Raw genomic sequence first — 57375 nt, 5'->3', positions numbered from 1 at the left:
CTTTCGTCTGCAAAATTACCGGCTGCGATCCCGTTTCGGCTAACAATCAAGCAGCGGCTCCGTTTACATTCCGGCTGCCTGATGGTCGCGTCGTGCAGCAAACCAGCTTATCGGAGCATGCTTCCGTAGAAGTTTTTGCGCCTGATATTCAAATCACCGCCATTCCGGCACATTATGTTGTAGAGCCTGGGGAAACGCTGTCCTTTCACATTACCGTAACGAATCAAGGCTCTTGGGCGGCTGAGGTGAAAATGCTGGGCTGGATACAGAATAAACCGGTCTTCAACCAAGGAACCGTCACCATGAACGAACATCCCGTTACATTCAATCATGGCTTTGAGCTTGGGAGCTTAAGCCCTTCACAAAGCATCGTCATTGTTTACACGACTAGGGTCGGTACCGATCTGCATCATAACACTGAGGAGGTTACAGGCAGCTTTCTGTTTGCATTTCACTCGGTGATGGATGACTGCACATATGACGGCGAAGCCGATTCCGCCAACCTAACCATCTTCGTCGATGCCGGAGAGGAATAAACCAACAAAAAAACAGTGGCTGTGCTGCGGAAGCTCTCCGCATACAGCCACTGTTTTATGTTTGATTTATGTTTACTATGCTCTATATTGCTTCAGAAACTGCACCGCTTTTGAAATATCCGCCTCCGGGTCTTCCCCGACCTCACGTTCGATCGTCAAATACCCTGTGTAGCCGATGTCCTTCAGCGCATTCAAGTAAGCTGTCCAGTTCACGCTGCCCTCGCCAAGAGGTACCTCGGCAAAATATTGCCCTTCTCCCGGAACAAACGTATTGTTCTCGTTAGCCGGTGCCTCGTAACCAAGGGACTCATAGATATAATGAGCCGGTACTTCGCGCAGACGGACTCCATCCTTCGCATGCGTGTGAACGATATAATCTTTCAGGTTACACACGCCCTGAGCGGGATCATCACCGGTGACCATGACCATATTGGCCGGGTCAAAGTTGACCGACACGCCTTTGGAGCCGAGTCCATCCAGGAACTCCTTCAAACGCGCCGACGGCTCAGGACCGGTCTCGATCGCGAAGAAAGCATTCATGCTCGTCGCATACGAAGCCAACTCCTCGCAGGCATCATGCATCGTTTGATAGATTTCGCTATTTGTATCTTCCGGAACGATTCCGATATGCGTTGTGACAACCGGCGTGCCGAGTTCGACGGCCAGATCCAGGATACGCTTGGATTTCTCGATCTTTTCGGCATTGACGCTCTTGTCTTGAAATCCGTATCCGCCAAGATCGCCGACGAGAGCCGAAATTTCCAGGCCCAGTGAAGCGATATATTCCTTCAGCTCTTTCCGCTGCGCCGCAGACAGGTTTGCCGGGTCCATTTCGCCGCTTACCGCGTAAATCTGTACGCCGTCCGCCCCTACCTTCTTCGCGCGCTGCAACCCTTCTCTGACGCCTACACGAAAGCTGTCTACAATGACACCGATTTTATTGTTCATGATCGCTGCTCCTCTCATTCCTTTTTAAACTTCGTCCCAAATGCGTTTTACATTTTCCATTCCGATCCGTGTTCCCTGGTAAGCATCTTCCATGCCTTCGAATTCGATCGATAAATACCCGTCAAAGCCGGATGCCTTAACCGCACGGATCGATTCGCGGAGATTAATGTCGCCGTGACCTGCGATCGCGCCTCTCAAATAGTTGCCGCTCGCGGTTTTGAACCAGCCTTCTCCGGGATTTTGCGAAGCATGGCGAAGATAGAAATCTTTAATGTGCACGATGGATGCAAACGGAAGGTTTTTCTGGACGGCCACGACCGGATCTTCATCGACACACATGAAGTTGCCTACATCCAGCGTCGTTTTGAAATTCGGGCGATCTACCGCCTGCACCAGCGTTTGAACGCGGTCGCTTGCCTGAATGTAATATCCATGGTTCTCCACGCTGGTCGTAATGCCGTATTGGGCTGCATAATCGGCAACCTGACGGCAGGCATCGGCCAGACGTTCCACCTCGCTATTGAACTGCTTGATGGATGTATCCTTACGTCCGGCCACATCATGGCGCATGAGCTTCACGCCAAGGCGTGCGGCAATATCCACTTCTTTTTTGACGCGTTCGATTTCTCGGGCTACTTCTTCTTCGCTGTCCACGCCGAAATTGGCGTAGATGGCATAATTGGAAATGTCGATGCCCACTTCTTTCGCTTTAGCCACGATTTGATCCACCAGCTCCGGGTTGTCCGTGAGGGTATAGCCGATAGGTACGATTTCCACATGCTCCCCGCCCATTTCGGCGATTTTGTCAATGGCGTCCAGCACCGTGATTTCTCCGGAATGAATCGGACGGTATAGGCTGTATGTGCTTACTCCGACTTTCATAGCTGAATCTCCACTCCTTTTTCTGCGGATTCGTAAATGGCCGTCAGCATCTTCATCAGCTCCAGACCATCTTCGACAGGGCTGATCGGCTCTCTGTTATGTTGAACGTTAAGGATGAACTGATCGATTTCATTTTGGAAGGCCGCCGCGAAATTGAAGCCTTTGTTGTCGATTTGCGGCTCAATGTTGATCATGACGTCATTCTTTTCGGTGACGATGAGCAGCGCCGGATCGATCTCGAAACCGCCTTTGGTGCCGAAAATTTTGACGGCTGTCTCGTCCTTTTTCGCATGCAGCGAGAAGCTGACGTCGACCATAAGCGATGCGCCGTTTTCGAAACGGATCAACGCGTTGGCGAGGTCTTCGACCGTGTTTTTACTGGCATCGTAATCAGCCGCTTTATAGAAGGACAGATGCTTGACGTTCGAACGGTTGCCGAGCTTGTGGTACACGTTGCCGGAAACCGATTTGACTTTCGGTCTGCCGAGCATGTACCAGCAAAGGTCGATGACGTGAACGCCGATATCGATCAGCGGTCCGCCGCCGGAGCGTTCTTTATCCGCAAACCAGCCGCCGGGATTGCCTAAACGGCGAAGGATCGAAGCTTTGGCGTAGTACAGCTCGCCGAACTCATCCTTTTCAATAAAGCTTTGCAAAAGGTCGATATTAGGGTCATAGCGACGCACAAAACCAACCTGCAGCAGCTTGTCGCTGTTACGAACGGTTTGCTGAATATGTAAGGCTTCCTCCACGCTGCGGCACAGCGGTTTTTCGACCAGCACGTGTTTGCCGGCTTTGATCGCTGCGATACTGATCTCGGCATGCGTGTTATTCCAGGTACAGATGCTGACGGCATCGATGTCCGGGTTCGCAAGCAGTTCATTGTAATCGGTATATGTTTGCTGAGCGCCGTATTTCTGGGCAGCAGCCTTGGCTCTCTCTTCCTTCAAGTCGCAAATCGCCACGATCTCTGCGTTCGGGTTGTTCTGATACGAATTCATATGGGATTCTGAAATGGAACCTGCGCCGATCACGCCTACTCTGATTTTGCTCATTCGTATTCAACTCTCCTTTTGAGTCATCCTTTTGTGTTTCTTCATCTTGAATTATAATATGTATACGAAAGTCTGCCATGAAGAGCCTTGCTCATTATTTATACAATTGTGCGATTTAGAGGTGACAGTTATGGAAAGACCCCTTTCCCTCCAGGAACCAATGGATATGCCGAACCGATTCTTTCCGATCAAGGTCCATTACTGCACGTCGGATGAATACGGTAAGACGTTATTTAACCACCATTGGCATAACCACATTGAATTTTTATATTTCACGAAAGGCTCCGCCATGATCGAGCTGAACTCCGTGCCCTACGAAGTATCCGAGGGCGATCTGGTCGTGGTCAACAGCAATGATCTGCACTATGGAGTCAGCCTGTGCGACGATTTGGTGTATTATGCGATGATTGTCGACATCAAGCTCCTGCATAGCCACTCCGTCGATGCCATCGAAACCAAATTCATTACCCCGATCACGCAAAACCGGATCTTGTTTGCCAGCAAAATTTCGGGCGATACAGACATCGTCAGCTGCATTTCTTCGCTCATCCATGAGCTGAGCCAGCGCGAGCTCGGTTACGAGCTGTCGATCAAATCGTATTTGTACCGCATTATCACGATATTGCTGCGCAACTATGGAACGAACAAGATGTCTACCGAGGATGACCAGCTGCGCCTCAAAAATCTGGAGCGGTTCACGCCTGTTTTTCAGCATATCGAGGATCATTACCATGAGGATCTGACCGTCGATCAGTTGTCCGGCCTGGCCGGATTAAGCCGGTTTCATTTCAGCCGATTGTTCAAGGAGCTCACCGGACGGACCGTCATGGATTATATCAATACGCTCCGCATCAACAAATCGGAGTATTTGCTGCGCAACTCGAGGATGAATATCTCGGAAATCGCTTTATCTACCGGATTCAGAGATATCTATTATTTCAGCCGCTCCTTTAAGAAGTATAAGCATATATCTCCGTCGGAATTGCGTAAAAGCTTTAATGCATAGCTGAGATTGGCCCCTTTTGTCGACCAGAAAAAAAGATTGTCGAGTTGAAATTGGTATTTTTCATAGTCAATCTCCTTTTTTCTGGGTATAATAATTCTGGTTGTTAGATATCTTTTATACATAAAGTATGTAATTTGAGGAGGAACAGACCTTTGGATCCATATTCATCGGGACAACATTTTAACCAGCATCAGCAAATGCCGCCTATGCAGCCGCCAAAGACAAACGGCAAAGCCGTCGGAGCGCTCGTTCTCGGCATTCTTAGCCTCATTATTCCTTATGTGGGCTTCATTCTCGGCATCATCGCGATTATCCTTGCCAGCCTTGCCTTTAAGGAAATCAAGAGAAGAAACGAAGGCGGACGCGGACTGGCCATTGGCGGTTTGGTATGCGGCATCTGCGGAACGGCATTATACGGCATCATCATCTTCATTGTCGTGATCGCCCTGATCTTTTACGGTGCTGCCGTAAGCGATACCTCATATGGTTTCCTTTCCTTGATTTCGGATTGGAAAACCGCTTAATGACTCTCAGCATTCCCCAACCATAGTTAAAAGGATTGAAGCCTTCCGCTTCAATCCTTTTTCTTTGCCCGGTAAAAATGAAAAAACCGGCGCCGCCTCTTCCGAGGCTGCTGCCGGCATTTCATCAATCCAATGTATGTGAGGGTTATTCCGTAATGATGCCGTGTACAAGTACAGGTGCTTCGGCATGATCGGCGATGCGGATGTTCTCATAGATTTTATTCATGACATCATCCACATTTTCGCGGTTCGCATGAATTGTCACAAGCGATTCGCCTTTTTTCACGGAATCACCGATTTTTTTGTTGAGCATAAGGCCTACGGCCAAATCGATTTCCGATTCTTTGGTTGCGCGTCCGGCACCCAGCCACATGGCAGCCGTACCGATTTCGTCCGCCACGATTTCAGCAACGACGCCGTCTTCCTTCGCAGGAACCTCAATCAGGTACTTCGCTTGAGGCAATTTCTCCGGATGATCCACCACGTCAGGATCTCCGCCCTGATTTTGGATGAATTCCTTGAATTTCTCGAGCGCCTTGCCATTGCGGATGACTTCTTTCAGCATGTCCTCCGCTTCTTCAAGCGAGCTTGCCTTGTTCGCCAGGAATACCATTTGGCGTCCGAGCGCGAAGCACAGCTCTTCCAGATCTTTGGGTCCCTCGCCTTTCAGCGTGTCGATCGCTTCTTTGACTTCCAGGGAGTTGCCGATCGCAAGACCCAGAGGCTGGCTCATATCGGAAATAACGGCCATCGTTTTACGGCCAACGTTGTTGCCGATGCTCACCATGGCATGCGCCAATTCTTTGGCATCGTCTACGGTTTTCATGAATGCGCCTGCGCCTGTTTTCACGTCGAGTACGATCGCGTCGGAACCCGCAGCGATTTTCTTACTCATGATGGAGCTGGCAATCAGGGAGATCGAATCGACCGTGCCCGTCACGTCGCGGAGTGCGTAGAGCTTCTTATCCGCAGGGGTCAGGTTGCCGGTTTGTCCGATAACCGCGATTTTATGTTTGTTCACCAGGTTCACGAACTCTTCGCGTTCGATTTCGACGTGGAAACCATCGATGGATTCCAGCTTGTCGATCGTACCGCCGGTGTGTCCGAGGCCGCGTCCCGACATTTTCGCTACCGGAATGTCGAGCGCCGCCACCAGTGGTGCAAGCACCAAGGTCGTCGTATCGCCTACGCCGCCCGTGGAGTGCTTATCGACCTTCACGCCTTCGATTTCGGACAAATCAATGGTATCGCCAGAGTTCACGATCGCCATCGTCAAGTCCGCGCGCTCACGCTGCGTCATGTCTTTGAAGAAAATTGCCATAGCCAAGGCACTGACCTGGTAATCCGGAATATCTCCCTTTGTATAGCCTTCTATGATGAAATTGATTTCTTCTGTTGTCAATTCTCCGCCGTCACGTTTCTTTTCAATCAAGTCGACCATTCTCATGGATGCAATGCCTCACTTTCAATAGTTAAGGATATGAATAATTACAATGCGATCGCGGTTTCCAGAGCCACTTCCATCATCTCATTGAACGTGGTTTGACGTTCTTCCGCGCTTGTCTCTTCCCCTGTCAGCAGGTGGTCGCTCACCGTCAGCAGCGTCAGCGCGTTTACGCCGAATTTCGCCGCCAAGGTGTACAGTGCCGTTGTTTCCATTTCGATGCCCAAAATGCCGTGCTGCATCAATTTCTCAACGACCGATTTGTCGTCGCGATAGAAAATGTCGGAGCTGAACACGTTGCCGACATGCAGCTTGAGGCCTTTTTCCACGCCTTTCTCATAAGCGGTCTTCAAGAGCTGGAAGCTGGCGATCGGCGAGAAGTCGTAGCCGCCGAAATAATGGCGGTTTGCGCCGGAATCCGTGCAGGATGCCTGGGCCAGAATCACGTCGCGCACATGCACGTCCTGCTGCATGCCGCCGCATGTGCCGACGCGCATCAGGTTCTTCACGCCGTATTGGCTGATCAGTTCATTCACGTAAATGCTGATCGACGGAATGCCCATCCCGGTACCCTGAACGGAAATGCGTTTGCCTTTGTAGGTACCCGTGAATCCGAGCATGCCTCTGACTTCGTTATAGCAGGTAACGTCCTGCAAATAAGTTTCTGCAATGTACTTCGCCCGCAGCGGATCCCCTGGTAATAAAATCGTTTCCGCGATATCTCCGGCTTTAGCTCCAATATGAGTGCTCATTGAATGTCCTCCTGACAGGTATTGGGATGAATAGTATTCTTTATTTCAAGTCTTTAAGGAAGCTTGTGCCGTATTCCGGCATTTTCACGCCGAAGTTCTCAGCCACCGTTGCGCCGAGGTCGGCGAATGTTTTGCGCAGCGCAAGCTCGCTGCCGCCGTTTTTGAACCGCGGTGAATACACGAGCAGCGGCACATATTCGCGAGTGTGATCGGTTCCGCGGTAAGTCGGATCATTGCCGTGGTCGGCTGTAATGATCAGAAGATCTTCATCCGTCATTTTACCCAATAATTCAGGCAGGCGCGCATCATAGTCTTCCAATGCCTGCGCATATCCTTGCGGATCGCGGCGATGGCCGTACAGGGCATCAAAATCAACCAGATTCAGGAAGCTGAGACCTGTGAAATCCTCATCCATGGTGGCAATGATCTTGTCCATTCCATCCATATTGGACGTGGTACGGATCGCCTTCGTGACGCCTTCTCCGTCATAAATATCGGAAATCTTGCCGATGGCGATCACATCGAAGTTAGCATCCTTCAGCTCACTCATAACCGTGCGGTTAAAAGGCTTAAGCGCATAGTCATGACGGTTCGGCGTGCGTTTGAAAGCTCCTGGCTCGCCTACATATGGACGGGCAATAATACGTCCCAGCATGTACGGATCCTCCAGGGTGATTTCGCGGCAGAATTCGCAAATTTCATACAGCTCTTTCAGTGGAATAATATCTTCATGAGCTGCGATCTGCAGTACGGAATCTGCGGATGTATAAACGATCAGAGCGCCTGTCTTCATTTGCTCTTCGCCCAGTTCATCAAGAATTTCCGTTCCGCTCGCCGGCTTGTTGCCGATAACCTTCCGGCCGGTTTTTTCCTCGATGCGCTGAATGAGCTCATCCGGGAATCCATCCGGAAACACCCGGAACGGTGTATCGATGTACAGGCCCATAATTTCCCAGTGGCCAGTCATCGTATCCTTGCCTGCGGATTTCTCCTGCATTTTGGTATAGTAGGCAAGCGGCTTGTCCGCCTTTTCAATGCCTTGGATTTCACGGATGTTGGAAAGCCCGAGCTTGCCCATGTTCGGCATGTTCAGACCGCCGCGTTCTCTGGCGATATGTCCGAATGTATCCACATCAAAATCATCGAACTGGGCAGCGTCCGGCGCTTCGCCGATGCCAACCGAGTCCATTACTATCAAGTGTACACGTTTAAATTCTGCCATGTTTAATCACTCCTCCGTTTTAGAGTATAACTCATGCAAAGCGATTATAAAAACACACCGGCAATCGTAGCGGACAGCACGCTGACCAGCGTCGCGCCGTAGAGCAATTTAAGACCGAAGCGAGCGACGACATTGCCCTGCTTCTCATGCAAGCCCTTCACAGCACCGGCGATAATGCCGATGGAAGAGAAGTTCGCGAACGACACGAGGAAGATCGAGACGATTCCCGTTGCGCGAGGAGACAACGCATGTTTACCCAAATCCAGCATGGCGACGAACTCGTTGGATACCATTTTCGTTGCCATAATGCTGCCCGCGTTCACGGCTTCCTTCCAAGGCACGCCCATAACGAACGCAAACGGCGCAAAGACGTAACCGAGCAATTGCTGGAACGAGATACCGAAAATCCCGCTGAAAATTCCGTTGATCATGGCGATCAGAGCGACGAAACCGATCAGCATCGCTGCGACCGTAATCGCTACTTTGAAACCGTCCATGATGTACTCGCCGAGCATTTCGAAGAACGACTGCTTCTCCTGTTCCTCCTGCACCTCGAGCTTATCTTCTTCCGGGGTGACTTTGTACGGGTTCAGGATCGAAGCAATGATGAAACCGCCGAACAAGTTCAGTACCAGCGCGGTCACAACGTATTTTGGATCAATCATGGTCATGTATGCGCCAACGATGGACATCGATACGGTGGACATCGCCGATGCGCAAAGCGTATAGAGACGGTGCTTCGGCAGCAGGCCGATTTGTTTTTTAATGGAAATGAACACTTCGGATTGGCCCAAGATGGCAGAAGCGACGGCGTTGTAAGATTCAAGCTTGCCCATGCCGTTAATCTTGCTGAGTACCAGGCCGATAAACCGAATGATCAACGGGAGTACCTTGATGTACTGCAGAATCCCGATCAAGGCCGAAATGAAAATGATCGGCAGGAGCACGTTCAGGAAGAACGGAGCCTGTCCCTCGTTTGCAATGCCGCCAAAGACGAAGTTGATGCCCTCGGAAGCATAGGTGAGCAAATTCGTAAATATATCAGAGAAGCCTTGGATCAAAACCGTACCGACAACCGTATTCAGCAAAAAGAATGCCAGAATGAGCTGCAGGACGATCATGATGAGGATCGGGCGATAACGAATACCGCGTTTGTTATTGCTGGCCACAAATGACAATGCAAACACCACGAGTAAACCTAATATCGCAATTAAAAATTTCATGGTTGTCTCCCCAGTTGTAAGTGTATTGAAAATCTTTCATGAAGCGCTTTCAATGTTCTCATAAAAAAGCGGAATCGCATTGATGGGTCATCCGCTATGGTTCACTTGAATAATTGGCAATCGGGCTCTTAGTAAGAAGCTGTCGACTGGCCGCCTTCCATAATCTTCACGCCGGAGCTTGCGCCGATTCTTGTCGCGCCTGCTTCGATCATTTGGTTCATGTCTTCAAGGCTGCGTACGCCGCCGGAAGCTTTCACGCCGACATTCGGCCCTACGGTTTGACGCATCAGGCGAACATCTTCAGGTGTAGCGCCGCCCGTGGAGAATCCGGTAGACGTTTTGACGAAATCGGCACCGGCTTTAACCGACAAACGGCTGGCACGTTCCTTCTCTTCGTCCGTCAGCAGGCAGGTTTCGATAATGACCTTAACGAGCGCTTTGCCTTTAGCCGCATCCACGACAGCTTTGATATCACTTTCCACGAAATCATCCTGCTTGTCTTTCAGCGCGCCGATGTTGATCACCATATCCACCTCGGTGGCTCCATTTTCGATAGCGTTGTTCGCTTCAAAGGCTTTGACCGCGGAGGTCGTTGCTCCCAGAGGAAAACCAATTACGGTGCATACCTTCACTTGGGTGCCTTGCAATTGTTCAGCCGCGTATTTCACCCATGTCGGGTTTACGCAAACGGAAGCAAATCCGTATTTTTTCGCTTCTTCCGTCAGTTTGGCAATTTCTTTTTGGCTAGCGTCTGCACGCAGCAGTGTATGATCGATCATACCCGCAAGATTTGTCATCATGTCATCTCCTTCTCAAAATCAGTTACCCTTTATTTATCCAATTTTCATGAAATGAAAAGGTTTGGATTGCATCTGCTGTAAGCCCGAATCCGTTTCGGCTCCAGTCTATTCTTGCCGATGCAGGATTATCATATCACTCACTTGAACATATGTAAACATCGTATTGAAATTATGTTCATGAACGATTTGTGAAGGTCTGATTGATCTATTTTGCACAAAAAAAATCTGCCATATGTGCCTATGACAGATTTTTCTAATTCACACCAAAAGAGCCTGTGCCGTGAACTGGTCCGTAACCAACGTGTTGGCGTACTTGCCTGCAAGAGCCGCCTGAATCGCCTCCACCTTGCGCTGACCGCCGGCCACAAGAATCGACTTCTCCTTCAAGCGCAGCTCGGACAGGTCGATGCCGACGGTGCGGTTATTGATTTCCTCGCTGCAAATGTTCCCGTCCTTATCGAAGAACCTGGAGCAGATATCGCCCGCTCCGTTCTTCTTCAGAAGCTTCTGTTCTTCCTCGTTGAAATACCCCAGCCGGAATAAGAGCGCATCCTCCTTGACGGTACCTACGGTGAATACGGCAATGTTAGCCTGCTTCCCGAGCTCAATAATCCGGTTGATATGCCTGTCCTCTTCGACGATGCGCTTGAGGGCGATGTTATCGAAAATTACCGGCAGCGGCAGGTACCTGGCAACGGTCTGAAAAGCTTCAGCGAATAAATTCACCGTTTCCGCGGCATACGTGTTGACATGAGAGTGGCTGACGCCGCCCTTCAGCTGAACGACCTCCACGCCCTTCACGCTTTTATGCTGCAGCTGCTGCGCTACGGCATGCATCGTCGTTCCCCAGGTCACGCCAATAATATCTTTATCTTGAATCGTCTCATGGAGGTATTCCGCCGTCTGTTTGGCGATATGTTTTTTGATTTCCTCATACGTATTGAGCGGCGAATAACAGACCAGAACCGTATCGAGTCCATATCGATGCTGCAGCTCCTGCGATAACAGGTTTAAATCTTCGCTAGGATCGACGATGTCGATCCGGACATACCCTTGCTCCTTGGCAAATTGCAGCAGCCTGGATACCGTCGGCCGGGAAACACCCAGGCGTGCGGCAATATCCTGCTGGCTGAAGTCCGACTGGTAATAGAGTCTGGCCGCCTCAATCGATAATTTTTGCTTTTCAATGTCCATCTTTTTCACCCGTCTCTATGTCTATAATCGGTACTTATGAGGCTCGTTGATATGAAATTATGATCCATTTCGGCACCGTGAGCAATCTTTGCTTTTTCCGGCGCGCTTTATTTGATAAGATAGGAACTGCGGAATTTTCCGCCCATGTACAGTATATAACATAAACGAACGCTGAAAACGGATCTTTTCCGCTATTTTCTTAAAAATCGCCGTTTCGTTGCCGCCGGTTTTCAGCCTGGATAGAAAGCGAGCCGATCATGGATAATACATATTCTCCCTATTTTAAATTCGACCGGTCCTTTTGGGCCCTGTCACGTGACCTCCCCACGCTCTCTTTGTCAGAAGAAGAATTCGAGAAGCTCAAGGGGCTCAACGAAAAAATTGCCATCGAGGAAGTGGCGGATGTCTATCTCCCGCTTGCACGGCTCCTGCATTTGTATGTTACCGCTTACCATCATCTTCAGTCCAAAATGAATTCGTTTCTCAGCCTGCCGGCGCCTAAAGCCCCTTTTATCATCGGGATCGCCGGTAGCGTTGCCGTGGGCAAAAGCACCACCGCGAGGCTGCTGCAAAACCTGCTGTCCCGCTGGAACGAGCATGCGAAGGTCGATCTGGTAACGACCGACGGCTTTTTGTATCCGAACCGGGTGCTGGAGGCCAAGGGCATCATGAATAAAAAAGGCTTCCCGGAAAGCTATGACATTAACAAGCTGATGCATTTTATCAGCAGCATTAAATCGGGTGAGCCCGCCCTCGAAGTGCCCGTGTATTCGCATCTGGCCTACGATATTCTGGATGATCAGACCCTGATCGTGGACCAGCCGGACATATTGATTCTGGAGGGAATCAACGTGCTGCAGGTCAACACGCAGGAGCCTTTTTTCGTCAGCGATTTCTTTGATTTTTCCATCTATATCGATGCGGATGAGGACAATATCCGTGACTGGTATATTGAGAGATTCCAAATGCTGCGGGATACGGCGTTCCAGAATCCGCGTTCCTATTTCCACAAATACGCTTCGCTCACGGAGACCGAAGCCAATGACACCGCGTCACGGATTTGGCGGGATATCAACGCGATGAACCTTCATGAGAATATTATGCCGACCAAAGAGCGTGCCAAACTCATCATCAAAAAAGGCAACAATCATATGATTGAGCATGTCCTGCTCCGAAAATAACTGACGGGTACGTTTCCGCGTCTGGCCTTCACGAAGAGCGAAGCCAGCGCGGAACCCACCAGTTCATATGTCCAAGCAGCTTCATGAGCGACGGGACGAGAAGCAGCCGTATCAGCGTTGCATCGATGAACACCGCCGCTGCAATGCCGACGCCAAGCTGTTTAACCCCTTCCACTTCCCCAAAAGCGAAAGGCAGCGTTACCGCGATCATAATCGCCGCAGCTGAAGAGATCAACTTCCCCGTAGCCCCCAGGCCTCGACTGATTGCCATCTCCGGATTGCCGGTTTCCTTGAATGCCTCCGACATCCGCGACAACAAAAACACCCCGTAATCCATACTGACGCCAAATACCAGACCATATACAAAAACCGGAATCATGATTGCGATAAATCCGGGTGGAAATCCGGTAATTCCTTCCTGAAAAATCAGTACCAATACACCGAAAGAAGCGGCAATGCTCAGCATATTCATGACCATGGCCTTCAAGGGAATCAAGATGGACCGAAATGCGATGAACAGCACGATGAAATTGGTTGCACCTATGAAAGCCAGCATGCGCGGCAAAGCCGAAGATATAGCATCATGGATTTCCTGCTCTGATTTGGCTTGCCCGCCTAGCAGCAGGTGAAGTCCGGTTTGATTGGCCTCTTGCTCGGTTTCTCTCAGCCAGCGATTCACCTGTACAGAGCCTGCCTCCCCTTTCAGCGTGACCTTCAGAACAGCCAGACTGCCCTTTTTACCTTGTACGTCTGTTGCAGAACCGGCATCACCAGATTGCAACGGCTTCACGCTCGCCACCATGGGATCCTTATTCATTCTGGAAAGCCAAATATACGCTTCCTCCCGCTCTTTCTTCGAAAAATCGTTTCCGGCAGGCTGAAGCACAAGCAGCGTTTCCGAAGTCCCGCTTATTTGAAAATGTGTCCGAATCGTCTCGTCGGCTTGCCTCGATTCATAGGTATCCGGAATGGAGCCTGCATCCGGCACGCTGGTCGTTAAGCGGAGGGCAGGAATTAACAACAATGCGATCAATGTTCCTCCTGTCAGCAGCATCCGGACGGGTCTTCGCATCACCACGCCCGCCCAGGTTGCCCATAAGGAATAACTCCGGCTGATGAACATCCCCCGGGTTCGGTCGGTTTTCAGCCATGAAGCCGCCGTAACCAGAAGTGCAGGCACTAAACTCAGGTTGATGACAGCCGCCAATACGACAACGATCATCGCAGCCAGCGCAGAGCTTTCAAACATGGGCACAGGGATGAAGGCTACAGCGGCTAAACCGCACAAGACGCATACAACGGAAAAAAAGACCGCCCTTCCTGATGTAAGCATCGTCGCACGAAGTGCCGCGTCCCGGCTGCCTTTGCTGATCTCTTCACGGAAACGGCTGGTCAGAATAAATGCAAAATCCAAGCTGAGCGCAAGGCCTGTCATGGGGATGACGTTCAGGATGAAGTTGGATAACTCAAGATCATACGTCCTTCCGATGACGGCCATGATTCCCATGGCAGCTGAAACTGTCAGCAGTCCCGTCAGTATGGGAATGAACGCGTAGGTCACCCCTCCAAAAGAGATCAACAAAATGATAAAAGCGATCGGGATGCCGATGCGCTCCACCGTTTTAAAATCCTGCATGCTTGCCCGGTTTACGTCCGCTTGCACGATGCTTTTCCCCGTCAAGCGAATCGTGACGCCGCTCACTTCGGGCAGCTGACTGCGGATTTGACGAATGATCCGTTCCTGTTGACCCGCAGGTTCAGCCAAGCCAAGGACCGCGTAAGCAGCGCTGGCAAGGATCAGATCCTGATGATCCAAGGGGGAATGCAAGGATTCCAATCCCTTTAATTCCTTTATAGGCTTCAAGGTGGCTTCAATCACGGACATGAACTCGGATAAAGTAACGGAATTCTGGCGCTCGAACACGACGAACACGGGATCCTCCGGCAACCCCAAACGCTCGTTCATGAGCTGTTGAACCTTGGCGTAAGAACCCTCTGTTTCTAAACCCGGTCCCTTGACGACAGAAGGCAGTTGCGATGAAAATGAACCGAAGAAAATAAAAAACGCCGTCCAGCATGCCAACATCACACCCGGATGGCGAAGAATCCAATAGGCAAGCAACCTATAGACCATAGCAAATCTTCCCCTTACAAAAGCGATGTTTTTCCGTGCAGCCGGGTTGCTTGAACCATATATCCGGCAAGCCGCGGAAACATCCTTGTTCCAGCCGTCCAAATGCGGGGAACGACAGGCATGCTCCCGAGCGTTTGTAGAATCTTCCCCCATCTTAAAATGGCCGCGTATTCCTTGCTGATGCTGGAACGGTACGCTTCCTGCCAGGCTTCCAGGCTGATTTCACCCCGAAGAAAGCGGTCACCATACCAAGCGCAAAGCTTCGCGGATCGCAGCGCAGCGGACATGCCGTCACCAAACAACGGCGGGATCATGGATCCGGCATCGCCAACCTGCGGAACGATGCTCCACGCTGACGGCTTATCGGACAAATGCACGGGTGCAGCCGACACCTGCGTATCGGTCAGGAGAATGCCGGATCTTAGCCTGTGCGCCAGCAACTCGTTTTCTCCCGCCGCAGAGAGAAGCAGCTCGAATACAGAGCTTCCTTTGCCTCTCGCCTGATCCAGAGGCACGAGTGCCGCAACATTGACTTTACCATCTTCGATGGGTGCAAGTCCGACATAGCCCCCACGGATAAAGTAGAGCTCAACCGTGTTGTCCAGATGAATGCCATGGAAATGGGCTTTCAGCCCGATATATGACCTTATCCCTTTCTTATCGGCCGCAGGGCTTTGACCGGCCAGCTCCAGGCGGGGATGCGCTCCCCAGGCTGCATAAGCGGATCGTGCAAGCAGAACTTCAGAGGTTCCGTTCTTTCTTATTCCGATTCGAAAGCCCTTTCTCTCGGCAGCAATGCTGGATACGGACGTTTCCGTCAGCACCTTGGCCCCCGCAGCTTCCGCGGCTTGCAGCATGATCGAATCCATGGCATGTCTGCTCAGCCCCCAAGCCGGTTCTTCGAGATCCGCCTCCACCATACCCCCATGCCGGAAAATGAGACGGGTTTTCGTGATGCGTTCCGGTCCAAGCATCTCCAGGCGCTCCAGCACCCCCAGCTCCCTGAACATCATCTTCGTTTCCGGCGACAAAAACTCGCCGCAGGCTTTATGCCTAGGAAAGCTCTGCCGCTCGAGCAGCAGGGTTTTCCATCCGAAGGCTGATAGCCGGATAGCCAGACTGCTTCCGGCGAGGCCGCCACCGATGACAACTGCGTCCGGCATCCGAAATCCTCCCCTTTGACGGCATCCAGTGCCGATTATTCCTTGCTCACGATGACACGATAGCGAAACAGCGGCTTCCACGCATAATCGAGGTCATATCCGCTTCGTTCCAGCATCGTCTGCTTCAATCGCTGCCAGTCCTCTGCTTGAAAGCCTTTAGCGACGGACAACGGTCCGTCATGCCGGATATAACGGTTAGTGGAAACAAGGCGGGCCATTAACCATACAGCCGACCAGGATATCCAGTGCCGATGGATGTCACTGACCACGATGCCGTACCGGCAGCATTTTATCATTTGACACATAACATCCGGCAGCAATTCATCGCTGAAATGATGCAGAAACTGCGAGGAAACCACAACATCAGCGGCCTGTTCCTCAATATCGAAAAGATTGCAGCGCAGCGCACGGACTCGGGGTTCATCCTTGAAAATCAGCCGGGCTTCCGCGCACGCCTCTTCCGTCATATCCACCAGCGTGAGACGAAGCTTGATTTCATTTCGATCCGCCCAGCGCAGGATCTGCCGGTTGATTTCTCCGGAGCCTGCCCCGATGTCCATCACATGAAGCTCCTTCGGCCTTCCGGTCCTGAGCCATAATCGATGAATCCCGGAAACCACCGGTCCTGCCGCCCCGAAAATCCGGTTTAACCTGCGGAGGTGACGCAGCGCCTCCGTCAGTTCGTCTCCGCCTGTACTGAAATCATCCATGTACTCTTCTTTCACGGAACGCATGCCGAGCTGTCTAAACATATGCCGCTTTTTCCTTATCTGCCATTGGATCATTTGAGATCGATTGAACGTAAGAGAAGCAGAGAAGTTCAGCCGTGAGACCCGGTCCAAAAGCGAGGGAAATCCCTTCCGCATACGATATCCCTTGGTCGATCAGGTTTTCCCGCATCCGTTTCAAGACGAACAGAATCGTTGCGGAGGATAGGTTTCCGAATTCCTTCAAAATGCTGCGGCTGTACGATACCTGGTCATCACCCAGTCCAAAAATATCCTGCACGGCATCGACAATGCCTCTGCCCCCGGGATGAATAGCCCATAGAAACGGCAGACTCTCTTGCCCGATGAGATGGCCAACCTCCTCGCCCACGAAGGATTTGAGTAATTTGGGAATCGCCGGCGACAAATACAGATCAAATCCGTGATCGCCTACCCTCCAGATCATCTCGGCATCGGAGTCGGGTACGAGCACGGCATGTCCGTCACCCAATTGAAATACATGCTTTTGCCCGGGTGAAACCTTGCTGATAATGCATGCGGAAGCCCCGTCACCGAAAAACGATGCTCCGAACAGCGCTTCCCTGGAGGCGGGCGGCTGAAAATGTATCGTACAGAGCTCTACACATACGACAAGCACATGATGTGAATCAGCACTTTCCACCAGGCTTTTAGCCAGCTGCACCGCCTTAAGGCCGGCGTGACAGCCTTGGAAGGTTAGCGGGATACGGTTTATACGTGGAGACAACCCCAAATCTTTTATTAATATGGAATCTAAGCCGGGAAGAAATTGCCCCGTACAGCTGACCGTAATGAGATGCGTGATACTCGAAGAATGCAGGCCGGCATCTTCCAATGCTTCGCGCGCCGCCTGAGCCGCTAGAGGGACGGATTCCCTCTCGTATATTCTCATTCTCTCCGAGGTCGACGGAACCTCCCGTTCTTCTTGACCCGGCAAATAGCGGCAGTCGCCTGCCGGCTCTAAAAAATCAGGTTCACAGGTGTAGCGTGTATCGACGCCGCATTGCCTGAAAATTCTTCTGGCCCAGCGCATGATATCCGAATCTTGGGGACACGAAGCTTCGATTCTCTGAAACACTTCGTCTTGTTCTAGCTTATATCGCGGTAAGCTCGTACCGATTCCGATGATGCCTGCGGATGCCGGTAATGTTAAATATGCCATCGCTTGCACACCTTCCTTTCCTGATCCCGTGCCAAAGTGCAAAGAAATAAAGCGATCGTGAGACAAGTCTATTCGAAAAGAAGGCTAAATATGCGTAGAAGCATGTTTGAATATGCCAAAAAACCGTCTGCCTTTGTTAAAGGACAGACGGTTTTTATAAATATCAGACTTATTAGAGAACGGTATCGTCCACTTGGTTCAGCCAAGCTTCGATATCCCCGATCACAGATGCAACGCATCCGTCCTCGAACGGAGATTTCAGGCCCGCATAGGCAACCAGACCTGTAAACGATTTGCTGCCCCCGGCTTGGCACAGCTTCAGATAGTCCGCCCAAGCGGATGTGAAGTCCTCATTCATGCGCTTCCAGAACTGGAATGCGCAGAGCTGAGCCAGCGTGTAATCGATATAGTAGAACGGCGATTGGAAGATGTGGCCCTGCTTTTGCCAGAAGCCTCCGCGCTCCAGATACTCGTTCTCTCCATGATTCCGGTGAGGCAGGTACTTCTTCTCGATATCGCGCCAGGCTTGCTTGCGTTCCGCAGGCGTTGCTTCGGGATTTTCATACACGAAGTGCTGGAACTCATCCACTGATACGCCATAAGGCACGAACAGAAGCGCGCTGCTCAAATGGTCGAATTTATATTTGTCCGTGTCTTCCTCGAAGAACAGGTTCATCCACGGCCAAGTGAAGAACTCCATGCTCATGGAATGAATTTCTGCGGATTCATAAGTCGGCCAGTGATACTCAGGAATATCGAAATGGCGGCTGGAATACACCTGGAATGCGTGACCCGCTTCATGTGTCAACACGTCGATGTCGCCGGAAGTGCCATTGAAGTTCGAGAAAATGAACGGCGCGCCGTATTTGCTGATGAACGTACAATAGCCGCCGCCCTGCTTGCCTTTTTTGCTGACAAGATCCATCAGGCCATTATCGACCATGAACGTGAAGAACTCGTTCACTTCCGGAGACAATTCGGAGTACATTTTTACACCGCGCTCCAGAATCCAGTCCGGATCTCCCTTAGGCACGGCATTGCCGGATTTGAAGCTGTAGTTCTCATCGTAGAAATACAGCTGATCGACACCGATCCGTGCGCGCTGACGTTCCTTCAGCTTCGTTGCGGCCGGAACGATGTATTCCAGAACCTGCTTGCGGAAATTGGCGACCATTTCTGCGTTATAATCCGTGCGGTTCATCCGTGCATAGGCAAGCTCGACAAAGTTTTTGTATCCGAGCTTCTGTGCCATGCGGGTACGCGTTTTCACGAGTTCATCGTAGATGCGGTCGAAGTCCGCTTCATGCTCTGCCATGAACTGGTATCTCGCCTCAGCGGCTCTGCGGCGCAAATCGCGGTCTGTCGACAGCTCAAAAGGCGTCAGCTGCGTCAGTGTGCGCTCCTCGCCTTCAAACGGTATCTTGGCCGAAGCGATCAGCTGCGTATATTCGGTTGCCAGCTTATTTTCCAGTTGAAGATCTTCAATGATTTCCGGGCTGAATGATTTGAGGGCCATCTCGGCGAGCTGGAACAGTTGAGTCCCCCATTTAGCCTCGAGCTCGGCTCTGAATTTGGAATGAACGAGCGCACGATAATAATCGGTTATGTATTCCTGGTAAACGGGCCGTACCTCATCCATATAGTCCTGTTCGGCTTTATAAAAGGCATCGTTCGTATCAACGGAATGACGGATGGTCACGATTTCGGCCATCGATTCAACTTCGCTGCGAAGGCGGTTGATTTCGGTCATGGCCTGCTCTTGATCCGCAAGCTGCTCCGCCGATTCGAATTGTTGCACCAGGTGTTGAAATTGCTCTTTGATGCGCTGGATATCCGGGCGCTCATACTTGTACTCGCTGAATTTCATATCATGGGCACTTCCTTTCTAAACTAGGATCATGCCTATTATACATGGAGTTGGGAAGAAGATTCTACCACCGTTCAAAAAAATTTAACGTTTTTTCGCCCGCACTCCTTAACCGGACATCCACAACAGGAGAACGGCCGCGATTTGAACGCAGAAAAACAAACCTAGCAAGAAAAGCATGGCAAACGTCATCATTTTTCCTGAAAATAAAAAACATTTTTCCACTGGATTCTCGGCATCCGTCCAACCTCCAAAAGCATACATTAATTACCATTAAACCCCTTTTCCTGTCGTTTCGTCAAATAAACGATTGAAATATGATTTTCAGATTGATATATTAAGGTAACACTTAAATTATTTAGGTGTCGCCTAAATATCGGCCGCAAATTCTTTGATAGAGGGGTTGAAAGCATGCTTATTTGGATGCTAAGGCAGGTCATGTCGGAAAAAGGGGTTTGGTCGGGCGCCGAGCTTGCCCGTCTGCTGAGGGATAAAGCAGGCTATGAGCTATCCCCGCCATCGATTAGCGCCCTGCTTCGGGGACAGCCGAAACAGATGAAGGCTGAAACTTTGGATGCGCTGTGCACTTCGTTAGAATGTACCCCGAGCGATCTTTGGGTTCACACCCCTTCCCGGATTCAAGGCGCATAATACGAGATCAGGAGGCAAGTGATATGGCAGAGAGAGAGATTCTTCCGTTTGGCGATCCCGTGCTGCGGAAGAAGGCAAAGCCCGTTTTAGAACTGACTCCCAAAATACTGAGGATATTGGATGATATGGCCGATACGTTGTATGCCGAGCCTGGCCGGGCTGGTCTGGCCGCACCGCAAATCGGCATTCTGCGCAGAATGATCGTCATGGACTGCGGCGAAGGATTGATCGAGTTGATCAACCCGGAGATTCTTGAAATGCAAGGAGAACAGATCGGCCCTGAGGCTTGCCTCTCCTATCCCGGATACACCGGTATCGTCAAGCGGGCCAACGTTGTGAAAATCTCGACGCTTACGCGAAGCGGAGAAACCCGATACATCGAAGGCGAAGGGTATCTGGCCCGCTGCATCCAGCATGAGATCGATCATCTGAACGGAATCTTGTTTATCGACCTTGTGGAGGACGGACAGTTATTTCGAGATCAAACGGGACAAAAAGCCGATCTCATGCAGGCGCTTAAAATTTCGCGCTAATGAATAGAGGTACGGCTTCCATTATGATCCAAAAAGGAAAAACCGCCCGGCTTATGCCGGACGGTTATTGGCGTTCAAGTAAATAATGTCGCTTAACGATGCGCCCCATAGACGTTCGGGCGGCTGATTTGGCGGATCGCATCCACTTCTTCGGCGGTAAGCTCCGGCGCATCGGCTGCACCTACGTTATGAATGAGCTGCTGGAGCGTACTGGCGCCCGGTATCGCTGCCGCAACAGCCGGATGTGAGAGCGAGTAGCGGATCGCGGTTTGCGACATGCTCCGATCCTGCCTGGCAAGCAGCATCAGCTTCTCCCGGATCGTGCTTAGCTCCGCGGCAGCATAATCGAGATAGCCCTTCTCCACCTTCCGCGCTCCCTCTTCAGCCAGCACGCCGGAAGCGACGGGACCGCGCGCGATCACGCTGATCCCATGCTCCGCCAAGAGAGGAAGCACCTCTTCTTCGGGTCTTCTGTCCAGGATGCTGTATTGGCTCATGACCGATACGATATTCGAGCGCTTGACGTATTCCCGGATCACATTGGGCCGAATGGACGAAATTCCATAGAACCGGATGACGCCTTCCTGCTTCAGCTCCTCGAATGCTTCGATCGTTTCATCGATCGGATCGTCGATCGTGCCCCCATGCAGCTGATACAAATCGATGTAATCGGTTTGCAGCCGCTTTAGGCTGTCTTTAACCGCAGTCTTAATATATGCCTTCGACGGATCCCAGCTTAAGCCCTCCTTGCCGGATATGCGGCGGTTTCCGACTTTGGTAGCGAGGATAACGTCACTGCGCCGTCCTTTCAGCGCTTTGCCCACCAGCTCTTCGTTTCGGCCCGCGTCATAAATATCCGCCGTGTCCAGGAAATGGATACCGCGCTCCAGTGCTTCATGCACAAGGCGCACCGCCGCCGGCTCTTCTGTCCCGAGCGACATACAGCCAAGCCCAATTTCACTTACCCATAGATCCGAACTTCCCAAGCGATTTTTTCTCATCACCAAGCTCCTCTCTCCAATGTATCAACCTTTCATGACAAGCTTTTATGCGATCACCATATGAATAACCGTCAGCACCAACCCGATCAGGAAGCCGCAAATTGCGCCGTTGACGCGAATCCACTGCAGGTCGCCTCCGACCTTGTCTTCCAGCATCTGCACGAGAGACTGATCATCCAGCTGATCCAGGTTTTCGCGCACCAAGAGACCGATGCGGTAATAGTTGGCTTCCACCGCCTTGACGATGAGCGACAAGATGCCCTGCTCCCAGCGGTCCATCATTTCTTCCTTGCCGCGGAGCACGCCCGTAAACCAGCGGCAGACCTTAATCACGCCGCGTCCCCCGTTGTTGTGCTCTTCTTCGAGAAGAATCAGCGCACGGGCTCTGATCTCCTCCAGCTTGCGCAGCATCCATTCTTCCGATCCCGGATCGGCCAGCTTATCTCCAATCATGATCTTCAAGCGTTCGGCAACTTCCGGATTACCGGTAAATTCACTCACCTGCTGACGAACCTCAGATAAAATGCGCTGACGGAAAGAGCTGTCTTCGTACATCATTTCATGAATGGAGGACAAAATCAGATTTTTCAGGATATTCCCCAGCTTCTCCTCGCTCATAAAGCCGAGCATGGCCTGCAAAGCAAAGCCTTTCATCCCGCCCAGCTGAATATCCTGCATCTTGTTGTACGCGAGCTGTCCGAGCATAAACTCGTTTTCCGGGCGGCTGACCCATTTGCCGGCAAAGTTCAGGATATAATTCAGTGCTTTCTCATCCAGCTGACTTCGGAAAGCCTGACGTGATGCGCTTTCGAGCAGCGGTGTCAAATCCTGGCTCTGCAGAAATTTAACCAGCGCCTTTTGCGCTTGAGGCGTCCATTGCTCCAGCGGGATTTGGCGAACCAGCTCGCTCAGCGTATGAATCAGCTTACGACGGTTTTCTTTTCTGCTGACCAGCTTCATGATGCCGGAGGACAAGCCTTTGAACAGCTTCATCCCGCGCAGTCTTTTCGTGATGCTTTCCTTGTTCAACAGCTCGGTTTCCAAAGCGGATATGAGCGAATTGACGATTTTATTGCGGTTCTTGAGGAGTAGCGACGTATGTGGAATCGGTAATCCCATCGGATGGCGGAACAAAGCCGTTACGGCAAACCAATCGGCGAAGCCTCCGACCAAGCCTGCTTCAAAACCGCCCTGCAGCAGCCGTACTCCCAAATTTTGCGGCAAAAACAACGTAATCAGAAACCCCGCGCCCATGACGGCCAGGGATGTTCCTGCCAGATATCTGGTTTTCATGTGTGAATCCCTCCGCTATGTATCTCTTCCATCATCTATTCTATATACTTACCCTAAACCGGACAATTTTGACCTCGTAATTTTCCCGCGCGGCATAGCCAATCAGAAAAACTCCCGATCACCCGGGAGCTATAGATCAAATTTCGGTTCATACACGGTAAATTTCTCTTCGGCCGGGGTTCTCGGCTGTCCTGGCGGAGCTTCGCGGAAAAAGCCCAAATGCAAAAATCCGGCAATCTCCTCACCCGGCTGCAGGCCAAGCATCTGATGGACATTCGGATCATAGACATGCGGATTCGTTTTCCACACCGAGCCAAGTCCCCGTTCCCAGGCAAGCAGCTGAAAGTTCTGAATCATCGAGCTGACGGCCCCGAAGTCCTCATCATGCTGCTTCTTGTTGTCGCTGCCTGGCATAACGATGATCAAATAGGCATCCGGTTCATTAAAATACTTGATCCGGTTCTCGAACATCTCATCCGGGTAATGCTGCGCCATTTCCAGCGCGAACAGCTGCTTCGATTCCGTAGGCACGAAAATAAATCTCCACGGCTCGCGCAGCTTATGATTAGGCGCATAAACTGCGTCGTTCAGCAGCTCCAGGACGAGCTCCTGCGGGACGGGGATGTTTCTGTAGCCTGTCTTAATGGACCTTCTTTCTCTGATGATTTTGGACAAAGCCGACGGTTGGTTGTTTTCCATAGTTTCTCTCTGCTCCCTATATCGACATGAGGTTTTTCATTTAAAAGAGTAGGAACGTCTCTCATTCCAGCTTCGCAGCAGCGTGCCAACGATCAGCAGCAGCACACCCGCATTGATCGCCAGATCCGCGACATTCATAATGCCCGAGCCTGAGCCCCAAACGATGAAATCGGTCACTTTGCCGAATACAATCCGGTCAATCGCATTGCCTAGAGCTCCTCCCGCCAGAAAAGCAGCGGCCGCATCCAGGACGAATCCGCGTATCGCGCCCTTTTTGCGGTAATACATAATGACGCCCACCACGACGATCGCCAAATAAGCGAACCACTTGCCATACCCTTGAAAGGAACTGAACGCGGCGCCGCTGTTTTGATAATACTCAAAATGCAGATAGGGATCAAAGACTTTCCAGTGTTCGCCTACCGACATATGAGTGCGTACCCACCATTTTGAGCCCTGATCCATCAGCAGTACGATGAGTGATAATAAGTAAAAGAACATATTTTCTCTCCTTTCGCTGTGCGCTTGTCATGGGCATATCAAAGGCAGGAAGGCGCATCTCCCTGCCCTTGAAGAACGTTAAGCGCCGTATTAACGGCTTTTAATCAAAAGCTCGACAGCTTCCTTCACCAAGCTGCCGGTATCATTTCCTTTGGCATGCTCCTCGAGAATGCACTGCTCCAAATTCATTGCAACGATATAGGCCATCGCCTTATCCGTCGCACTGCGTACCGCGGACAGCTGGGCAACCACGTCCTTGCAGTTCTTGCCCTCTTCCATCATGTTCAGTACGCCCCGGACTTGCCCTTCAAGCCGCTTCAGGCGGCGGACGACATTATCATCGTAGTTCATGCTCGTTCATCCTTTCCTTGGCATACAGATTCGATATTATGATTTCATGGAATCCAGCGCGGCATCGACCAGCGCATCGAACAGATCGTCATCTTCTTCAAGCAGCTCGTCCGCCTTCAAGAATTCTTCCTCAACCCCGGATTCTCCGGCAAAGTTCAAACTGTAATCCCATTCTTTCCCCCTCTTGCTGAACAGGGTGATTTCATATTGGGATTTATGTCCCTCCAGGGTAAAGGTGACATGCCCGAGATAATGCTTGTCCTCATCCTGCTTCATATCTGCTTTTATAATTTGGAATTCCATGTATGCATATCTCCTTTACTGGCGTCTCAATGTATATATAGTATACCATGAGCGGTATTCTTTCCATCCAGAGCGTACATATTTTCAATATGTCATCCGATTTAGTACAATACGATCAGAGGATTTGCTTAAATCCCGGTTTTTACAGAAGCATGACAAAACATATTGGAGGTTTTATACCCATGTCAGATTTCCAGGAAAATCTAAACAAATATGCCGACCTGGCCGTCAGAGTCGGCGCCAATGTCCAAAAGGGACAAATTCTTGTCGTTAATGCCCCGGTTGAATCGGCCGCATTCGTACGCATGATCACGGAAAAGGCTTATCAAGCCGGCGCGAGTGAAGTACGTGTGAATTGGAACGATGAAACGATCACCCGCTTGAAATATGAGCATGCGGCGGACGAGGTTTTCTCCGAGACTCCGAAATGGTATGCCGGCGAGATGACCGAGCTTGTCGAAAGAGGAGCCGCCGTACTGCATGTGCTTGCAGAAAATCCGGACCTGTTGAAAGGCATCCAGCAAGAGCGGATCGTTGCGAATCAAAAAGCCAGAGGTCAAGCCATGACGAAATACCGCGCCTATCAGCAGGCCGATAAATTCAGCTGGTGCCTGATCGCGGTTCCTTCTCCCGAATGGGCGGACAAAGTATTCCCGGACGCTCCAAAAGAAGAACGCGTGCAAAAGCTTTGGGACGCCATTTTCCATACCGTGCGCGTAGATCAGGAAGACCCGGTAGGGGCTTGGAAAAAGCATCTGGAGACGCTGGATGAAAAATCCAAAGTACTGAACGCCAAGAAATACAAAAAGCTGCATTACATAGCTCCTGGCACGGATCTGACGATCGAGCTGCCGGAAGGTCATATCTGGGCTGCTGGCGAAAGCTTCAACGAAAACGGACACAGCTTCGTGGCCAACATGCCGACCGAGGAAGTGTTCACCGCACCGCTCAAGACAGGCGTCAACGGATACGTCAGCAGCACGAAGCCACTTAGTTACGGCGGCAACATCATCGACCGTTTCACCGTCACCTTTGAAAACGGCCGCATCGTAGGCGTCAAAGCCGAAGAAGGCCAAAAAGTGCTTGAGCATTTGGTGGAAATGGATGAAGGCGCGCACTACCTTGGCGAAGTTGCTCTGGTTCCGCATCAATCGCCGATCTCCGATTCCAACATTCTGTACTTCAATACGCTGTTCGACGAAAATGCCTCTAACCATCTGGCGATCGGAAGCGCGTACGCCTTCTGTCTCGAGGGCGGCAAGGATATGACTCAGGAGCAGCTAACAGAGCATGGACTCAATACAAGCGTAACGCATGTTGACTTTATGATCGGCTCCGGCGAAATGGATATTTTCGGCGTTACGGCAGATGGACAAGAAGAGCCTGTATTTAAAAAAGGAAATTGGGCATTTTAAGTTTTGACTCCAAAAATCCATTAATGCTCGTCATTTCTTTTCCGCATAAGATGTAACCTTGGAGTCCTTTAGAGCCTTTCCTGCAGCAGCGGGAAAGGCTCTATTTCCGAATATGAAATTGCCGGAAAAGTATGGGTTCTAATTGACCTCCGGTTGATTTACAATAGAAAAATAAACCATTCACATTCGCTGGCTTTGCCACACAGGAGGAATTTATATGTTAACTTTTCAGGACAAATTGAATCATTACGCAGAGCTCGCGGTTAAAATCGGTGCCAATGTGCAGCCGGGCCAAACGCTCGTAGTCAGCGCGGCCATCGATGCTGCGGAGCTTGTACGCCTGATCGTGAAAAAAGCCTATGAGGCTGGCGCAAACATGGTTAAGGTCAACTATACGGATGAAGTCGTGACGCGCCTCCGCTATGATCTTGCACCGGAGGAATCCTTCCACATCCCTCCTACCGCGCAGGCGCGGGAATGGACGGAGCTTGCGGAACAAAATGCCGCTTTCCTGACCGTGATTTCCGCGAATCCCGACCTGCTCAAAGGCGTCAGCCCAGAGCGAATTGCCAACAACCAGCGTGCTTTCGGACAAGCCATGGCTAAATACCGCCAATATCAGCAGTCCGATAAAATGAGCTGGACGGGCGTCGCCTTCCCTTCCCCGGATTGGGCCGCCAAGGTATTTCCTGATGTACCGAAAGAAGAACAGGTTTCGAAGCTGTGGGATGCCATTTTCCATGCCGTGCGCGCGGATCAAGAAGATCCGATCGGTGCTTGGCAGAAGCATATCGAAATTCTGCAATCGAAATCCGATGAGCTGAATAACAAGAAATACCATAAGCTGCATTTTGTTGCTCCGGGTACCGATCTGACCATCGAGCTTCCGGAAGGACATATTTGGGCTCAGGCAGGCAGCGTCAATGAGCAAGGAACCACCTTCGTCGCCAATATCCCTACCGAGGAAGTGTTTACGGCACCGCTCAAAACAGGTGTGAGCGGCTATGTCAGCAACACGAAGCCGCTCAGCTACGGCGGCAACATCATCGACCGCTTCAGGCTGACTTTCGAGAACGGACGCATCGTGGACTTTAACGCTGAAGAAGGCCAGGATACGCTGGCGCGCCTGATCGGCATGGACGAAGGCTCCCACTATCTGGGCGAGGTAGCGCTCGTACCGTTCCACTCTCCGATTTCGCAGAGCAACATTCTGTTCCTGACCACGCTGTTCGACGAGAATGCCTCCTGCCACCTGGCTATCGGCAGCTCTTATGCGTTCAATCTGGAGGGCGGCAAAACAATGTCTGCAGAAGAACTGGCTGCGCATGGCATGAACGCCAGCATTACGCATGTCGACTTCATGATGGGATCCCCGGAGATGAACATTACCGGCATCACTCGTGACGGCAAGGAAGAACCGATTTTCATCAACGGCAACTGGGCTTAAATTAAAGAGAACGTTTGGAGAATAGAATGATTGGACGGCGAAAACCGAGCCTATAGCTCGGTTTTCGCTTTTGTTTCTGTTGACGCTATGGAAACGCCAGTGATACCATTAGACCAATTTCATCCTCCGAGGAGCTGAGTACATATGATTCCTATCGATTTATCGGGTAAAACAGCGCTGATTACCGGTGCTACCGGCCAATTGGGGCGAGTGATGGCTCGCACGCTGGCCCAGGCCGGCGCTGATGTAGCGATCCATTATCATGGCAATGAAGTAAAAGCAGCCGGGCTGAAGGCAGAAATTGAAGCCTTGGGCAGAGCTTGCGTAACCGTACAGGCGGACGTGACCGATTTCCAGTCGGTCCAGCTCATGCGAGACCAAGCCCTGTCTGCACTCGGCAAAATCGATATCGTTGTAGCCAATGCGGTCATTCAGTATGAATGGACCAGCATTTTGGAGCAGCCGCTCGAGGATTATCGCAGCCAATTCGAATCCTGCGTTCTGCAAAGCGTTCATCTGGCGAAAGTATTCGCCCCCGGAATGATTTCCCGCGGCCATGGACGTTTTATCGGCATCAATACGGAATGCGCCATGCAGAACTTCCCCGGGCAGTCCGCGTACACCGCCGGTAAAAGGGGCATGGACGGTATCTACCGCGTGCTGGCCAAGGAAATCGGCGAGCATGGCATAACCGTGAATCAAGTCGCTCCGGGCTGGACGATCAGCGAAAGAGACCGCGAGAGCAGCAGTGAAATCCAGGAAGACTATTCGCGGCATGTGCCGCTGAAGCGCCGGGGGACCGATCAGGAGATCGCCAACACCGTGCTTTTCCTCGCTTCAGATCTGGCGAGCTTCATTACTGGCGCGTATATTCCGGTTTCCGGCGGTAACGTCATGCCGACCATCTAAAAGGATTCCATACGGCCATACGCCTGCAAAGTGACAAGACGATCCAGCGTAATCAGGCTGCGCCATTCGGCTTCGTTTCCCGGGCTGAGCGCCGGAAAGCTCATGGTCCAGCCTCCGTCCGCCTGCTGATGGCGGATCCACTCGTCCAAATGCCTCTGCACGTCCGCATCCGCGATCCATTTCCCCGCATAGCTGCCGGGGGCCGGAGCCCACTCCAGTACCTTGTGGACATATCCTTCGGCCCCCGGATCCAGCTCGATCGTACCCGGCTGCTGCAGCCACGCGTCTACCATCCGCAGCGCATGTTCCGCTCTGGCTCGGTCCGGAACATGCTCCAAAAACGAGATGCACTGGATGACATCATGGTAGTCCGCAGGATTGGCTTGCGGAATGCTATTCCAGACGAAATCGGTGCTGCTTGCAAACCATGCATCGGTTCTCAAATCGAAGCATTCGTTATGTTTATACAACAGCCCCACGATTCTGCCCGTTGGATTGAGCGATCCCAAACGGTCACTTTCCGTGTTCCACCAAGGAGCATGCGGATAGTCGTTGACGTCGATGGCCGCTCTAGGCAAGCCGCCGTCATTCCTCGCCGTATGATGAAGGTAATGTAGAATGCCCTTGACGATCTCGGAGTCCATGACTTCAACCTCGTCCATGATCATGAGCGCATATTCTGTCGCCACGGGTTGACTGCCTGGCGTGCGCATATCCGGCTCAAGCGCGTTTCCAAAGCCTCCATCGGCATTTTGATACGGACGGAGCGCGCTTATCACGGACTGGGCACTTCCGCCGGCAAAATGGTATTCGAACCGCTTGCGCTCCAGCAGCCTGCCGTTGGCATAAATAAAATCCCTGGCTTTCCTGAACTGTGAATGGGATAGCTTCATCTGGACACCTCTTTACGTGTGGAATAGTTTGCTGAAAAACGCGAATGCCTTGTCGCTGCACGGCTTCCGCAGGCGTGTGAGGAGTTCCTCGCGGGCTTCCGCCTTCGTGCAGCTTGCGTCCCGAATGCCGTTTTGCCTCATCCAATGCGTCGTTGTCTCATAGGACGTGCTGCTCCAGCCTTTCTGTTCCCCGTTATCATCTACCTGCATGGTGACGCCGGATATGACGATCAGCAGCGCTTCCTGCAGCTCGACGACCGCCTGGTCAAACGCTTTTTTGTCTTCCTTCGCTTTCATTTGCGCCCGGCTCCGCAGTACGCGGGTATCGATGCCCGGCTCCATGTCAACGAGTTGGTACAGCTGCCATGCCGTTTGAGACAGCAGGCCGTCCCGATAACATGTCTCAGCGTCTGCGCCGAGCCGAAGACTGATATACATCCAAGGGAACCATTCAGCCGAGATCAGGATGGCTTTTTTCTTAAAGAACTTGCCGTAAGCCGCTTTCCCTTCAAGCGGGAATCGTACGCGCCAACCCCACGGATCCTGGACCGTTTCGCTGTGCCAGCTTTCTTTTGGCGTGATGCTTTCCAGCGAAGGATATTCCGGGATGATCGAAGCCAGCGGCAGGATACCCAGTCGTTCTATGTACTCCACGGCTTCCTCGTAGTGATGAATCAATGTTTCATCCGATGAATGGTTCATGGTTTAGGCTCCTCTGCAAAAGTTTGCTCATAGCGGCTAAGAAGCTGATTCGCCCGATGGCGGATTTCCGACCGGAGCGCATCCGGCATCAACACTTCTGCCTCAAGGCCAAGTGAATAAAACAATTGGACAGCCCACTCCCACTCGCTGCCCGGCAAATGGAAATCCGCGAGCCAGCACTCGTCGTTGATCTGCTCCATCCTTTCGCCTACGTGCTCGTCCCGTTCCACCCGTAGCATGCCTTTATAGGTCAGTTTTGCCCGGATGTGGATGACGGGGCTTTCAGGTCGGTTTGCTTCGGGCACCGCTTCCTCAGCGGGCGGCTGAATCTCGGTTATGTCACGCATCCGGTCCACGCGCAGCCTTCGCTCCTCCCCGTGCGTCATCGAGTAGCAATCGCAGTACCAAAAGCCATGCGCAGCAAATATTTTCAAAGGCTTGACGACGAGGCTCCTACGATGATTCATCGATTGATAGAAGACCGATATCCAGCTCCCGCTCGCAGCCATTTCGAGCAGCAGTTCCAAATGCGGGATTCGATAGATCCGTTTCGGAACTTCCACCTCCATGCGTTCCAGCAGCGGATTAATTTGCCGGGCCGTATCCTGCGGCAGGATGCTGCGGATTTTATCCATCACCATCCACCGCTCCACGTTAAACGGCGTATCCGTATAACCCGTCAATCCCTGAAGCGCGAACAACACGCATAAGGCCTCCCTCGGGCTCAGCTGCAGCGGCGGCAGCTGAAAGCCTTCCATGAGCGAATAGCCGCCGTTCGGACCGCTCGCGGCTGCCAAAGGCACGCCAATCTCCGACAGCGCCTGGATATCGCGTAAGATCGTGCGGCGCGACACCTCAAGCTTTTCCGCAAGCATGGAGGCTGTCTGGCTGCCCTGTTGAAGCGCCATTACGATGGCCATCAAGCGGTCCATCTTTTTCATCGGACTCCCCCCTGCACTTCAGCTTTACTCTCATTATAACAGGCTATTGGTGACATCTTGTATGTCACTGATGTTTCACGGTATCGGATTCTTTTTGCAAGTGGAATGTCCATGGTATTTCCCTCTGCCATGTACTCGGTTATAATGCCATAAGATAAGCCATACACTATTACTACCATGAGGTATCCATAGGAAAGCCGGGAGAGCGTGGCATACCCGCTTTTGCTCATCTAAAGATGGATACGGAAGCGGATGAAGGAGGAGAACCACCGTCATGTCCAACTTTTTAAACAAGCTCAAACAGGGCGTGTCTGACGCGGGCAAAAAAGCCCAGCAAACCGTGGAGTCTACGACGCTTAAATTTCAGGTGTCTTCCAAAGAAAAGGAAATTGAAAAAAACTATACCGAAATTGGACGCATCGTGTACCGCTCGCTGGAAACCGAGTCCAGCTTTATTCCGAACGCCGAGTTTCAAAAATACCGTGAATCGATCCTCGGCCTCGAACAGGAAATTGAGGAGTTGAACCGTAAAATTCAGCATTTGCAAAATCTGAAGGAATGCGGTTGCGGAAAAATGCTGCCTGCGGACGCCTCCTACTGCCCCTTCTGCGGCCAGCAGTTCCAGACCGTTATCGTGCAGCCTGCGGCCATCCATGCACCTCACGCCGGAAATGCGGCATTCTGCCCACGCTGCGGCGAGCATGCTTCCCCGGGAGATCATTTCTGCCGCGGGTGTGGCTTTCAGTTAAGCGAATAAGCGCAAAAACCGCCCCATCGATGAATGATGAGGCGGTTTTATTATTTTATGATTCCAGAAAGCTTGAAGTTAGAAGCAAGGATTATGATTTCTGGCGTTTCATGGCATAAAAGAAGCTTGTCGCTTCCCATCTTTCACCAGGCTCAAGCCCGATGAGCCCGATCTCTTCGGCAGACTCTCCTGTCACATTCGGAGCGTTAACCAAGTTGATTTGCGGCTCCGGACAGAAAAATTTGCCTCCTGCTTCATTGTTCCAGATCATCCAGTGCTTATATTCCGTACCGACATCATATACGAATACATCGCCCGTACGGTGATCTGTCAGCTCCATCCGGTTGCGGCCGTTTTGCGGAACAGCCGTGTAATGGTTATCCATGGATGCAAAGTAAGGGCTCGTGCCCACGCCCTTCATATCTTCCTCTTCGCGGCTGAGCGGCTGGAAGCGGCCAGTCGGCAGCATCCGCTCGGTCATTTCGCGGCGCTCCCCGATGGTCACTTTGAACGTGTAATCCGATGATTCGCTGCCCGGTACGAACGGGGCATTGATTGCCGTATGGAAGGCCAGCAAATTCGGCATATTCTCGTTCCCCTCGTTCGTTACGGTAACCTGCTGCTGCAAACCCCCGGCATTCAGAGTATAACGAAGCGTCAGCGTGAACTCGAACGGGAAATACTGCTTGTACAGATGGCCATCCCGGACTTGCTGGGAAAGCACGACCACGCTTTCGTATTCGTCGCCCTTTATGTAATCGACGTTCCATGGCAGCTTATGCATATAGCCGTGCAAATGATTGCCGCGATCCGTTTCATTCACCGGAAGCTCATACACCTTGCCCTCCCAGGCGAATTTGCCTCCGTCGAAACGGTTGGGGGGAAACAGCACCGGAATGCCGTACACGCCGGGATTGGCCTTAAAGTCCTCCATCTCATTCGCCTCCGGCTCGCGCAAATAACGGAAACCGTTCTCAAGATCACGGAACAGGATAAGGTTCGCACCCAGTTCCGGCAGGACTGCGGCCTCATATTGGCCATGCTTCAGCCAGATGGCAGGTTCGCCATGAAAATCGCCTTTGTATGCTGCATATTGTTTCTCCATGATTGCCTCCTCTTCAGGTATAGGAAATACACTGCTTGTAATAATATACCACGGAAGACAGCCTTACGAATAGGTAACACCTTTGGTTCTTACTACAATAACACGGCTCCGATATGGCGATTAGTTCATGCTTTCCGGATTCGACACCAGCAGGACATCCAAATCACGCGCCAGCCGGATCAATTCCCGGATCACCTTTCTGCGCCGCCGCGTTTGCCCGCATTCCGCCTGCCCCACGATGATTTGCGTCGCTTGAACCCGGTTTGTCTTATCCATCACCAAGGTGGGGATCTCCTTCCAGGCCTTTACCGAGGTCGTCTCAAATGATCCCCCAAAGCTTTCGGTGAGCTTCCTGCACGCCTCGATCTTCGCCGGTTCATCTTCTTCTCGCGATGAATTCGTATGAATATAGTTGACGTACCAGGTAGCCTTGAGACGGTAAGCAATTCGGAAACCGCGCCGGATCAGCCGCTCGCCGCTCGAGCCCGGCAGAATGCATACATATATGGCTTCCTCCTTGCGCCACGGCCCCCGAAGCGAAAACTGTCTTTCCCAAGCCTCCAGTCTTTCGTCCACGTCGTCGGCGATTTCGCGCAAAGCCAACTCCCTCAACGCGATCAGATTGCCGGTTTTGAAGAAGGAATTCAACGCCTGCTCTACTTTGCTCGCCGCATAGATCTTCCCGTCCCTCATCCGCTGCTGCAGCGACTGGGGCGTCACGTCGATCAGCTCCACTTCATCCGCCATGGACAAAATATAGTCGGGAACCGTTTCCCTGACACGGATGCCCGTGATTTGTTCCACAGCGTCGTTCAAGCTCTCCAAATGCTGGACGTTAACCGTCGTAATCACGGATATGCCATGCTCCAGCAAAGAAACAATATCCTCGTACCTTTTCTTGTGGATGCTTCCCGGCACATTCGTGTGAGGCAGCTCATCCACGAGCACCAGCTCCGGATTCCGTGCCAAAATAGCCTCGGTATCCATCTCCCTCAAAATCGTCCCTTTGTAAGGGATTTCCTGCGCCGGCATCATGCTGAGATCCCCTACCTGGGACGCCGTCTCCGCGCGGCCATGCGTCTCCAGCCATCCGATGACCACATCGATGCCTTTACGCAGGCTCTCATTACCTTCACGGAGCATCGTATAGGTTTTTCCGACTCCCGGAGCCGCGCCGATATAAATTTTGAACCTTCCCCTTTTGATGCGCTCGACCTGCTTCTCCATCTCCTCCCGGCTTAACCTGTGATACAGCTCGTTTTCGGCCTGCTGCCGCCGAGTAGGCAAAATTCTGGGCCCGCCCTGGGCGGTGCGGTCGGCTACCCAAAAAATATCGATGCCTTTGGCCCGCTTCAAGATCCCGTCGGTAACCGAGCCCTGCCAAAATTCCTGCCGTCGGCTCTTCTTCGAGTGCCCGAGCACGATTCGGGTTACTTTTTTGTTCACCGCATAGCGGATGAGCTCCGCTGCAAACTGACGGATTGAGCCGAGCGGCAGCTCCTCGATCTGTGCATCCGTTTTTTTCGCCATTTTCTGCAGCGACCGTTTGAAAGCAGATGCTTCTTTGGTAAGCTTGCTTTTTTTCAGCATGAAAATGACGACCAGCAGGTCGCCGTTCAGCCGCTTGGCGATCTGCTGCCCCCTGCGTATGTAGATCGAACCATTCCAATGATACTGAGCCGATACCAGAATGCGCTCGGAAGCACCGGAGGCACCTAGCAGCCCTTGTTCTTCCCGGTGCTTCTCCAGCGTCGTGTTCACATCGTCGGCCACCAGACGCAGCGACAGCTCTCGCAGGACGGCCAAATCCTTGCGCGTGAATAGCTCCGTGTCCTTGCTCTGCTCCAAATGTCCTTCCTTCAACCGCATGATCAGCGTCTCCGGCGTTACATCGATCAGCCGGACCTCATCGGCATAACTCAGTGTTTCCAGCGGTACGGTCTCCCTCGCTTCCATCCCCGTCCATTTTCGGGCAAGGTCATGGATGCCTTCAAGCTCATATACATTAAGCGTCGTGATGACGCTGATGCCTTGTTCCAGCAGAAATTCAATATCCTTCAGCCGATTCGGAAATCGGGCTTCCTTACGGTTGCGATGCGCAAGTCCGTCTACCAAGACCACTTCCGGATTACGCGCAAGCAGTCCTTCCAGGTTGAGATCCTTGGTCTCCTTGCCATGATCCATCCAATGGATGCTTGGAACCCGCTCCAGATCGGCGAGCTGCTTGACCGTTTCCGGACGCTGCAGCGTTGAAACCGCGCATATCACGACATCAATACCCTGGCTTTGTAAAATTTGCCCTTCGCGCAGCATATGGTACGTCTTGCCGCTGCCGCTCACCGCCCCGATAATGATCTTCAAATTGCCGCGATGCAGTTTCCGGATATCCTCCAAAATTTGCTCCGGCGTCTTTCTTTTATATCCGTCCATCACAATGCTCTCCCCTGCTTCATCTGCCCTTGTGCTGAATCGTAAGCCGGAATGAAGCAGAAGTAAAATATCGAATGCTCCATTTCAGGCAAAAAGACGTGTATTTGTCGATAATATGACTTTTTTCAAATAAAAAAACATATATTTGAAACGCTACCTCTTCGATGCTCCGGTATTCGTGTCTGATGCGGGTAGTTATGATCAAAAAAATTAATACCAAAAATTAGGCTAAGCCTCCAATTATATTGTAAAATGGAATGGATGCGAATGACAGGAAGACGAGGGTTTTCGGAAGGGGGAAAATCATGTCCAATATGATCCGGCTGCTGGCAACGGCAGACTTTAGAGAGATCAGTGAAGATTTGCAAGAAGAAATATATTATGAATACTATGATTTTGCCTATGGCATGATTCTCTATATCGTTAAAGATCACGCGGCCACTGAAGATATTATCCAGGAATCCTTTATTAAAGTAATCAAAAATAAACCCGTGTTTGAAAACGAAGGCAAACTGCGCGCCTGGCTCAAAGTCGTAACTAAAAATACGACCATTAATTATTTGCGAAAAAATAAAAACTACCGTAACCAACTGGATGTTGAAGGTGTTTTTATGTATAAAGAGGAAATTTCCAAATCTCCGATATCGGTAGAAAATACAGTAGAAACCAAACTGATTGAAGAATCTATCATGGATTATCTCCAGCAATTGAAGCCTGAATACAGCGTGCTGATCGAGTATCGCTGGAAACAGGGTCTATCCTACAAAGAAATCTCGAATATGTTGGATCTGAGTGAAGATGTCGTCAAACAGCGTCTATTCAGGGCCAGGGAAAGTATCAAAAAAATGCTGTTTAAAGAGTGGGGGATTAAGGATGAAAAGCGAAAAATATGAAGAGTGGTTTGACGTCGCTTTTGACCGTGCTGTTACTTCATCCTCGTTAACGACCGAAGAGAACAAACAAGCATCATGGAAAAAGGTTCAAGCACGGCTCGAACAAGTGAACCGCAAGCGCACGCGCAGACGTCGTATGCAGCTCAGCGGCATTGTTGCCGCATCCTTTGTTGCCGGTGCGATTCTATTCAGCCCTCCCGGCGTTACCAAGGCCGTCTCTCCGATCGTGAAAACGGTAGTGGACATGGGTAACGGGGTGATTGGTATCGTCGTTCGAAACGGCGAAGTTCCTTCTGAGGTTGTTACACCCAAAACAGAATTACCTGCTAACTACAATGAACAGGGCAACCAAGACGATAATTATATGCGTAAGGAATGGAGCGAAGTTAATAATAGCGTAAATACGCCTCTTGACCAAGGGGATTTACAAGCAAAATTATCTTTTGCGGTTCCTGATTTATCTGAACTCCAAAATAAATATCACTTTGAAAGTTACACCGTCTCTTCCCCGACCGAAGATCGAAGTAAATATGACAAGGTCACATTTAAGTTTACAGATACAGAGCAACATACGGTGTGGATCTATTTAATGAAGTTGAAAACCTTCCAGTCCATCCTCTCAACATTATCTAAAGAAACAGAAGTGATGAGGATGGGGAATGACGATATTTATTATAGCCCGGGTCTTCATAACCAACTGTTAGGTATCGAACAAAACATCATGATTAATATCGAGAGTGATATCCCTAAAGCTGAATTGGTCGAAGTTTATAAATCCGTCAGCCAGTCATTAACTCAGGCTCCCTAAACAAAAAGAGCGGCAATCCCATGGGATTACCGCTTTTTTATGTCGTTTATTAATATGCTAATACATACCCGGAATACTCAACGCTCTGTTCAAAAAGGCCACCTTTAGTGATAGAATGCGTGCAGGCTACCCGGTAGTAGAAACCTTTCACACCTGTGAATATCGCATCGCCAACAACATAATCAGCATTGTTTCTCGAAAAAGTGGTGTCATTCACATTGACCCAGCTGGTTCCAGTGTAACGCTGAACAACCGCATAAGCTTTAATGTTATCCACGATTGTTTTAGCTGTTGTATCTGCATTCACTTGAAGTTGCCCGTTACCAATGGCGCTGATGTTCGAATTTCCATTTGTCAAATACAAGTAGTTCCCACTGATGCTTAACGGACTAAACAATTGAGGTGGAGCTGCTGTAAGAGCGCCGGGCTCTAAGGCTGCAGAAGAAGTGGAAGTATTGTCGGCTGCGAAGGATTCGGCTCCTGCCCCGGTTGCCAGCATCATGCTAAGCGTGGAAACAGCAGCGGTCATGACTAAAAGTTTACGAAAATTGGTTTTCTTCATTACTCTCACCTTTCCTCATTGGGTAATATTGGAATTTATCATTACAACACTTATAACGCTTTTAATTCGGACAAGTTACGACGTAAATCAAAAATATTTTTATTTATTCGATATTAATTTCGGACCAGCACCGCGTCTTCTGAATTATAATGAACACATACTCATGTTGGAGGGATATCTATCATGATTCGTAGTGAGCAAGACATCATTCACCTCATCGAGCAAGATCGCTGGATGATGGACATCCTACACACGGCGAAAAAGCTTCAACTGCCGGACTGGTGGGTATGCGCCGGCTTCGTAAGATCAAAAATCTGGGATCATATCCAAGGCTATTCCGAGCGGACACCGCTGCCGGACGTCGATGTCGTCTATTTCAATCCGGACTGCTGCGACGAGTCCGTGGAAAAAGAATACGAAAACCAGCTGTTCTCTTGGATGCCGGAAGTGCCGTGGTCCGTTAAAAACGAAACTCGCATGCATTTGATTAACCAAATGCCCCCCTTTCGCTCGTCTGTGGATGCCATCGCCAACTTCACGGAAACCGCGACCGCGCTTGGCGTTTCGCTTGATGATAAGGATAACGTCATTCTGACGGCCTGCCATGGAATCCAGGATGACGTGGATATGGTCGTCAGGCCTACCCCCTACTATGTTCAAAGCCATGACCGTGCGATGATCTACGAAAAACGCGTGTCCAGCAAAAATTGGAGCCGTATTTGGCCCCAAGTGCAAATTGTACATATTCTCGATGAAGAATACAGACCGTGAAAAAGGCATGTTCCGCTCTTGGAACATGCCTTCATACGTTTTATGCCAGGTGACAGGCGACAAAATGTCCGCCCCCGGCATCACGGAACACCGGAACCTCTTCCTTGCAGCGGGCTACCAAACGGGCAGCGCGTATGGAACTTGCACCCGCTGGGTGGATTCGAAGGGCTCGGAATGTCTCCTTTGAGCACGATGCGTTCCCGCTTCAGCTTGGGAATCGGAATCGGCACCGCCGACAGCAGCGCTTTCGTATAGGGATGAAGCGGATTTTTGAACAATTCGTCCCGGGAGGCAGTCTCCATCATCGATCCCAGGTACATGACGCCGATCCGCGTGCACAAATGCTCGACCACGCTCAAGTCATGGGAGATGAATAGATACGTCAGTTCGCGTGTCTCCTGCAGCTTGCGGAACAGGTTAATGATCTGCGCCTGGATGGAGACATCCAAAGCGGACACCGGCTCATCCGCGATGATCAGATCCGGATTCAGAATCAATGCACGGGCAATGCCAATCCGCTGCCGTTGTCCGCCAGAGAATTCGTGCGGGAACCGGTCGATATGATACGATGACAAGCCGCAAGATTGGAGAACGTCGAGAACTCGGTCACGAATCTCTTCTTTAGGCACCAGTCCGTGATCCACGAGCGCTTCCCCGATCGCATCCCCTACGCGAACACGCGGATTCAGCGAGCTGTATGGATCTTGAAATATCAGCTGCATGCTTGGCCGGATCTTGCGAAGCTCCTGCGGCGACAGACTGTACAAATCCACGCCTTTGAATTTCACTTCACCTTCGGTCTTTTCCGTTAGACGGATAATCGTCTTGCCGACAGTACTTTTCCCGCTGCCGGATTCGCCGACAAGCCCGAAGGTTTCACCCTTTTGAATGGACAGACTGATATCGTCTACCGCTTTGACATGACCTACCGTGCGGTTCAGCAGGCCTTTTTGAATCGGAAAATATTTTTTCAGGTGATTGACTTCAAGCAATCCTTCAGGCATTCACAAGCGCCTCCTCATACAGCCAGCAGGCGGTTTTTTGCTGCTCGGCCACTTCTTTCAGCTCGGGCCGCTTCGTTCTGCAAATGTCCATGCAATGCTCGCAGCGGTCATGGAAATAGCAGGATTCTGTCAGCTCAAGCGGGTTAGGCACCTGCCCAGGGATGGAGTACAGCTCATCCTGCCGCTGATTGATCACCGGCTTGGATTTGAGCAGTCCCTGGGTGTACGGGTGCTTGGGATTTTGGAAGAGCTTCACGACCTCGCCCTCCTCCACGATTTTGCCGGCATACATGACAATGACGTAATCCGCCATTTCGGCTACGACGCCAAGATCGTGGGTGATCAGCATGATGGACATGTTGGACTGCTCTTTAAATTTGCGCAGCATATCCAGTATTTGTGCCTGAATCGTCACGTCCAGCGCTGTGGTCGGCTCATCCGCGATCAGCAGCTTCGGGCTGCTTGAGATGGCAATGGCGATCATGATCCGCTGCAGCATCCCTCCACTCAGCTCATGCGGATAAGAATCGGCAATTTGCGCGGCCCGGGAAATGCCTACCTGCTCAATGAGCTCGATCGCCCGATTACGCGCGTCCTTCTTGCTCAGCTTCTGGTGAACGATCAGCGGCTCCATGATCTGCTGTCCGATTTTGAGTACCGGATTCAAGGAAGACATCGGCTCCTGAAAAATCATGGAGATTTCATTTCCGCGTAGGGTGCGCAGTTCATTTTTGCTCAGCTGTAGCAAATCTCGACCTTCAAAATGGATCTCGCCATTGACGATCTTACCTCCAGGTTCCTCCACGAGACCCATAATGGACATGGCCGTCACGCTTTTGCCGCAGCCGGATTCCCCTACGATGCAGACGGTCTCTCCTTCCCGCACGCGCAAGCTTACATCATCGACCGCTTTGACCTGATCCGTTCCGTTCACGAAATAAGTGCTGAGATGGTCTATTTTCATTAAATCCTTCATATCGAATCTCCCACCTACCTCTTCTGTTTCGGATCGAGAACATCTCTGAGCCCGTCACCGAAAATATTAATGGCTATGACCGTGGCGAAGATGGAAAATCCCGGAGGAATCCAAAGCCATGGCCGCTCCTGAAAATCAATCAGATTATTCGCCGCATCGATCATGTTCCCCCAAGTCGGAGTAGGCGGCATGACGCCGAGACCGAAAAAGCTGAGAACCGATTCGCTTAGGATCGAACCGCCGATATTCAAGGTTGCAATGACGATAAGCAGCGGAACGATATTGGGCAGCAGATGGTTAAACAGCTTCCGGCGGTCCCGCAGGCCGAGAACGACAGCTGCCTGCATGAACTCGCGCTCCCGCAGGCTGAGCATCTGCCCCCTGACCATACGTGCGAGACCCGGCCAATTGACAAAGCCGAGCATGAACATAACGATGTACATCCGATATTCCGTCGGTACCTTCCATTCAGACAAGAGCGCGCCGAATATAAACAGCAGCGGAAGCCCCGGAATCGTAAGCAGCAAATCGGCAATCCGCATAATGATTTGATCAACGAACCCGCGGTAATAGCCCGCGATGGCACCAAGCAAGGCACCGATGAAAACGGATAGAACCATGGAGGCAAGTCCCACGGTCAAAGAAATACGTCCAGCCTGGAGTACCCTTGTCAGTACATCTCGGCCCAGCGCATCGGTACCTAGCCAGTGCTTGAGACTCGGCGCCTTGTTCATCATGGCCATGTGAACTTTATTATCCGTGTAAGGTGAGAAGAACGGCCCGATGAAGCAGGCCAAAACCATAATGACGACAACGACCAAGCCCGAAACGGCGAGCTTGTTCCGCATCAATCTGCGCATCGACTGCCGGAACAGGGAGGAAGATTTCGCTTGAGCCTGTTTCGTCCCGATCGTCCCGGACAGCGGCGTGCTGCTTAATGACATGAATGACTCCCCCTTCTCTAGTGCAGCCGCACGCGCGGATCAGCGATGTGATACAGCACGTCGGAGATCAGCGTGCCGATGACCGTCAGTACGGCGAGCAGCATCGTGAATCCCATTAGCAGCGGGTAATCACGCAGACCGAAGGACTGCATGTATAATTGGCCGATCCCCGGCCAGTTGAAGATTTTCTCGATGATGAGCGACCCTCCGAAGAGTGCCGGAAGCTCAAAGCCCACCAGTGTGATCGCAGGCAGAAGCGCATTGCGCAAAGCATGCCGGAACAGCACTTTGCTTTCCTTCAGCCCTTTGGCGCGGGCCGTACGGATATAGTCCTGCTTGATGACGTCGATCATGTTGCTGCGGAAGTACCGCGTGAGCGATCCGATCCCGAGCAGCGTCATAACAACCACAGGCAGCGTCATATGACGAATGACTTCCTTGACGTAATCCATGCCTGTCGCGTTGCTGCCCGTCGTCAGCATGCCTCCCGGCGGGAGCCATTTAAGGTCGACCGCGAAAATCTTGATCAGGAACAGCCCGATAAAAAACGACGGCAAAGACATCGCTGCAAAGATCAGCACCATGACCAGCGTGTCGAACCAGGAATACTGCTTGTATGCCGAAACCACTCCGATGATGACGGCGATCAGCCATGTTAGAAACGTAGAAACGATGGCGAGCAAAAATGAATTCCATATATATTCGTTGAACAAGGTGAGGACCGGCTTCTGCTGCGCCAGGGAAAATCCGAAGTCCCCGTGAAGCGCATTTTTCATCCAAATCCCGTAACGTTCCAGCAAGGGTTTGTTCAGGCCGTAAATTTCCCGCAGCTCAGCTTTCCGTTCCGGGCTCAGCTTAATGTTGCTGCTGATGTAGTCACCCGGCGTCAGCGCATACAGGCTGAATATTAACAGCGACGCAGCCAGCAGAATAATGAGCATATAGCTGATCCGTTTCGTTAAATAAGCACTCATCGATAGCCTCCTAATCGCATTGTCCCCCGCATCGCGAGCAAGACGCGGAGACGAGGGACGAAATGGTTGAATAAAGGATTATTGCGCCGGTTTCAGCGACCAGTCCGGAAGACTGTTAGCCAGGCCGACGAACGGGCTGACAGCCAGGTTTTCGATGCGTCCATTGTAGCCGTAAACGGTTTTCTTGTAGCTCGTGAAAATGATTGGAAGCTCGTCATTCAGCAGCTGGAAGGCTTCCTTGTACACTTGCTTGCGCTCCTCGATATTGGTTGTCGCCAATCCTTTATCGTACAGCTCCTTCAGCTTCGGATTGTCGTAGGCCTTGATTTCGCCGTCCACGAACTGTACCAGACCATCGGAAGGATCGGTAAGCATTGGCGTGGAGAAGCTTACCCAGTCGTAGTCGCCACTATCCACTTTCGAAACAAGCGAGTTGAAGTCCGCGAATACCTCCGGTTCGAATTTCACGCCGATATCTTGGAAGTTCTCTTTCGCCACGGCAATAAAGATATCCGTCTGCTTACTTTTCGAGCCAAGGTAATGAATGCTCAGCTGCTTGCCGTCTTTTTCGCGGATCCCGTCCGCTCCCGCTTTCCATCCGGCTTCATCCAGCAGCTGCTTGGCTTTTTCCGGATCGAATTTATAAGGGTTGATGCCCTCCTCCGTGTAGGCCCAGGAGATGGGCGAGGCTGGAATGTTCGCGACAGCACCGGCACCCTGGTTCGCATCCACGTAGATGCTTTGGCGGTCCAAGCCGTAAGTCAGCGCCTGGCGGACGTTCTTATCCTTCATCGGCTCATGCTCCAGATTCAGTTGAATGTAACCGTACGTGCTTGGCGTGTAAGGAATGATGTTGATGAAGCCCATGCTTTTCAGCTTATCGATGTTCTCGGTGGTGGCGCTGAAGGATGCATAATCGACCTCGCCCGTCTCGAGATACTGCCAGGTATCGCCTTCGGATGTTTTATAAATGAAATGCTCTGTTTTCGGCTTGCCTTTGTAATAGTTCTCGTTGGCTACGAAGCGAACTTCCTGCCCAGGGATGAATTTCTCCAGCTTGTAGGGGCCGTTGCCTACAGGGGCTCCATGAAGCTTTTTAATATAATCCAGCTGCCCGAATTTGTAATCCTTGCCATAGTAAGCCTTGGACAGCACTTTGTCTCCGAGCATCGTAAGCGCAGTCGCGTTCGGCTTCTCCAGCGTGACCGAGATCGTTAGCGGATCGATGATTTTAATGCCTTCGATGCTTTGCGCTTTGCCTTCCTTGTAAGCCTGAGCACCTTTGACCGCAAGCGTCGGAACCATCGAATCCCCGTCGTAGGCTTTATCGAAGAGCAGCGTCCACGTGAAGGCCACATCATCGGCGGTCAACGGCGAGCCGTCGCTGAATTTCAAATCTTTGCGAAGATGGTATGTATAAGTCAGCTGATCGTCGGATACATCCCATTTTTCAGCCAGGTCCGGAATGGGAAGGCCTTTCTCGTCAACGGTTACCAGTGAACTGAACAGGAGCGAGTTTACGTTCCCGTCATATCCGCTTTGCGTGAAATAAGGCGTGAACGCGCCGCTGGGATCGGTCAGACCCACGATGATCGTGTCCGTACGCTGCTTGGCTACCGCGGGAAGCTTCGACATATCTGCTGCTTGGTAAGGCTCACTCAAGCCCGATTCCCCGGCAACAGCTTCCGTGCTTTTCTCCTTGGTGCTTCCTTCAGCCTGCGTCGTCGTGCTGCTCGTTGGCGAAGCATCCTTAGAGTCCGAGCATGCCGATAGAAGCAAAGAGCCGACAATCATCAGCGATGTTAATAAATAAACGCCTTTTTTCATGATAGATAACCTCCTAATATTTTCCTTATGCTCATCATTCTTATGCGATAAGTATGAATTAGAGCCGTAAGATGTTATTGTTTATTATAAGAACCCGATGTAGTTCTGTAAATAGAGAACTTAAAAAGTTTTCAGAAATTATTAACTTTCTTTTAATTTCTACTTTTGTCAAGACGATGTAAATAAGCCGTTAAAACAAAAAACCTCCCTGTTGCCTACTGGCAAACAAGGAGGTTTTTAGATCTCACCCTTCTTCAATATATTGCATCAAGCGTTCCTGCATTTGCACGAGCGCCCGCTTGCGCAGGCTGTATTCCGTTAGGTTCTCCCCTTCGAAATGGGCGTAAAGCACGCCGGCGCTGCGGAGCTTGGAAATATGATCATGGGTGATGCCCTTGGACAGCTTCAAATGGTTCACAATTTCGGTAAACGTCTTGGGACCATGATGCAAGAAGCGCAAAATTTTCAGTCTGTTTTTCTCGCCTAAACTGCGAAGCGTCCGCAAATCATGCGTCGGAATCAAATCCTCGTCCCCGAGATAGATCCGGGCATTGTAATGGCAGATCAGCTTTGATCCATACAGGGACACGATGTTGAGCGGCTGAAAATGATACTGTGGAACCAGAAGCAGCTCCGTAATCCCTTCCACCGGCTTAAAAAGCATCCCGTTCGTCGTTTCGTCGATGAACTCTTCGGCGGGAAGCTCCTGCATGCGTATCAGCCTCGCCTGCTTTTCGCGATCGAGCGCCTGAAGAATATCCGGATCTACATGCTTGAAATATTGCTCATACCACTGCTCGAACATGGATAACGTATGCTTCTGGAACACCTCGATGTCTTCCTCGGGATACTCATTGCCGTTCGCGGCGAATAATTCGATCAGCTCATGCACGTTTAAACGGCCGAACCAGGACAGGAAGCCCTCAACGGATTGTCCCTCCGGAACGAGAAAAGCCATCAAATACGCAAAGCTCCAATCACCGTTCACGAGCATGTCGTCCAGCGTTAGAGCAAATTCCGGCGTTAGTTTCTCCCGTGTCTCCTGCGCCCAACAGGGCGCAAGATCGATTTTTTTGTGAGACTTTCGGCATATGTATGAGTGCAGGCTATTCATAAACTCATGAACGGGTTCAAACTTGATGTCGATTTGTTGAAACAAGGCAGATCCTCCCCTCCAAAATGCTACGAACTGAAGTTATCGCGGTAATGCTTATGTTATGTATTGCTGCTCATGCTTTTTTCATTCTACCAGCTTGCCAAGAGATTTGCATATATTATAACGTGAACGCATTAACGCATTCCACTATTTTACGTTCATGATACTTTGAGCAAAAGGAGCATCCATCATAGCAGATGAACAAGCCTGTAATCAAGCGCACGAAAAGAGCACGATGCGAAAGCATCGTGCTCTTTTGTATATATCACACTTTACGCGCCCGCTTCTTCCACCATGAATTCCGGTTTCAGCAGCTTGATCCTTGATATGCGCTTATGATCCGTTTCTTCCACTATGAAAATATGACCGTCAAGCTCAGCCGATTGCCCCTTCTGCGGAGGAATGGCCTCGATACGAGAATATAGCCAGCCACCGACGGTGTCGTAGTCCGTCGAATCGAGCTCTAGCCCAAAACGGTCGTTCACTTCGTCAATCAGCATCAATCCGTCAATCGAATATTCATTCTCACGAATCTTTTCAATGCCAGGACGTTCTTCATCGAACTCATCCTGGATTTCACCGACGATTTCTTCCATAATGTCTTCCAGCGTCACAAGCCCGGATGTTCCACCGTATTCATCGATCAGAATGGCAATCTGGGTCTTGTTCCGCTGCATCAGCTTCAGCAAAGCACTGATCTGAATGGATTCCGGTACAGCAAGGATTGGACGAATCAAGTTATTGTATTCAGTTGCAGTGGAACGCAGCAAATCTTTGATATGAACAAATCCGATAATATGATCCTTATCCCCATCGCAAACGGGATAACGGGTTCTCATGCCTTCATATGCGATTTCAAGATTTTCCTCCCGGGACATTTGCGTATTGAGGCATATCATTTCCGTCCGGGGAATCATGATTTCGCGGCCTGTTGTTTCGGCAAAATCGAAAATGTTGTCTACCAGCGCAAGCTCCGTATTGTCAATAAGTCCGTTTTTATTACTCTCCTTCATGAGGACGCGGATTTCTTCCTCCGAGTGGGCAGAGTCCGATTCCGAAGCAGGAGCGATGCGCAGCATGCGCAGCAGCGAGTTGGCGAGTCCGTTAAGAACCCAGATGAAAGGATACATCAACTTATTGAAATATACCATTGGAGCTGCCGACATCAACACAACGGATTCCGCTTTGCGGATCGCCATCGATTTAGGCGCCAATTCTCCAAGCACAATATGCAGGATAGTAATCAACAGAAAGGCAATGACAATGGCAATACCGTGTACTGCAGCCTCTCCAAAGCCCAAGGCGTGTATCAGAGGTCGAACGAGACTTGCAACGGCAGGCTCTCCCAGCCATCCAAGTCCGAGCGATGCAAGCGTGATGCCCAGCTGGCAAGCAGACAAATAGGCATCGAGGTTATTGACGATTTTTTGCGCGAATGCCGCGCCTTTGCGTCCTTCATCTACCAGGGTTTCCACACGGCTGCTCCGAATTTTCACCATAGCGAATTCCGCAGAAACAAAAAAACCATTCAGTATTACAAGTACCACTACCCAAATCAAATTCATCAAACTCGGTAAGGGGTCAGCCAATCTTCTTCCTATTCACCGTATTATTTACCCGGCAAATAGGTACACCTCCTTCGTATAGTAAAGTTGTTAGCCATGACATGCATGTATGAAGGATGCAGCATCAACTTCCCAATGGGTCCATCTCCTATCCAAGTGTATTATTTTGGTACATATCCTTAATTATATAATTATACACTACACAGTCAAACGTTAAGGTATGACTGAATATAACTGTGACCCGCTGCATTTTTAAGCAAATCTCCGGTTAGCAGGCCAAAAGAGCCGTCCCCTGTCGATTATGACTACAGAGACGGCCTTTTCGGCTTTTTTTGCAAAATAACGAATGACCTTTGGCTTAAAAGTTTATCGTCCTTGCCCAGGATTTCCGATAACACCCGGATATTGGTATATCAGCGGCTCGTTAAAGGTAATGTAGTCCAGATTGAGGGTCAAGAGAAGGATACGCTGGCCTGTGGATCTATCGGAAATAATGATGTGATCCCGTCCGGCCGCCTCAATGACGCCAGTGAAGATTTTGGCGTTCCATTGGGAGTTGTTTTCGTATGTCATGTAAAAGGTTCCGGTCTTCCCGAGGTTAAGACGCAGAATATTTTCTACATAGGATTGTTCGAATTGCTGCTGGGGCGGTGCTTGATAGACGGTTCCCGCAGGTCCCATCGGGCTGCCGCTGGTTACTTGCGGAGGAACCGCTCCCATGCTTCCCATGGGCATGCCGCCGGGCATCCCTCCAGGCATCCCCATGCCGCTGCCTGACAAGCCTGGGTATCCGCTGCCCATACTGCCTCCCATATTATAAGAGGTCGGGCGAAAAGGTTGAGGCATCATTCAATAAAACCCTCCTTATAAGTACATTTACATACCTGCTTGCTTATGCATACAGTGCAAAGCTTGAATCCACTTTCCATTCAGGCCGATCCTTGATTAATACACATTCGGGCAATCCGTACTGGATGGACTAAAGAAGCAATGAGCCTTAAACCTTCCCGTGTTCGCCTGATTGTACCAGGTTGCCGGACATTCAGCCGTGGGGCGGAAAAACCACAAAGCATTCGATGCCGGCCAAAACCGTTCACCGTTGATCGCGCGCTGGGCGAGCCTGATATCCGAATCTCTGGCCTTTTGATAAAAATACCCCTTCTGCGGAGCTTCAAAACCACCCGGACTTTGGAAGACCATATCCTGAATGCTGCGAATATTATTGAAATCCAGGCAGTTCCCAATATCCGGTTCACGCCGACGTTACCAACCATCAGCATGCCAAGATTTCCTTCCCCTTCGGCTTCAGCCCTCATCAAACGAGCGAGCAACCTGGTTTGCCCCGAGTTCGTTTTGATAACAGCCAAGTTCCTACCTCCCTGTATGATTGATTTTCCTTATAAGTGTATGTGCATCTGCCCAGTTGAGTGACAAAAATTGTTGCCTACTCGTACCCATTTACGACAGCTTTTGCGTCGGACAGACACTTAACAAATAAAATTAAAGATTTACATAAACCTGACTTTCCTCTAACAACCACAACTTATACTGAGTTCGATTGACGGATAAACATCAGAAAGCGAGGTCGTAAAGCCCCATGGAGAAAGAAATTACGCTTGCTTCCCCGCTGACCCGGGAAAGCACAAGACGGGAAGGAGCAGCATCGCTGCGTACAAGCCGCTGGAAAGAAAGAACGTTAGCTTATTTCTTTTTGGCCCCTTCCCTGCTTTTGTTTGGAATTTTCCTTTTTTATCCCCTTATTAAATCCGTATATCTGAGTTTGTATTTGACCGATCCGCAGGGCCGCGTTGCCTCTTTTGCAGGACTAGACAACTTTAAGAGCATCCTGACATCCGACATTTTCTATAACAGCTTATGGATTACAGTCAAATACATTTTGCTGACGGTTCCGACAGGCGTAGCCGCCGCGCTTTTACTGGCCGCATTGTCCATCCCGAAGCTAAGGCTCACCAAGCTGTTTCAATTTTTCTTCTCCCTACCCATGGCCGTGTCGGTTGGTACCGGGTCCATTATCTGGATGGTTCTGTATCATCCGACCTTGAGCGTTCTCAATTACGGACTGAGTCTGTTTGGTATCTCTCCGATCGCCTGGCTGACGGATCCCAAATGGGCCCTTCTCTCCATCGCTTTGATGACGGTCTGGCTGAATCTCGGATTCAACTACATCGTGATGCTGAGCGGCATGCAAAGCGTTCCCGAGGATTTGTACGAGAGCGCCAAAATCGATGGCTCCGGCTCTTTCCGCACATTTTTCCGCATCACGCTGCCTTTGATTTCGCCGTCTCTGTTCTTCATTAGTGTCGTCTCGATCATCAGCGCGTTTCAATCCTTCGCACAGATCAACATTTTGACCAAAGGCGGTCCGATGAACAGCACAGACGTGCTCGTCTACAACATCTATCAGGATGCGTTCATTAACTATCGCTTCGGCATCGGCAGTGCGCAGGCTTTGATCCTGTTTGTCCTGATCACGCTGCTGACGATCCTGCAGTTCAAATTCGGCGAAAAGAAGGTGCATTATCAGTGAGCATTCGGGCTGTCAATCAAACGATTCTCTACTTTCTCCTCAGTATCGCTGCCCTGCTGATCCTGTTTCCGCTGCTGTTTACGCTGTCATCCGCGTTCATGAGCAGTGCCGAATCAGCTACCTATCCGCCGCGCCTGCTTCCATCTGGTCTCCATTGGGATAATTTCCTGCAGGTGATGAAAACCGTACCGGTCATCCGGTTCATTACGAATAGCTTTGTCGTTTCGGCAGCAATCATGCTCGGACAGCTCATCACGGCCAGCATGGCGGCATACGCCTTTGCGTTTCTGCGTTTCCCCGGAAAGGCTGTCATTTTCTCCGTGTTCCTTTCGACCATGATGATTCCTTGGGAAGTCACCATGATTCCCAATTATTTGACCGTGCGCAGCTGGCACTGGCTGGATTCGTATCAGGGTCTGATCATTCCGTTTCTGGCATCGGCATTCGGAACATTCCTCTTGAGACAGTACTTCCTGCAGCTGCCCAAGGAGCTGTTTGAAGCCGCGAAAGTCGATGGCTGCGGACATATCCGCATTTTTATGCAGCTCGTGCTGCCGCTGTCCATGCCATCCCTGGCCACGCTTGCCGTGTATTCGTTCCTAACGAACTGGAGCAATTACTTATGGCCGCTCTTAATCACCAATAAAGAAAGCATGCGCACGGTACAGATCGGCATCGGCATGCTCCAGTTTGAAGAAGTCACCGCATGGAACGTGGTGATGGCCGGGATTGTCATCATGCTGCTGCCTTCCCTCATCCTACTAATCGTTGGCTTAAAGCCTCTGGTACGAGGGATTACAGCTGGAGCTTTGAAAGGTTAATCAGATTAATATTTATTTAAATATCATTTCAGGTTTGTCGACATTATAAGCCGCGCTTTAAGCGTCTGCTTGTAATTTCACAATATAATAAACATTCAAAAGGGAGAGAAGAGAAAAAATGAAACCATTCGGTAAGAAAACGCTGGCCATGCTCCTGATGTCCTGCATGATGCTGGCAGCAGCCGGCTGCGGCTCCAAATCGGCAGATACCAAGGAAGAAACGGCTTCCGCAGCGGAAGCCCCGGCTAAACAAGAGCAGCCGGTCAAAGTGGTTTGGTGGCATTCCATGAGTGGAGACGTCGGCAAAGCGGCTCAGCAGCTGGTTGACGAGTTTAACGCCGAGCATAAGGATATCGTGGTTCAAGCGGAATATCAGGGGAAATACGACGAAAGCCTGAATAAGCTCAAAGCTACACTCGGTTCAGACAGCGGCCCGTCCCTCATTCAGGTGTACGAAATCGGCAGCCGATTTATGATCGACAGCAAGGCAATCACTCCCGTCCAGCAGTTTATTGATGGCGAGCAATATGACACGTCCAGCCTGGAGCCGAACATTCTGAATTACTATACTTTCGATAACAAATTGTATTCGATGCCTTTTAATACCTCGAACCCGATCCTATATTACAATAAAGATGCCTTCAAAGCAGCGGGCCTGGATCCAGAGAAGGCGCCTGCTACCTACGAAGAAGTGGCTGAGGCAGCCAAAAAATTAACCAAATCCGGACAAGCCGGCGGTTCCTTTGCCATCTACGGCTGGTTCATGGAGCAGTTGTTTGCCAATCAAGGGGCAGAGCTGCTCGATAACGGCAACGGCCGCACGCAGCCAGCTACTGCTTCCCTCCTCGCGAGCGATGCCGGCGTGAAAACGCTGGACTGGTGGAAGAAGATGATCGACGATAAAACAATGCTCAATCTGGGACGTAAAACCGACGATACCTCCAAAGCCTTCGCTGCAGGCCAAATCGCGATGACGCTGGATTCCACGGCTTCCTTGCGCAGCATCGTCAAATCGGCTGAAGGCAAGTTTGAAGTCGGAACAGGCTTCCTCCCTAAGGCAGATGCCAATGTCAAAGGCGGAGTTATCGTGGGCGGTGCCAGCAACTGGATTCTGAACAACCGTCCGGAAGCGGAACAAAAAGCGGCATGGGAATTCATCAAGTTTCTAGCCGAGCCTAAATCCCAGGCCGAGTGGCATATCAATACGGGGTACTTCCCGATCACGCAAAAAGCTTATGACGAGCAAATCGTAAAAGACAATATGACGAAATATCCGCAGTTCCAAACCGCGGTGAACCAGCTGCACCAAACCGCACCTAGCCTTGCGACCCAAGGCGCGGTGATGGGCGTCTTCCCTGAAGCCAGACAGCTGACCGAAACGGCCATCGAGGAAGTGCTGAACAACAAAAAATCTTCCAAGCAAGCTTTGGAAGATGCTGCGAAAGCAATCACGAGCAAAATCGAAGAGTATAACAAAACCGTCAGCAAATAAGAAACACGTTCACCCCTTCCCTCAGCATCCGAGAGGAAAGGGTTTATTTTTAAGCGGAATAGTTTACATAATTATATTTATGTTATTATTCATTCGTTAGCGTTGAAGTATTGGTCAGCGCTTCGACCTGACGGATGATATCAACGGCCAAAGCTTTGAGCGCCGCCTGATCGGTCGCCGCGTCATAGGCTTCCCATACTTCGTCGCGGATTCGCTTCGCTTCGGTCAAAAATCCGATCGACTTTTTCATGGATGCGGTATACCGGGCGCGAATTTCGGCAATTTCATCGGCATAGGCCTCGTCGGTACCCGCTTGAATCGCCAGCTCATATACATCAAGAATGCTGTCTCCCTCGCGAACCGGGAAATGCTCATGCGGGGCGGTACTATCGAAAATCGCCAGGCTGAGCTCCGGGAAAATGAGCATATCAAGGCTATTGGGATCAAAGCCGCAGTGGTAAACTTCCGTATCGATTCCGCGAGCCTCGGCTTCCTTGGCCAGCTTTTTAAACATGGTGGATTTACCGGATCCGGGACGGCCCTTCACGAAAATCCGCGTGCGGAGATCTGCCGTTAAGTTAGGAACATAATCCACGGCCCCCTGCCAAGTCGCTGCGCCGAGAAAACGGCGCGTAATCGACGCTTCTTTGGATCGGACCGGAATCAGGTAATGATCCGCGAATTCAGAAGTAATCCGGTTGGCAGTCTCCCGGTCCAGATGATCGATATAGAACTTTTCCCACTCGTCATGAATCCGCAGCGTTATGAGGAACGTGTCGTAGGCATGTTGGTAAAGTGTTCCGATTTCAAGCTCCTGCTGCTTCGTCCCTGTCTCTGCTTCCTCCAGGAGCTCTTCGCGCTGGGTCTGACTTGCATCCAGAATGCGGATTTCCGTGCCCTCCAGCACCGGATCCGCACTCCATGCATTCCCGTCGATAATCCCGATCCGTGCCTCTTCGAGTATAATACCCTCCAGCCGCTCCTGATCCAAAGCATCATGTATATAGTGCTTGGTCCAATCGGTTTGCCGCCAAGCCTCTGCCAATTCGTTCAGCACCCGTGATGTTCCCGATCCGGTCCGGCCGTTAATGACAAATACGGTATCCAGCCCCTTCAGGACGGAATCATATAACGTATATAAGCCGGCAGCCGTATTTCCGCGTGCAAAATAATTCTTTTCCAAACCTGCCATACTCCTTCACGCTCCTTTAATCTCCCTAAATGCTAACACCTTATGTTATGCGCCTCATCTTTTCTGTGTGAATGCCTAGTGGAGTGAACCTATGAACGCAAAAAACTGCCTGATTCCAAAGAATCAGGCAGTGCTGAATCGCCAATTACGGTTTGGCGTTCTTCCAATAATCATAGGCGTGAACCAGATTACCCGTATATGACGGTGAATTTTTCAAGAGTTCGGCTACCTTCGCAAGCTCCCCTTCCATGTAGGCTGAACCTTCCTCGGAAAAGGTAATGTGATTGCCTTCGTGACTCTCTTTCATTTCGACCGATATCAACAGCGGTTTGCCCAGTTCATCCGCAAATGCGATCTCCTCCTTGGACACGCTCACAATGCCGTTCGACCCGACGGCGGTATCCCTGAAAGCCATTAGAGATACGTGATCCATGCGGTCGATCATCCATTTGCTGAGCGAAATGTCCTCGCCAGGAACCTTGTATTTATCCAGCCATACAGCTAAATCCATGCTAGCCTCCAAGCTGGAATCCTTTTTCAGCTCACGAACGAAGGCATCCACATTGGATGTCCACTCGGCAATGACTTCCGCGGGATCCGTCTTCCAGTCGGGAAGCACATAAGGCTCGATATCCAGATGGATTCCGTGAAAACGTTCGTCTCCTTGGACGGCACGGTTGTAATTCTTCACGTAATGAACCAGCTTCATCATTTTGGCTCGGTTTTCCTCGAGAGCCCATATCGGATGTCCGCCCATGGCATGAACTTCGATGCCGGCTGCAGACGCTTGTTTGATAAATGAAGTATACGCGCTGTAGGGCTGCTGCAGATCGAGCCGGACATAAAGCCAATTCAGATGTTTCTCCTTGGCAAAATCAAGGATTTCCTGCCCGTTCTGAAGAACTTCATTGGCTTCCCAGATGTATGTTCCTCTGACCTTTGAATCCCGGTCAATCGGATCGGCATCCGGCACTTGATCTTGATCTCCGGGATCTGGATCCGGCTTCCCGCCCCCAGGCTCCGAACCTCCCGACCCGTCGCCGCCCGGCATGTTCTCCCAGTTGCGGAAATCATGAACCGCGATCCCGGCAAAGGACGAATACGCGCTTAATTGCCCGGTTAGATCACTTAATGACTCGTTCATCTGCTCCTTGCTCCGGCCGTAAAACGTCGTATGGCTCTCTCCGGGCATCTCCTTCGTGTTGACGCCAATGAGAAGCGGCTTGCCCAGCTTGTCAGCCAGCTTCAATTCATCCTGAGACAGGCTGACGATGCCATGGTCGGAATCAACGACGTTGCGGTATGCAAGCACGGTAACTTGATCGAAGGCCGTCATCAGCCACTCATTGAGGCTTCCTCCTTCCGGGGTTGCGTAGGAGTCGAACCAGAAAGGAACATCAAGCCCAAGCTCAAGGCCCTTCCCCTTCGCTCTGTCCAGAAAAGCCTGCATGTTGTTCATCCAGGAGGAGATCACTTCCCCCTGATCCGTTTCCCACTGCGGAAGGACGTACGGTTCTATATCGAGATGAATGCCATCGAACCGGTTATCCGCAGGTACACTGGCATTGTAATTCATGGTCCAATCGGCTAGTCCAAGCAAGCGATCCTTATGTACCGAAAGCGCCCAGCCGGGATCACCGCCTAAGGCATGAACTGCGACTCCACCCTCATGCGCATGCTGTATAAACGTCTCATAGGTGGCATTAGGCAAATCCCGATTGATTTGTAAGTAGATTAAATTGATGCCTTGTTGACGCGCAAAATCAAGCAATTTCTCTCCGCCATCCTCGATCAGTTCAGTCTGCCATACCCAAGTCGCCTTGAGGCCCTGCGTCGGCGACTGAAAACCGACCAGAAGCGAAGCGGCAAGAAGCAGCAAGCCTGCAAGCCATCGAGAATTTTTGACAATCATAATTTCCCTCCATTCCTATGTGAGGACGATTCCAGCTCAATCCTCATGTTCAAAGATGCGTGTATAGCTCACTATCTATCGTAAACGGAGTTATTATAGCATTGATAACGAAAAAAAAGATGAGCCCATGTCCTTATAGGACAAGCTCATCTCGCGGAATACTGCTCCAGCCTGTATAAATGGAACTAGGCAGAATTGTAAGTATTATCCTTTTTCTTTGCGATAGAGAAATATTGGAAGCCTTTAGGGCCAACTGCTCAGGAGAAAAGTTACGGTTCGTATATCATTTTACGCGTCATTCCGCCATCCACCACCAGATGCGTCCCGGTTACGAATGAATTGTCCGGATCTGCCAAATAAAGGCATGCCCTGGCAATGTCGGACGGTTTCCCGACGCGTCCGGCGGGGTGCTGCTCATGATCGGCCTTCTTGAGTGATTCGTAATTCCCGGTTTCGATCCACCCCGGGCTGATGCAGTTCACACGAATACCGTCGGGCCCAAGCGAGACAGCCATGGCATGCGTTAACGCCACGATGGCGCCTTTCGAAGCAGCATAGGCTTCGGTATCAGGCTCGCTCATGATCGCCCGGGTGGACGCCATATTCACTACGGCGCCGTTTCCATGCTTCTTCATATATCGAGCAGCCTCCCGGGTCGCCAGGAAGCAGCTTCTTACATTTGTATTCAAGATGTCATCCCACTCGTCCGACGTCAGATCATAAGGGGACTTCCAGCGTGAAACTCCCGCATTATTAATCAGAATGTCGATCGTTCCGTACTCATTCGCAGCCGTACGCATCAGCTCTTTAATATCATCCTCGTTACGTACATCGCAGGGAACATAAACAGCCTGTCCCCCCTCATTACGAATAGCCGCAGCCGCTGCGGCTCCCTGCTCTTCATTCCGATCCCCCAGAACCAAGCGTGCCCCTTGTTCGGCAAAAGCTTTAGCGACGCCATATCCAATTCCCTGTGCAGCTCCGGTCACAACGACGACAAGCTCATCAAAAGCCATATTCAATTCCTCCTTGTTATACCTGCTGCTTCTACTTTAAATTCACCCGTGGAACAAAATCAAGAAACACTTGCGAAACAAAAAAGACCGCTTCCGTAAGGAATCGGTCCCATTATACGCTAGTTACGATCAGAAATGCTCATAATCGCGATAACGCGCGCCAGATTGTGCTTCCCTGGCAAAGCGCATGTTCCTTTCGAAACCCTTGAACCTCGTGCCTTGAAAAGTAAGCCGCCCGGAATCGCCTTCGGCGCATAATCCGTACTGCTGACCGTTGACGGTAAATTCCATGCGATCGCCGCTGTCCACCTCAAAGGTAATGAAATACGTCGTATTCGTATGACTGGTCATATGGTCATTCGGCTCGTGATGATGATGCTGGTTGATTTCCGTCCGCTTGCTGACGATTCGGGAATCCACGGTGAGAACAGGCTGCTTGTTATTCCGCCCCCACTGCAGCAATCCTCTGCCTGCCGACAAGATGATAATACCGATAATTACGACAAAAAAAATCGGCATGACTTTACCGAAGAAGTCAAACATCCAAAATGACGTCTCTCCTGGCATGCTTCTCCCTCCTCTATTGACTTTAGGCTAAGGTGGTGCAGAAACTCTAGTGGGCCTGTTCATAACAAGTATATGCAGCAGGGTTGACAAAAAAACCTCCACTTCGCTTTTTACGCGTGTGGAGGTTTCACGTTGAATATGCCGCTTGGTTACGCATGAACCTGATCCAGATAGTAACGGGTTTCATCTTGCTGTTCCCCGTCCAGCAGTCCCTGAGCCATCCAGCATTGCTTGCATTTCTCTTCCGTGTCGCAAGTATATGCATCCTGACAGTTGTAGCAGAACTGAAGGAAGTATTCCGTCGTTTTATCTTGAGTAAAGTTGGTCATGATTCTCACTCCCGTATGTTTAGGTTCTCCTTACACCCTTAGCGTATCATAACCGCAACATTAACATTGTGATTTATTTCACATTATTAAATTTTTGATATTTATGATGGCTTTCCTCCTCCAAATCGCTGGTAACAAATAAAAAACGGAGAACCAAAGTTCTCCGTCCCTTATAACACTCTCCAATTCAAACCGCCGTCCGTCGTTTGAAGAAGTCGCGAGCTTTTTTGTTCATTATTCTCCATTAAAAGCCAACC

At 50.8% G+C, this 57375-nt stretch carries 55 protein-coding genes and 2 pseudogenes (2 of these 57 running past the window's edge); 16 read left to right on the top strand and 41 right to left on the bottom strand.

Features of this window, described 5'->3' with window-relative positions:
• A protein-coding gene (locus PCH05_RS12440; protein WP_164766634.1) for a COG1361 family protein crosses the window boundary here: on the top strand, positions 1-536 show its end. The gene continues 1012 nt to the left of window position 1, outside the view; 536 of the gene's 1548 nt are visible here — the last part of the coding sequence; its start codon lies beyond the left edge, outside the window; it ends in the stop codon at positions 534-536.
• 75 nt (positions 537-611) lie between these two features.
• Here the strand turns inward: PCH05_RS12440 and PCH05_RS12435 are convergent, their stop codons facing one another.
• Genes PCH05_RS12435 through PCH05_RS12425 form a run of 3 tightly spaced genes read right to left on the bottom strand, consistent with a single transcriptional unit; the run spans position 612 to position 3421 of the window.
• Complete coding sequence (locus PCH05_RS12435; RefSeq protein ID WP_127602712.1) at positions 612-1484, bottom strand: sugar phosphate isomerase/epimerase family protein; 873 nt, start codon at positions 1482-1484, stop codon at positions 612-614.
• A 24-nt stretch (positions 1485-1508) separates the two neighbouring features.
• Positions 1509-2366 carry a sugar phosphate isomerase/epimerase family protein gene (locus tag PCH05_RS12430; RefSeq protein WP_127602711.1) on the bottom strand — a complete coding sequence of 286 codons (858 nt, stop codon included), beginning with the start codon at positions 2364-2366 and terminating at the stop codon, positions 1509-1511.
• Positions 2363-3421 carry a Gfo/Idh/MocA family protein gene (locus PCH05_RS12425; protein WP_127602710.1) on the bottom strand — a complete coding sequence of 353 codons (1059 nt, stop codon included), beginning with the start codon at positions 3419-3421 and terminating at the stop codon, positions 2363-2365. Before PCH05_RS12425 ends, PCH05_RS12430 begins: the two co-directional genes overlap by 4 nt.
• Before the next feature lie 166 nt (positions 3422-3587).
• Here PCH05_RS12425 and PCH05_RS12420 point away from each other — a divergent pair, with 166 nt between their 5' ends.
• Entirely contained in the window at positions 3588-4427 is an 840-nt protein-coding gene (locus PCH05_RS12420; protein WP_246049512.1) for an AraC family transcriptional regulator, read from the top strand.
• Positions 4428-4624: 197 nt separating this feature from the next.
• Entirely contained in the window at positions 4625-4951 is a 327-nt protein-coding gene (locus PCH05_RS12415) for a DUF4190 domain-containing protein (RefSeq protein ID WP_127602809.1), read from the top strand.
• A gap of 145 nt (positions 4952-5096) precedes the next feature.
• Here PCH05_RS12415 and PCH05_RS12410 read toward each other — a convergent pair whose 3' ends face one another.
• The 6 genes from PCH05_RS12410 to deoR all read right to left on the bottom strand — a co-directional run bounded on the left by PCH05_RS12410 (position 5097) and on the right by deoR (position 11586).
• Positions 5097-6398: a pyrimidine-nucleoside phosphorylase gene (locus PCH05_RS12410; RefSeq protein WP_127602708.1), complete on the bottom strand. Its 1302-nt coding sequence runs from the start codon at positions 6396-6398 to the stop codon at positions 5097-5099.
• 41 nt (positions 6399-6439) lie between these two features.
• On the bottom strand, positions 6440-7147 hold the full coding sequence (gene deoD, locus PCH05_RS12405; protein ID WP_127602707.1) for a purine-nucleoside phosphorylase: 708 nt from the start codon (positions 7145-7147) through the stop codon (positions 6440-6442).
• 40 nt (positions 7148-7187) lie between these two features.
• Complete coding sequence (deoB, locus tag PCH05_RS12400) at positions 7188-8369, bottom strand: phosphopentomutase (protein ID WP_127602706.1); 1182 nt, start codon at positions 8367-8369, stop codon at positions 7188-7190.
• Positions 8370-8413: 44 nt separating this feature from the next.
• A complete protein-coding gene (locus tag PCH05_RS12395) occupies positions 8414-9592 on the bottom strand; it encodes a NupC/NupG family nucleoside CNT transporter (RefSeq protein ID WP_127602705.1) in 1179 nt (392 codons plus the stop codon).
• A gap of 128 nt (positions 9593-9720) precedes the next feature.
• Complete coding sequence (gene deoC, locus PCH05_RS12390; protein WP_127602704.1) at positions 9721-10392, bottom strand: deoxyribose-phosphate aldolase; 672 nt, start codon at positions 10390-10392, stop codon at positions 9721-9723.
• Between the two features lie 258 nt (positions 10393-10650).
• Positions 10651-11586: a DNA-binding transcriptional repressor DeoR gene (deoR, locus tag PCH05_RS12385; RefSeq protein ID WP_127602703.1), complete on the bottom strand. Its 936-nt coding sequence runs from the start codon at positions 11584-11586 to the stop codon at positions 10651-10653.
• Between the two features lie 257 nt (positions 11587-11843).
• Here deoR and coaA point away from each other — a divergent pair, with 257 nt between their 5' ends.
• Positions 11844-12767 carry a type I pantothenate kinase gene (coaA, locus tag PCH05_RS12380; protein ID WP_127602702.1) on the top strand — a complete coding sequence of 308 codons (924 nt, stop codon included), beginning with the start codon at positions 11844-11846 and terminating at the stop codon, positions 12765-12767.
• Between the two features lie 28 nt (positions 12768-12795).
• Here coaA and PCH05_RS12375 read toward each other — a convergent pair whose 3' ends face one another.
• The 5 genes from PCH05_RS12375 to PCH05_RS12355 all read right to left on the bottom strand — a co-directional run bounded on the left by PCH05_RS12375 (position 12796) and on the right by PCH05_RS12355 (position 19839).
• Positions 12796-14901: an MMPL family transporter gene (locus PCH05_RS12375; RefSeq protein ID WP_164766633.1), complete on the bottom strand. Its 2106-nt coding sequence runs from the start codon at positions 14899-14901 to the stop codon at positions 12796-12798.
• Between the two features lie 14 nt (positions 14902-14915).
• A complete protein-coding gene (locus PCH05_RS12370; RefSeq protein ID WP_127602700.1) occupies positions 14916-16064 on the bottom strand; it encodes an NAD(P)/FAD-dependent oxidoreductase in 1149 nt (382 codons plus the stop codon).
• Between the two features lie 35 nt (positions 16065-16099).
• Positions 16100-16816 (bottom strand): methyltransferase domain-containing protein, encoded by a 717-nt coding sequence (locus PCH05_RS12365; RefSeq protein ID WP_127602699.1) that lies wholly within the window; start codon positions 16814-16816, stop codon positions 16100-16102.
• Complete coding sequence (locus PCH05_RS12360; protein ID WP_127602698.1) at positions 16809-17972, bottom strand: type III polyketide synthase; 1164 nt, start codon at positions 17970-17972, stop codon at positions 16809-16811. The genes PCH05_RS12365 and PCH05_RS12360 overlap by 8 nt, the downstream gene beginning before the upstream one ends.
• Before the next feature lie 172 nt (positions 17973-18144).
• The gene (locus PCH05_RS12355; RefSeq protein WP_127602697.1) at positions 18145-19839 is read right to left on the bottom strand and encodes a M3 family oligoendopeptidase; all 1695 of its coding nucleotides are present in this window, start codon (positions 19837-19839) and stop codon (positions 18145-18147) included.
• 411 nt (positions 19840-20250) lie between these two features.
• On the opposite strand from PCH05_RS12355, the gene PCH05_RS12350 reads away from it, so the two are divergent.
• Together PCH05_RS12350 and def are read left to right on the top strand one after the other, a co-directional pair.
• A complete protein-coding gene (locus tag PCH05_RS12350; RefSeq protein WP_127602696.1) occupies positions 20251-20490 on the top strand; it encodes a helix-turn-helix domain-containing protein in 240 nt (79 codons plus the stop codon).
• Between the two features lie 23 nt (positions 20491-20513).
• Positions 20514-21023 carry a peptide deformylase gene (def, locus tag PCH05_RS12345; RefSeq protein ID WP_127602695.1) on the top strand — a complete coding sequence of 170 codons (510 nt, stop codon included), beginning with the start codon at positions 20514-20516 and terminating at the stop codon, positions 21021-21023.
• A 92-nt stretch (positions 21024-21115) separates the two neighbouring features.
• Here def and PCH05_RS12340 read toward each other — a convergent pair whose 3' ends face one another.
• The 6 genes from PCH05_RS12340 to PCH05_RS12315 form a co-directional block, all read right to left on the bottom strand.
• Positions 21116-22024 (bottom strand): aldo/keto reductase, encoded by a 909-nt coding sequence (locus tag PCH05_RS12340; RefSeq protein ID WP_127602694.1) that lies wholly within the window; start codon positions 22022-22024, stop codon positions 21116-21118.
• A gap of 45 nt (positions 22025-22069) precedes the next feature.
• Entirely contained in the window at positions 22070-23317 is a 1248-nt protein-coding gene (locus PCH05_RS12335; RefSeq protein WP_127602693.1) for a DUF445 domain-containing protein, read from the bottom strand.
• A 129-nt stretch (positions 23318-23446) separates the two neighbouring features.
• Positions 23447-24016, bottom strand: coding sequence for a nitroreductase family protein (locus tag PCH05_RS12330; protein ID WP_127602692.1), 570 nt, complete (start codon positions 24014-24016; stop codon positions 23447-23449).
• Positions 24017-24052: 36 nt separating this feature from the next.
• Positions 24053-24517, bottom strand: coding sequence for a signal peptidase II (gene lspA / locus PCH05_RS12325; RefSeq protein WP_127602691.1), 465 nt, complete (start codon positions 24515-24517; stop codon positions 24053-24055).
• A gap of 90 nt (positions 24518-24607) precedes the next feature.
• Positions 24608-24868, bottom strand: a complete 261-nt coding sequence (locus PCH05_RS12320; RefSeq protein WP_127602690.1) for a metal-sensitive transcriptional regulator — start codon at positions 24866-24868, stop codon at positions 24608-24610.
• 36 nt (positions 24869-24904) lie between these two features.
• Complete coding sequence (locus PCH05_RS12315; RefSeq protein WP_127602689.1) at positions 24905-25171, bottom strand: hypothetical protein; 267 nt, start codon at positions 25169-25171, stop codon at positions 24905-24907.
• Between the two features lie 182 nt (positions 25172-25353).
• Here PCH05_RS12315 and PCH05_RS12310 point away from each other — a divergent pair, with 182 nt between their 5' ends.
• The 3 genes from PCH05_RS12310 (at position 25354) to PCH05_RS12300 (ending at position 28942) form a co-directional block, all read left to right on the top strand.
• Entirely contained in the window at positions 25354-26586 is a 1233-nt protein-coding gene (locus tag PCH05_RS12310; protein WP_127602688.1) for an aminopeptidase, read from the top strand.
• A gap of 217 nt (positions 26587-26803) precedes the next feature.
• Complete coding sequence (locus PCH05_RS12305) at positions 26804-28033, top strand: aminopeptidase (RefSeq protein ID WP_127602687.1); 1230 nt, start codon at positions 26804-26806, stop codon at positions 28031-28033.
• Between the two features lie 147 nt (positions 28034-28180).
• On the top strand, positions 28181-28942 hold the full coding sequence (locus PCH05_RS12300) for an SDR family NAD(P)-dependent oxidoreductase (RefSeq protein WP_127602808.1): 762 nt from the start codon (positions 28181-28183) through the stop codon (positions 28940-28942).
• Here the strand turns inward: PCH05_RS12300 and PCH05_RS12295 are convergent.
• Genes PCH05_RS12295 through PCH05_RS12285 form a run of 3 tightly spaced genes read right to left on the bottom strand, consistent with a single transcriptional unit; the run spans position 28939 to position 31478 of the window.
• On the bottom strand, positions 28939-29835 hold the full coding sequence (locus PCH05_RS12295) for a hypothetical protein (protein ID WP_127602686.1): 897 nt from the start codon (positions 29833-29835) through the stop codon (positions 28939-28941). The two genes, PCH05_RS12300 and PCH05_RS12295, sit on opposite strands and share 4 nt — an antisense overlap.
• 12 nt (positions 29836-29847) lie before the next feature.
• Entirely contained in the window at positions 29848-30537 is a 690-nt protein-coding gene (locus tag PCH05_RS12290) for an AlkZ-related protein (protein WP_127602685.1), read from the bottom strand.
• Complete coding sequence (locus PCH05_RS12285; protein WP_127602684.1) at positions 30534-31478, bottom strand: helix-turn-helix transcriptional regulator; 945 nt, start codon at positions 31476-31478, stop codon at positions 30534-30536. The genes PCH05_RS12290 and PCH05_RS12285 overlap by 4 nt, the downstream gene beginning before the upstream one ends.
• A gap of 274 nt (positions 31479-31752) precedes the next feature.
• Here PCH05_RS12285 and PCH05_RS12280 point away from each other — a divergent pair, with 274 nt between their 5' ends.
• A complete protein-coding gene (locus PCH05_RS12280; protein WP_127602683.1) occupies positions 31753-32235 on the top strand; it encodes a zinc ribbon domain-containing protein in 483 nt (160 codons plus the stop codon).
• A gap of 82 nt (positions 32236-32317) precedes the next feature.
• Here the strand turns inward: PCH05_RS12280 and PCH05_RS12275 are convergent, their stop codons facing one another.
• Both PCH05_RS12275 and PCH05_RS12270 read right to left on the bottom strand, forming a co-directional pair.
• Positions 32318-33331, bottom strand: a complete 1014-nt coding sequence (locus tag PCH05_RS12275) for an aldose 1-epimerase (RefSeq protein ID WP_127602682.1) — start codon at positions 33329-33331, stop codon at positions 32318-32320.
• Between the two features lie 120 nt (positions 33332-33451).
• The gene (locus PCH05_RS12270) at positions 33452-35761 is read right to left on the bottom strand and encodes a histidine kinase (RefSeq protein ID WP_127602681.1); all 2310 of its coding nucleotides are present in this window, start codon (positions 35759-35761) and stop codon (positions 33452-33454) included.
• Between the two features lie 305 nt (positions 35762-36066).
• Here PCH05_RS12270 and PCH05_RS12265 point away from each other — a divergent pair, with 305 nt between their 5' ends.
• On the top strand, positions 36067-36654 hold the full coding sequence (locus PCH05_RS12265; RefSeq protein ID WP_127602680.1) for an RNA polymerase sigma factor: 588 nt from the start codon (positions 36067-36069) through the stop codon (positions 36652-36654).
• Complete coding sequence (locus tag PCH05_RS12260; RefSeq protein WP_127602679.1) at positions 36635-37462, top strand: hypothetical protein; 828 nt, start codon at positions 36635-36637, stop codon at positions 37460-37462. The genes PCH05_RS12265 and PCH05_RS12260 overlap by 20 nt, the downstream gene beginning before the upstream one ends.
• 49 nt (positions 37463-37511) lie before the next feature.
• Here the strand turns inward: PCH05_RS12260 and PCH05_RS12255 are convergent, their stop codons facing one another.
• Positions 37512-38024: a hypothetical protein gene (locus PCH05_RS12255; RefSeq protein WP_127602678.1), complete on the bottom strand. Its 513-nt coding sequence runs from the start codon at positions 38022-38024 to the stop codon at positions 37512-37514.
• 180 nt (positions 38025-38204) lie between these two features.
• Here PCH05_RS12255 and PCH05_RS12250 point away from each other — a divergent pair, with 180 nt between their 5' ends.
• Complete coding sequence (locus PCH05_RS12250) at positions 38205-38795, top strand: nucleotidyltransferase family protein (RefSeq protein ID WP_174806263.1); 591 nt, start codon at positions 38205-38207, stop codon at positions 38793-38795.
• Between the two features lie 40 nt (positions 38796-38835).
• Here the strand turns inward: PCH05_RS12250 and PCH05_RS12245 are convergent.
• From PCH05_RS12245 to PCH05_RS12205, 9 genes and pseudogenes are all read right to left on the bottom strand, one after another.
• A pseudogene (locus PCH05_RS12245) lies at positions 38836-39799 on the bottom strand (ABC transporter ATP-binding protein).
• A complete protein-coding gene (locus PCH05_RS12240) occupies positions 39792-40775 on the bottom strand; it encodes an ABC transporter ATP-binding protein (RefSeq protein ID WP_127602676.1) in 984 nt (327 codons plus the stop codon). Before PCH05_RS12240 ends, PCH05_RS12245 begins: the two are co-directional and overlap by 8 nt.
• Before the next feature lie 14 nt (positions 40776-40789).
• Positions 40790-41719 carry an oligopeptide ABC transporter permease gene (gene opp4C, locus PCH05_RS12235; protein ID WP_127602675.1) on the bottom strand — a complete coding sequence of 310 codons (930 nt, stop codon included), beginning with the start codon at positions 41717-41719 and terminating at the stop codon, positions 40790-40792.
• Positions 41720-41736: 17 nt separating this feature from the next.
• Positions 41737-42693 carry an ABC transporter permease gene (locus PCH05_RS12230; protein ID WP_127602674.1) on the bottom strand — a complete coding sequence of 319 codons (957 nt, stop codon included), beginning with the start codon at positions 42691-42693 and terminating at the stop codon, positions 41737-41739.
• Positions 42694-42771: 78 nt separating this feature from the next.
• Positions 42772-44520: an ABC transporter substrate-binding protein gene (locus tag PCH05_RS12225; protein ID WP_127602673.1), complete on the bottom strand. Its 1749-nt coding sequence runs from the start codon at positions 44518-44520 to the stop codon at positions 42772-42774.
• A gap of 244 nt (positions 44521-44764) precedes the next feature.
• Positions 44765-45679, bottom strand: a complete 915-nt coding sequence (locus PCH05_RS12220; RefSeq protein ID WP_246049510.1) for an ArsR/SmtB family transcription factor — start codon at positions 45677-45679, stop codon at positions 44765-44767.
• A 269-nt stretch (positions 45680-45948) separates the two neighbouring features.
• Positions 45949-47241: a hemolysin family protein gene (locus PCH05_RS12215; protein WP_127602672.1), complete on the bottom strand. Its 1293-nt coding sequence runs from the start codon at positions 47239-47241 to the stop codon at positions 45949-45951.
• Between the two features lie 366 nt (positions 47242-47607).
• Positions 47608-48090 carry a spore coat protein GerQ gene (gerQ, locus tag PCH05_RS12210; protein WP_174806259.1) on the bottom strand — a complete coding sequence of 161 codons (483 nt, stop codon included), beginning with the start codon at positions 48088-48090 and terminating at the stop codon, positions 47608-47610.
• 96 nt (positions 48091-48186) lie between these two features.
• Positions 48187-48608, bottom strand: a pseudogene (locus tag PCH05_RS12205) (cell wall hydrolase).
• A 230-nt stretch (positions 48609-48838) separates the two neighbouring features.
• Between PCH05_RS12205 and PCH05_RS12200 the strand changes: the two are divergent.
• From PCH05_RS12200 to PCH05_RS12190, 3 genes are all read left to right on the top strand, one after another.
• Entirely contained in the window at positions 48839-49789 is a 951-nt protein-coding gene (locus PCH05_RS12200; RefSeq protein ID WP_127602671.1) for a carbohydrate ABC transporter permease, read from the top strand.
• A gap of 2 nt (positions 49790-49791) precedes the next feature.
• On the top strand, positions 49792-50610 hold the full coding sequence (locus PCH05_RS12195; protein WP_371860542.1) for a carbohydrate ABC transporter permease: 819 nt from the start codon (positions 49792-49794) through the stop codon (positions 50608-50610).
• A 118-nt stretch (positions 50611-50728) separates the two neighbouring features.
• Positions 50729-52102, top strand: coding sequence for an ABC transporter substrate-binding protein (locus PCH05_RS12190; RefSeq protein WP_127602669.1), 1374 nt, complete (start codon positions 50729-50731; stop codon positions 52100-52102).
• 85 nt (positions 52103-52187) lie between these two features.
• Here the strand turns inward: PCH05_RS12190 and PCH05_RS12185 are convergent, their stop codons facing one another.
• From PCH05_RS12185 to PCH05_RS12160, 6 genes are all read right to left on the bottom strand, one after another.
• A complete protein-coding gene (locus PCH05_RS12185; protein WP_127602668.1) occupies positions 52188-53294 on the bottom strand; it encodes a hypothetical protein in 1107 nt (368 codons plus the stop codon).
• A gap of 145 nt (positions 53295-53439) precedes the next feature.
• A complete protein-coding gene (locus PCH05_RS12180) occupies positions 53440-55206 on the bottom strand; it encodes a hypothetical protein (protein ID WP_127602667.1) in 1767 nt (588 codons plus the stop codon).
• A 269-nt stretch (positions 55207-55475) separates the two neighbouring features.
• Positions 55476-56222 carry an SDR family NAD(P)-dependent oxidoreductase gene (locus tag PCH05_RS12175; protein WP_127602666.1) on the bottom strand — a complete coding sequence of 249 codons (747 nt, stop codon included), beginning with the start codon at positions 56220-56222 and terminating at the stop codon, positions 55476-55478.
• Positions 56223-56351: 129 nt separating this feature from the next.
• Positions 56352-56789: a DUF2500 domain-containing protein gene (locus PCH05_RS12170; protein WP_127602665.1), complete on the bottom strand. Its 438-nt coding sequence runs from the start codon at positions 56787-56789 to the stop codon at positions 56352-56354.
• 149 nt (positions 56790-56938) lie between these two features.
• Positions 56939-57118 carry a hypothetical protein gene (locus tag PCH05_RS12165; protein WP_127602664.1) on the bottom strand — a complete coding sequence of 60 codons (180 nt, stop codon included), beginning with the start codon at positions 57116-57118 and terminating at the stop codon, positions 56939-56941.
• A gap of 170 nt (positions 57119-57288) precedes the next feature.
• A protein-coding gene (locus tag PCH05_RS12160; RefSeq protein ID WP_127602663.1) for a WD40/YVTN/BNR-like repeat-containing protein crosses the window boundary here: on the bottom strand, positions 57289-57375 show its 3' portion. Its footprint extends 1206 nt past the window's final position; only the last 87 of its 1293 coding nucleotides appear in the window; its start codon lies off the right edge, out of view — the gene reads right to left on this strand; it ends in the stop codon at positions 57289-57291.

The sequence above is a fragment of the Paenibacillus chibensis genome (assembly GCF_004001045.1).
In the GTDB taxonomy this organism is placed as follows: Bacteria; Bacillota; Bacilli; order Paenibacillales; family Paenibacillaceae; genus Paenibacillus_AQ; species Paenibacillus_AQ chibensis.
The sequence above is the reverse complement of the archived record's forward strand: the minus strand, read 5'-3'. Positions and strand labels throughout refer to the sequence as shown.

What these genes read in the sequence shown, in the direction of transcription:
- PCH05_RS12435 (WP_127602712.1), bottom strand. Translation starts at nt 1,484, where the DNA reads ATGAACAATAAAATCGGTGTCATTGTAGACAGCTTTCGTGTAGGCGTC.
- PCH05_RS12430 (WP_127602711.1), bottom strand. Translation starts at nt 2,366, where the DNA reads ATGAAAGTCGGAGTAAGCACATACAGCCTATACCGTCCGATTCATTCC.
- PCH05_RS12425 (WP_127602710.1), bottom strand. Translation starts at nt 3,421, where the DNA reads ATGAGCAAAATCAGAGTAGGCGTGATCGGCGCAGGTTCCATTTCAGAA.
- PCH05_RS12420 (WP_246049512.1), top strand. Translation starts at nt 3,588, where the DNA reads ATGCCGAACCGATTCTTTCCGATCAAGGTCCATTACTGCACGTCGGAT.
- PCH05_RS12415 (WP_127602809.1), top strand. Translation starts at nt 4,625, where the DNA reads ATGCCGCCTATGCAGCCGCCAAAGACAAACGGCAAAGCCGTCGGAGCG.
- PCH05_RS12410 (WP_127602708.1), bottom strand. Translation starts at nt 6,398, where the DNA reads ATGAGAATGGTCGACTTGATTGAAAAGAAACGTGACGGCGGAGAATTG.
- deoD (WP_127602707.1), bottom strand. Translation starts at nt 7,147, where the DNA reads ATGAGCACTCATATTGGAGCTAAAGCCGGAGATATCGCGGAAACGATT.
- deoB (WP_127602706.1), bottom strand. Translation starts at nt 8,369, where the DNA reads ATGGCAGAATTTAAACGTGTACACTTGATAGTAATGGACTCGGTTGGC.
- PCH05_RS12395 (WP_127602705.1), bottom strand. Translation starts at nt 9,592, where the DNA reads ATGAAATTTTTAATTGCGATATTAGGTTTACTCGTGGTGTTTGCATTG.
- deoC (WP_127602704.1), bottom strand. Translation starts at nt 10,392, where the DNA reads ATGATGACAAATCTTGCGGGTATGATCGATCATACACTGCTGCGTGCA.
- deoR (WP_127602703.1), bottom strand. Translation starts at nt 11,586, where the DNA reads ATGGACATTGAAAAGCAAAAATTATCGATTGAGGCGGCCAGACTCTAT.
- coaA (WP_127602702.1), top strand. Translation starts at nt 11,844, where the DNA reads ATGGATAATACATATTCTCCCTATTTTAAATTCGACCGGTCCTTTTGG.
- PCH05_RS12375 (WP_164766633.1), bottom strand. Translation starts at nt 14,901, where the DNA reads ATGGTCTATAGGTTGCTTGCCTATTGGATTCTTCGCCATCCGGGTGTG.
- PCH05_RS12370 (WP_127602700.1), bottom strand. Translation starts at nt 16,064, where the DNA reads ATGCCGGACGCAGTTGTCATCGGTGGCGGCCTCGCCGGAAGCAGTCTG.
- PCH05_RS12365 (WP_127602699.1), bottom strand. Translation starts at nt 16,816, where the DNA reads ATGTTTAGACAGCTCGGCATGCGTTCCGTGAAAGAAGAGTACATGGAT.
- PCH05_RS12360 (WP_127602698.1), bottom strand. Translation starts at nt 17,972, where the DNA reads ATGGCATATTTAACATTACCGGCATCCGCAGGCATCATCGGAATCGGT.
- PCH05_RS12355 (WP_127602697.1), bottom strand. Translation starts at nt 19,839, where the DNA reads ATGAAATTCAGCGAGTACAAGTATGAGCGCCCGGATATCCAGCGCATC.
- PCH05_RS12350 (WP_127602696.1), top strand. Translation starts at nt 20,251, where the DNA reads ATGCTTATTTGGATGCTAAGGCAGGTCATGTCGGAAAAAGGGGTTTGG.
- def (WP_127602695.1), top strand. Translation starts at nt 20,514, where the DNA reads ATGGCAGAGAGAGAGATTCTTCCGTTTGGCGATCCCGTGCTGCGGAAG.
- PCH05_RS12340 (WP_127602694.1), bottom strand. Translation starts at nt 22,024, where the DNA reads ATGAGAAAAAATCGCTTGGGAAGTTCGGATCTATGGGTAAGTGAAATT.
- PCH05_RS12335 (WP_127602693.1), bottom strand. Translation starts at nt 23,317, where the DNA reads ATGAAAACCAGATATCTGGCAGGAACATCCCTGGCCGTCATGGGCGCG.
- PCH05_RS12330 (WP_127602692.1), bottom strand. Translation starts at nt 24,016, where the DNA reads ATGGAAAACAACCAACCGTCGGCTTTGTCCAAAATCATCAGAGAAAGA.
- lspA (WP_127602691.1), bottom strand. Translation starts at nt 24,517, where the DNA reads ATGTTCTTTTACTTATTATCACTCATCGTACTGCTGATGGATCAGGGC.
- PCH05_RS12320 (WP_127602690.1), bottom strand. Translation starts at nt 24,868, where the DNA reads ATGAACTACGATGATAATGTCGTCCGCCGCCTGAAGCGGCTTGAAGGG.
- PCH05_RS12315 (WP_127602689.1), bottom strand. Translation starts at nt 25,171, where the DNA reads ATGGAATTCCAAATTATAAAAGCAGATATGAAGCAGGATGAGGACAAG.
- PCH05_RS12310 (WP_127602688.1), top strand. Translation starts at nt 25,354, where the DNA reads ATGTCAGATTTCCAGGAAAATCTAAACAAATATGCCGACCTGGCCGTC.
- PCH05_RS12305 (WP_127602687.1), top strand. Translation starts at nt 26,804, where the DNA reads ATGTTAACTTTTCAGGACAAATTGAATCATTACGCAGAGCTCGCGGTT.
- PCH05_RS12295 (WP_127602686.1), bottom strand. Translation starts at nt 29,835, where the DNA reads ATGAAGCTATCCCATTCACAGTTCAGGAAAGCCAGGGATTTTATTTAT.
- PCH05_RS12290 (WP_127602685.1), bottom strand. Translation starts at nt 30,537, where the DNA reads ATGAACCATTCATCGGATGAAACATTGATTCATCACTACGAGGAAGCC.
- PCH05_RS12285 (WP_127602684.1), bottom strand. Translation starts at nt 31,478, where the DNA reads ATGAAAAAGATGGACCGCTTGATGGCCATCGTAATGGCGCTTCAACAG.
- PCH05_RS12280 (WP_127602683.1), top strand. Translation starts at nt 31,753, where the DNA reads ATGTCCAACTTTTTAAACAAGCTCAAACAGGGCGTGTCTGACGCGGGC.
- PCH05_RS12275 (WP_127602682.1), bottom strand. Translation starts at nt 33,331, where the DNA reads ATGGAGAAACAATATGCAGCATACAAAGGCGATTTTCATGGCGAACCT.
- PCH05_RS12270 (WP_127602681.1), bottom strand. Translation starts at nt 35,761, where the DNA reads ATGGACGGATATAAAAGAAAGACGCCGGAGCAAATTTTGGAGGATATC.
- PCH05_RS12265 (WP_127602680.1), top strand. Translation starts at nt 36,067, where the DNA reads ATGTCCAATATGATCCGGCTGCTGGCAACGGCAGACTTTAGAGAGATC.
- PCH05_RS12260 (WP_127602679.1), top strand. Translation starts at nt 36,635, where the DNA reads ATGAAAAGCGAAAAATATGAAGAGTGGTTTGACGTCGCTTTTGACCGT.
- PCH05_RS12255 (WP_127602678.1), bottom strand. Translation starts at nt 38,024, where the DNA reads ATGAAGAAAACCAATTTTCGTAAACTTTTAGTCATGACCGCTGCTGTT.
- PCH05_RS12240 (WP_127602676.1), bottom strand. Translation starts at nt 40,775, where the DNA reads ATGAAGGATTTAATGAAAATAGACCATCTCAGCACTTATTTCGTGAAC.
- opp4C (WP_127602675.1), bottom strand. Translation starts at nt 41,719, where the DNA reads ATGTCATTAAGCAGCACGCCGCTGTCCGGGACGATCGGGACGAAACAG.
- PCH05_RS12230 (WP_127602674.1), bottom strand. Translation starts at nt 42,693, where the DNA reads ATGAGTGCTTATTTAACGAAACGGATCAGCTATATGCTCATTATTCTG.
- PCH05_RS12225 (WP_127602673.1), bottom strand. Translation starts at nt 44,520, where the DNA reads ATGAAAAAAGGCGTTTATTTATTAACATCGCTGATGATTGTCGGCTCT.
- PCH05_RS12215 (WP_127602672.1), bottom strand. Translation starts at nt 47,241, where the DNA reads ATGAATTTGATTTGGGTAGTGGTACTTGTAATACTGAATGGTTTTTTT.
- gerQ (WP_174806259.1), bottom strand. Translation starts at nt 48,090, where the DNA reads ATGATGCCTCAACCTTTTCGCCCGACCTCTTATAATATGGGAGGCAGT.
- PCH05_RS12200 (WP_127602671.1), top strand. Translation starts at nt 48,839, where the DNA reads ATGGAGAAAGAAATTACGCTTGCTTCCCCGCTGACCCGGGAAAGCACA.
- PCH05_RS12190 (WP_127602669.1), top strand. Translation starts at nt 50,729, where the DNA reads ATGAAACCATTCGGTAAGAAAACGCTGGCCATGCTCCTGATGTCCTGC.
- PCH05_RS12185 (WP_127602668.1), bottom strand. Translation starts at nt 53,294, where the DNA reads ATGGCAGGTTTGGAAAAGAATTATTTTGCACGCGGAAATACGGCTGCC.
- PCH05_RS12180 (WP_127602667.1), bottom strand. Translation starts at nt 55,206, where the DNA reads ATGATTGTCAAAAATTCTCGATGGCTTGCAGGCTTGCTGCTTCTTGCC.
- PCH05_RS12175 (WP_127602666.1), bottom strand. Translation starts at nt 56,222, where the DNA reads ATGGCTTTTGATGAGCTTGTCGTCGTTGTGACCGGAGCTGCACAGGGA.
- PCH05_RS12170 (WP_127602665.1), bottom strand. Translation starts at nt 56,789, where the DNA reads ATGCCAGGAGAGACGTCATTTTGGATGTTTGACTTCTTCGGTAAAGTC.
- PCH05_RS12165 (WP_127602664.1), bottom strand. Translation starts at nt 57,118, where the DNA reads ATGACCAACTTTACTCAAGATAAAACGACGGAATACTTCCTTCAGTTC.